This window comes from Pseudomonas sp. NPDC096950 (genome assembly GCF_044762525.1).
GTDB lineage: Bacteria > Pseudomonadota > Gammaproteobacteria > Pseudomonadales > Pseudomonadaceae > Aquipseudomonas.
In genome coordinates this window covers 3,816-61,486 of sequence record NZ_JBIWEL010000025.1, presented here as the reverse complement: position 1 = coordinate 61,486, position 57,671 = coordinate 3,816, and the positions used below count along the sequence as shown (strand labels likewise).

Sequence of the window (57,671 nt, the reverse complement as noted above, 5' to 3'; positions counted from 1 at the left end):
CTTCTAGAGTTCCACTATTTAAAGCTTTTTCCAGAGCATCAAGCCCGTATCGTGCTTCGACCTCTCTCGCAATTTCAGTTAAATAGTCCGATACTTGACTTACATAAAAAACCTGAGGATCAAAAAACAATGATGGCGAAAAAGCCATCAAAACATTCTTAGTGACTAACGTATCTAAGGCTCTACTGCCCTGGTAATGAGGTAACCTAGCTCTTAAGTAGTTCTCATCCTGACTAGAAACATATTTCTTAATTATGCTTTGCAAGGGATCATAGAATCTCAACAGTAGTAAATCAGAATGTTCACCACCAATCATCCCCACAACAAAACCAACTATTACTATTGCACTGCTCAATGTCGAACTAACTTCAGAAAATACCGAGCTAAACAATAAATATGACCAAGTCGCAGGGTGTTCTATATTTCTGCCGGAGTCGATCTGAGCTCTCGCCAATTGGTCAACGACTGTGAGCGTAAGCGCGGAGCCACTTTCAGAAATCCCTGAAAGAAATTCTGGAACACCAACCACCCAGGCAGCCAAATACCTCTTGACCTCTTTACCGCCGCCACCCAACAACGTAAGAACACCCAGCAAGGGCAATTCACGCGAAATATACTGTATTGCAATAGTAGTCCGAAGACCAATATCTAAACCGAAAACGTAAAATAGCTCTTCGGCGTCCACTTCTACTTTATTTGCCAATTCCTCAAGAAGTTTGGCACGACCCTCATCCGAAACGGGCCAGAAACTCTTAACCAGAACTAACTCAGGTCGCGACTGCATAATGACAAGACGATTACCGTAGTCAGCTATTGCCACTAGACTTTCAAGCTCCGCATTTGCAACGAGCTCAATTAAAACTCGATGACCTACACTACCTTCTACACAATTTTTTGTTGAAGAAATGACATTTCTCAAATCCTCTTCAGAAAAACAAATATTTGAAGGAAGAACACTACCGGCACCGATATCGATGAGTTCGTCACGAAAAATGCACACTATATCAATGAAGTTTTTTGCAGACTGCGCAGCCTTCAATTCAGCCATGAATGCATCACGCATCAACCTCGAAAGATGCGCGTCATGAGCTATTTTGCGTACTTGCTCAAGACGGACTCCCATCGGGGCTTCTATTATTTCAGATTGCAATTGCGCTAGAGTTGGCGCTAATTTCTTAGGGTATTTACTTTCTATAACATAACGACCGAGGAAGGCTCGAAGGCTTGTTGCTCCCGAATATGGCAGGTCCTGTAGCAATACCAAATGACCATCTTTAACAACCATATTTTCCGAGTTGGAAAAATCGGACTCACGTTTCGAAAAGCGTAGACTACACGCAGCGTCAACCCCAATAGGCGTGTCTAATGGGCATGTCACAAAAGCAAACTCTCGACGCAGGCCAGGCCACATCTGTCGCCACAGAGCTAATGCAAGCAACTCATTTTTTTCACCTACAGAATACGGAAGAACTATATTGGAGTGAGAGGATTCACCGTAGATTTGAGTAAGCGCACTCATTGCACGAAAATCTTCTTCTATATCTATTTTTTCCGTTGTTTCTGAAAAAAATAGGATTGGCGATATAAAATCATGATCCGCGCCATCCTCAGGATGTCGAAAAATATCTTTCAGCGCCATGAGATCTGAAATTAACGCTAGAGCTTGATAATCTAAAATTATAGAGTGCGTCCATACACTGCCTGGCCGGTATCCTCTCCCAGCACTCCAAGTTCGGGCTAGCACATGTTTTGCAGCACTACGCAAAGGGTAGGATGCCAAATATGACTGCCCTTCTTTCATTTCTAAAGCAGCCATTGAGTCGCTCATAACCAACATAACCGATCTAGACTGGCTATCCAAGTCGATGGAGCTAGCTAATTCTTTATGACCACGTTCATAACCATGCAAAATCTGGTCAATTAATACCTTATTCCGACGCATAGCCTTAAAACTGCCCTGACATCAGCCAACTCAGCGGCGCTGAAAGATCATGCTGTTGAGCGCCATGCCCTACAACCATAATTCGCTCAGAGGGGCGAGCTACTTTTTCGAGTGACGCCTTCATCTGCGGTAATTTACCGCCTTGCGCGCTAATACCATAAATTCGAGTATCCCATAATACTGTATTTGAATTTAAGAACTGGGCCAGCATTGGCCGATGCTCTAAAAACCAATCTTCAGGCGTCCGTCCCGTCGTACTCACCACGTCCCAAGCAGAAATCATAACAGCGACTTTTCGATTACGCGGGTTCAGGGGACGTCTATTTGCCACTTGAAGAAACTCAACTACCTTTACTTCCTCTGGCATATTTTCCGGTTTGAATGCGTCCGTTTTTGGTGAATCATCAGAACTATCGGCAGGCTCCGGCGGACCAAGGATATCCATCAAATCGGAAATTAGAAGCATATCGTCTTCTCTATCAGCATTGGTAAATAGAAGAATACCATCGGTCTTTACCAACGCATCATAAAGCTCTCTGTTACATTGACCACTGCACGCGGGCTGCTCAAACGCCTCGCCACGTAAATCCGGGATCGAGAGCATTGACTCTACACCGCTTTGCCGGTCTCGAACATTGAACTGCACCCATCCCTCAGTATGAGGTTTGGTCCTGCTAACTCTTTTACAGGCCAGCCAATCATCCTCTAAACGATTCAAGTGAGCTTCGTTATCAGCCAAGCCGGTAAGCTCTAATTCCGTATGCACTTCATTGGCTACAAAAAGATGTCGTAGCGCAGCAATAAATGTGCTTTTTCCAGAGTTTGGCATCCCAACAATCAATTGATGCATCATCGTTTCTTACTCCGATACACATGCATTAACTTGTCCATCTCAGTCAGATGTACAGGCCAAGCAAAATCTTGCTCAACTGCAACTGGATCGGGCTCTTTTAAAATCTCATCGAGCAATTCTTTAAGGCCTTCGGCAATCTGTGTAGCCCCCTCTCTAGGCCGAGCAGCAATGAGTAACGGAGAAATCTGCACTCGCCCCCCAGTTCGTTGGCTTAAATCAGCGGCCAACGCATGAAGTGAACTTCTGGCTGCTTCTAGCTCTTCGTTTGATTTAGCCAGATCTGCTTTTGTTCCAATTAGGCGAACCGTTTTTTCAGCCAAGAGCAATTGTTGATCCATGGTCATCAACAATCTGCGAATGCGCGAAGTAGGTATGTGGGGCGTCTTTAAGAAATGCTCGATGTCCACTAATAAAAGTATTATATCGGCTCTGGAAAGCTCGCTAAATTCAACGATGCTGCCCGGATTATCTAGTACATTGTCAAAATGCTCCCCAGACCGATCAGAAAAAATTATGTCTTTGATTCCCTTGGATGTGGCCAATCTTAGGTGTGTAAAGCTGAGCCTGGCTGAAGTTGGTGTGCGCGCAGTATTCGGAATCAGCCCATTGGAGGCTACGCGCGCTAAATGACACCTTTCCTCATATCCTCGAAGCGTTTCGGAGCCGGCAAACTGAGCGTCAGAAATTTGTCCTCGATGCAGCATTTCATACATTGTCGCGATCATTGTTGTTTTGCCGACTTCAGGACCAGCCACTACTCCTACAACGATCCCTCCTCGTGCGCGTAACAACGCATCACAGCTTAAGGCATCAAGACTACTGAACCCGCGAGTACTAACCAAATCGCTTGAACGAGGGGAGTCCTCAACAGGAACGGAAACTTCCTCGGCGTCTAAAATAAGTATGACGTCAGGGCATTCTTCAAAGTTTAGGCCATTGATACAAACCCCGGACATCGGCCCATCGCATCCTGCAAGACTGCAGCCGTAAGCATTGACATCCATGATCATTTGCTCAGACTTGTGAACACCAGTCGCTCGCGATACACCTGCAGCGCTAGGTCCAGTGGATTCAGTGTTGTAGATGGATCAATGTTTGTAAGGCGTTTAAATCGTGGATGCCAATCTTCGGCATCGGCGCTATCAGCTGCCAACCCTTGTGCAGCGCTAAATGGTAGCAAGTCGGCTATTTTTCCAACGGCTATGGCACCATACGTTTCGTTCCGCCAAGCCCGATTCAGATTAGTAGCAGCCTCGATAATACTGACATCCTCAAGTCCACCCTGACGCCCGCTCTCAACGACCAAGCTTAGTAGAGCCGGAGCTGCAAATAGGCCGAGCTTTGTGGGATTTTTGTCAAAAAGCTCCCTTCCTGCCCGTAATGCTGCCTCAACAGTAGCGATCTGACGAAATGGCTTTGCCGCATCCGTACTCCAACCTCCAGTTACCCACCAGTGCGTACGTAGCTCTCTTTCTAGAGCAGTTACATAAGCGAGAGTCTCATTGTCGGCCTTAGCAGAAGCTGTAGCGGCAGACTCAACATACTTAATAAGCTCTTGAACGGAGCCCATTACACTAGCTTTCGCTACATGAAGATGCTGCTGATTGGTTGCGGCGTCTAAAGCAACGACTATTTCAGCCAACGCTTTTGGCTGCTTGGGAGCAGTCCTGACACTGGGAACTACGTTGCTTTGTCCCTGTGCCTCAGCCAACGTACGCTCGGCAAGTACAAGCAATTGCTCGTCCAAAACAGGTTTCCGAAGCCCCCCCATTGAGGCAGTCATAAGGCAAAGCGCCAGCATGCCGCTAACGTTGGTTTCATTTTCCAACTCATAACTAGCTATTGAGGTCGCCAGTAAAATCGCTTCTTTATCCGCTGGCTGAACATCGAACGTAGGGTCCTTTTGGCTAAATGCTTCGAAGAATGCTGGCGGCGCCCCGTCGCGCACCAAACCGAATATATATCGAAGTAGCTCTGGTATACCATCAACATTAAGAGCTGCGGCGGCAGCTTCCACTCCGACTCCGCGAGCCTCAATCAGCGCAGCATCTGTCGCCAATCCAAACTTTCCGTAAAGGATCCCCATCCGCTTTATCGCTTGCATCATTCCTGCTCCAATTTTCGCATAAGGTCTTCAAGCGCATCCATTTGTCCCGAATCGCGCGCACGAATTAATGAGAGCTTAAACCGCTCAACATCTGTTAAGCGGCTATCATTTTCCTCCGCTAGCTTGAGATGCCCGACAATCTCATTTTTTTGCGAGAGTGTAAGCTTGAAGAACCGGTAAACAGATAGGCGGAAACGATGCTGCGGTTCCACAATTGTCGCCCTCATCGCGCTACTAACTGTTGACACCGGCGGCCCGGGGGGGGCGGCGGCGACCGGACGCGCCTGATTGAACATCGCAGCTGGTAGGTTAGGTAATTTTATGTCGGCACGATGAATGGGATCGTATCCAACATCCTCGATAGATCGGAACTGAGCGGGGTCTCCCTGCCAGTCCCGGGCATGTACCTCTACCTTGAGTTTTCGGGGCAGTCCGGGGTCAACGTACACCTCAATGATATTGTAGCCAGGTCTCCAATTTGGCTCAGCTCGATGGGGATTGACTGATCCAGCAAAAAGCTTAATCCAGTCCCGCCCTGGCACGATGCGTTGATCATGCTCATGGCCAAAAAGTTGAATCCGAGCACTATTATTGAAGGCTCTCTCCGCTTCCTTCTGATCGGCTAGCCACATTGGAGGGTGATGCGCCATCACCAAGTATTCAATACCCGTTTGACAAGGGAGAGTCCAAGCTCGCGACCCTAAGAACAAGCTACCTTCAACATCAGACAATCCTGAAAGCAGCGCCGTGTTGAGGCCCCGGATTCGAAGAGTCGTACCGTCATTTAGAGCAAAATCGTGCTCCCAGACGAAAGTATTCGCATCGGCAAAAAATGATGACTGGTAACGCGCCGCAAATTCGTTATAGGTGGATATAGGTAGGTAAAAGAGGCTACAAGCATCAGGTTGGATCAATCGCCTGGTAAGTGCCTGATCGCGATCAAAGTGATTCTTGCCTCTTCGAACAGCATCATGACCATCCTGAATCAGCGGGTTTTCGACAATTACGCCTTGATCCACGTCATGATTGCCCGGGCACATAAGGACGTCTTCCGATCCGCACCCTGCTGCCTCGCAGACCTCCTCAAGCCAACTAGCCGCCTCCTCAAACTCAGTGCGCTTTCCTGCGTAAGCGATGTCACCTGTCACGAGAATGGCATCCGCACGCCCTAATTCCCCGCACATCTTTGCGATGTCGCGAGTGACTGAATTTCTTAACTCGCGGTCAGGATCGAAGCCGATTTGAGCGGCCCTGTGATTGAAGTGAATATCTGAAAGGTGCACAAATCGCAGCCTATTTGCTCCACTCATAAACGTCTCAATCTCAATGTAACCAGAATTATTCGCACCTACTGCCTCAATCAACCGTTAGTTTTTTTTGACACTAAAAAATAAAGGAGAGTACGCCCTCGGTGGTCCCTCTCGCCAAGCGCAGTCGCGAATCAAGAATAAAGCTCATGTCGTATGGCGGTGTTAATAATCAACCGCTAAATTTTTTACAACTTCTCTTTATAAATCAAAAGCTTGAAAAGCGTGCAACATTACATCCAGGTCGCCGGACCACAATGTTTAAAGCGGTAGAGGTATTTTTAGCATGCCCTTCTCCAGGACCGTAGGCGATCGCTAATTAATATCACGCCGCGCTGGGCTCTACGATCTCCTAAGCTCTCTCGGCCACGCCGCCTCCAAGGGGTGAGCGGTAGGGGGCTAAATTTTCTTTTTCGGCGGAAATCCAAGCTTGGTCAGCCTGCGATCATGATCATAAAGGCGATCTACAGAAGCTATACCTTGCAGGGAAGTGAATCACCGCTGGCTTTCTAGACGTATCGGAGTCTGCTTCTGACCGAGGCTGTGTAAAAACGTTTTTGAGCGCGACAGGTACTCAAAACCGGACTGAAAATCGCGCTCCTACGCGAAATCCACATCTGCTGACGTGCCGATAAATTTCAGATTTAACGTAGACGCGCACACTTCAATTTTGGCGAAGCGTTTTTACACACTCTGGGCCGATTGCCGCCTGTCGCCTCAGTCAGCTTTGGTTCAGTCTCAAGTGGCGGCATCGATACGCAGCAAACATAAATCCTCCAGCTACGGTTGCCAGGTGTTACAGCTGATCAAGAGGAGACTCGCTACTGGAGAAATTCGTCATGCTGATAGAATCGTACTAGCTACTCATAACATCCCTCCGAGAATCGGCATGAACCCAAAACTAACTGAAGAAGAGATGCGCCGGGCGTTGTTCGGTGCTGACGAGCCGGTTGCGCAGGACAATACGCCTCCCGTGCAAAAGCCTCGCACGGATATCGTGATCACGCAGTCGGCGAAGGTGGCAGAGAAAAAGAAGATCGCGAAAGCATTTACGCCTAGACTGAAAGTCACGCTTCGGGTGGGCAATGAATTTGAAGGCAAGACGCTCGAGATGATCCATCAGGCCGATACGTTGAGCACCCTCCTAGCTGGGCAAGAAGCGACTAGGGTGGCAAGGAAAAAATTCCGATTTGTGGAAGTGGTTTCGATCGAGTCGATGTAGGTGGATTTTCACTAGGCTAACGGGCTAGTCGTTGAAAGGCTTTCATTAGCTGGCTAACCCGAACGACCTCACTGGAAGACCCCCGCCTTGACGTCACTGGCGGTAATCGGCCAAACACCGACCGTTCGCATTTGCCTGTTTGAAGATTAGGTAAAGCGCGCCGGCGCGATTCAGGGTGTAGCTGAGTCGCTCGACTTCGGCGTCAGAACTATCGCGCCGCCGATCACTTCAATGGTCAGTACGTCGCCGATGCTCAGTCCTAAACTGGCGAGTAGGTCCGGCGGCAAGTCAATGATGACGTCGCCACTTCCATCCGCAGGATCTTGGCATTTCACTGTCCAGCGTTGGGCTTCGGTCATGACGTTACTCACACTTTGGTCTTAGCGGGCACGATTCATTATGCTCGCAATGTCTTCGCCAGTTGAAGCGTGATGCTGACTGCTGATGAATTCTTCTGACCATCTGCTGCCTATCGTGGCGGGCAGCTGTCGGCCAAAAGCGGACAGTCTCACTGGGACTGGGCTGACGCGCTGAAAGCGCGTCCGGCGAGCGTGCTTGAATGCCTTGCTATGTATTCCTTCGCCGAGTAAGCGGGAAGACAAATGGCTTTTCTTGAGTTAAATTTATTTCGTTTAGCTTGTATTTAAGTCTAATATCACTACAACTAAATCGTCGAATTAAGTTTTCCACTTTAATATCACTTAGCTTGTGATTCCAAGGGTGAATTATAGAGCCACCCCTAACTTTATCGAAGCCATACTTTTGTCCCAGAGCTACAGTGATAGTATTTTCAATCTCTGTTACCCAGAAACAATCGCCAATTGATCTAAAGGCCGCATGTAAGTGAGTTGCTTTTCTCTTTCCCGTGAGGCCGCTCTCTATATATTTGATGGCGCCATTTTTATTTAATGTAGAGTAAGGGCTTTTTTTACCATGGCTTCGCAGCCTTGATCTCAACCCTTTAGCTGTACCCACATACCATGAGTTCAGCTCAAGCTTCAAAATATAGATATACCAATTTCTAATTTCTTCACTCCTTTTCCGGAATCAAATTGTCCATAACGATTAAGCTAAGTCTTCTGAAACACTACTCGATTCGCACTGAGCGTGTCTATTGCAAGTGAGTTACGCCGCACTGCAGGATTAGGTCTGTTGAGGTCGAAGCGTCTCATGCAGGTATCTAGCGGAGCGAGGGGTAACCCAAAACGTCCGCTCTCGGCCAGGAGCTGTCGCCCGCACGGGGGGATGTTCGCCCCCCCTACATTGGAGTTACCGTACTATCCTTGGACCAATACCATAATGTTGCCCCCCACGCTGAACCGCTAAAACTAGGCATGATCTCACCCTGTTTGAAATGCCTACGAGAGTTCGCCTGCGCCGGGCTGAACCAGTAACCAGCCTTGCTACAAGGTTGGCCTGCTTCAATGCGAGAAGGAGAGGTCGAGCCAGTTTCTTCTTGGTCAAAACGTGCGTACCAGCGGTCAGTACTGTCTTTTTCGAAGCAATTGCCATAAGGCGAATAGCTATGAAGTTGATCAGGATTGGGTATGCGTACAGGTTTAACAACCTTATTAACAGCGACGTAAGCGGCTGGCAGCCCATCTTCCAAAGCTCCAAGCTCAGGGTATTCACCAGCGCGAATGATCAATCCATTGTTATACGTGAGAATTTCGATGTCACCACGCCCACTTAACGAGTGGCGTATGGTGGATTCACCACCAAGTCGCTCTACAAAAGTGCTTCCAAGGACCGTGTACCAGTTGACACCTTTTATGTGCTCCAGCAACTCTAACGAAGATGCGTGAGGCATCGAGTCTACTTCGAGTCCGGAATACTGCTGCGCTAATTCATACTCAGTGGGCGCGTAGCTGTGATAGTCATAGGGTAAAACGCTTGAAAGGCCGCCGTACCCGTGTTCCACTTCAAGCTTCTCGCTGAGATAACAAAGCCAATCTTGATATCTGGCAGCCCCACCAGGCTGCTTGAGTAGCGACCACGGGAATACCAGTTTAATGTGGGAGCGGATCTGATCTCCGTGAATTTCAAAAGAGTTGAGCATAGATAATCTATACTCATCAGCCTGAGTGGACTCGGCAGCACTACCCAAAAGCCAACTAAATTCGTCATTTGAATCGGTTTTTGAAATTTGCTCGCGAACCTTGTTGAAACTGGCATCGGTCAGCTTTTTTCGTCTACGATAAAACATTCCTTTCAAGAGCGGTTGAAACTCTTCGTAAAATCGTGCAAAGCACTCATCTATTTTGCTCTTCGTTTCCCGCGTGTATCCTTTCTTAAAATATAATGTGATGATTAATCCCAGTCTTACCACTGGCGTACCATCGGGCAATTCAAAAGACAAGTCAGCAGCGCGGTCTTCTAGGTTTTTTAATGATTTATTCACATTGGTTCTCAATCAAAAATTCAGTGCTTGGCGCGGAACTGGACTGGTAGCAAGTTTTGCTAGTATTGCTGCCAGAACAACCCAGGATTGCGCGGCTATTTCAATTATCGCTAACAATCCTGTTAGAAGAGCTGCTGGTATCGCAGCGGCGACTATCAACTCACCAATGACAATGATCACTACCGCCGTAGCAACTATTTTGCCAATATTCATTAGTAGTTGCACCCAATTAACTTCACGCAGAGCCTCTAGCGTCAAATCAGTGTAACGCTGAACCTCCTGCCAAATGGCGCGGAGTTGATCATCGGTCCAGCGTAATATTTTCCCACCGGTTTCACTGACCCACTCCCAAGCTTTTTGTGATTCTCGACGCACCCATTCACCTTTAGTGCTCAACCACGTTTGGGCGTCTTGCAAATGCTGCTGAAATTCTTGCGATAGTTGCCGGATGCCGTTAGCACCTTCTTCTAAAAGGCTGTCTACCGCTGATTGCACTTGCTGGGTCCAGTTTTCAACAAGCGCTGGCGCTGGCGTTGGTTCTGGACCGTATACAGGAACGGGCACTGGAGCAGGTCTTGGCGGTACCAATGAGGGCCATTGCAATGGATTGAAATAGCCGGTCGGTTTGTGCTCTTTGTTGTACTCCTTGTCGCGCTCGCGATCATCTCTGTCCCGGCAGTCGCTAATCTCCAGTACAGAGAACCGGTCACTACCACCAGCTATACGCAGGTAGGCTCGTTCCTGTTCCTGCGAAAGCTCGTCGTTGGGGAATTTGACCTCGACCAACCGTTCCAAATTATCTGGATGCATGACTCCTTCGTGGTCAGGACCAGCCCGTCCAGGCCAGCGAAGCGCACGACTTTTCACAATCATGACGTCTGGTCGACGCAATAGTCCCTTGGTATTGCCCACCGGAAAGAAGGTTAACGTATGACGTCGATCCGGATCAGGTACTTGCCCAGGGAGCGAGAGCGAGGTACTGAGAAACGGTTTCGGTGGGTTCGGTGGTATCGGGGTCATGTCGAAACTGACCTCGGCTTTGTAATCCCAGCGAAAATCCCAACGATACTCGTCAGCGCGGATCAAACCGCTCATGACCAGCTGTTTCAACTTTACTTCCGTAATTTCCCCACTGGGGAGTAGCTTGATCGACAGCCGTGGAAAACGAGCAGCGTAATTAGCTTTTTCCATCAAGTAAGGTTTGTTGGTGGGACTCGGTAATTTAGCTCTTGTCTCCGTGCCCTCAATGCTCGTCGTGGTGCACCCCTGTGGTGCCTGTGGTTGGACAGTAGCCATGTTATTCGCCCTCCGAGTTGGCGTTTCGATAGTCCAGACTCATTTCTCTGGGCGCACTCTCACCAGCCCTGATCAATGGTTCCAATGGCTCAGGCTTACGGACAGGTATCATAAGGTCAACTTCAGCTGGATCGCTGCTATGCACCAAGAAAGTCTTGCCTTCATCGTTCGTATAGCCCGTCAGACGGCTCCCGTCGGCACGTTTGAGGGTGTAGGGAGTGCCGGTAAGGGGTTCGCCCGTTTTGTCGTCCAGCAAGACGTAGCGAGCCTTATGGCTACGTGGAGCCCCTTGTAGTAGCTGACCGGGCCGATCCTTGTCGGCAGCACCCGGTAACAACGGACCGAGAATCTTGAGACCCGAACCTGAACCTGGTCCGCCACCCGAATTGACCTTGACGTTCGCCCCGCTGATCGTCACGCCGCCCGCATCAACCTTGACGAAACTACCCCCTGCTTTCGCGGTCAACTCCATGCCACCTTCCACTACGACCTTTTCGCCAGCGTGGTAGTGAATTTCCTGACCTGCTTCGATGAACTGACCCGTACCGACTTTGACGTGTTGGGTCTGGCCGACAGTCAGGTGATCATCGGCACGCGCTTCGGTTTTGCGGTCGGTGTGGGTGATGCGGTGTTCTTCAACTTTGAATTCGCTGAGAGTGTTGGCTTCAACCGTATCGTGACGTTCGTTGCCTACGCGAATTTTCTGGTCATGTTCGATGTTTTCGTCCCAATCGCGCTGGGCATGCAGGAATATCTGCTCCTGACCTTTTTTGTCTTCAATGCGAAGCTCATTGAAACCCTTGCCGCCCGGTGAGCTGAGTGTTTTGAACACGGTGCGGGTTTTGTTGGCCGGCAGATCGTAGGGGATGATGTTCTCTTTGTGAAACAGGCAGCCTGTGACGAGTGGCTGGTCGGGGTCTCCTTCAAGGAAGGTCACCAGTACTTCCATACCGATGCGAGGGATCGCAATGCCGCCAAACGAGGCACCCGCCCAGCCGCTGGCCACTCGTAGCCAACAGCTGGTGTTGTCATCAGCTTGACCTAAACGGTCCCAGCGAAATTGCACCTTGATTCGACCGTATTGATCACAGTGGATATCTTCACCCTTGGGGCCGGTGACCACGGCGGTCTGACTGCCCAGGACCTTGGGTTTTGGATGGTCAAGCGGCGGTCGATAATTGGCAGTCCACGGCGTCGCCAGAAAGCGGTTGCGGTAGCCCTGGTGGAAGTCGTCCTTGTTGTCAGTAACATCGCTGGTGATCGATTCGCCGAGTACCTGTGGCTGCTTGCCTTCATGGATCACTTCCAGCAGTAGCCAGAGGTCGTTCCATTCATCGCGGGGGTGATCACTGAGTGGTAAAAAGTGTCCGGTGATCAGCGAAGACTCATCACCTTTACCTTCGGCCAGTTGGTAATCGCTGCGGTGCCGTTCAAGTGCACGGGTCGCCAATTGCTTACCACGTTCGCGATGGGTGAAGCGACCAGGGTAGTCATAGTCTTCCAGGTCTGGCAGGAAGTCGCTTTTGGCGGTACCTTCGGGTAGCAGACGTGGCTTTTCAAAGTCATAGTCGCGGCGACTGACCCGAGTGGTACGGGTTTCCAGTCGCAGGTTGAAGCGGTTAATTACCGGCTTCTCTGCGGCCATCCCAGAGTCTTGCAGGTAGGCCACGGGCGCCAGTTTGCGAAACACCGTCTGGTCATCACCAAACACCAGCTTGTGCCCTTGGGAGCTGTGCTGGAAGTGGAAGTGGATGCCTTCTTCTTCACACAGACGCTGGATGAAATGCAGATCAGATTCGTTGTACTGGGTGCAGTAGATACGTTCGGGATAGATTGCGCCGAGTTGAAAGCTGTAGGCATCGGAAAGAATTCCGCGTGCTTCTAATACCTGGGCGATGATTTTCGGTACGCTAAGGTGTTGGAAAATTCGTTGGTCGCAGGTGTGAAGCAGGTAACTCAGTTGCGGCGTCAAAGTGATGCTGTAGCGCGTCAGACGCTTGCCTGAGTCACCTTGGGCTACACGGTATACCACCCCGTGGACCATGCCCTTTCCTGTGGCCCCAAAGGTCAGGTACGCCGTTTTGTGCAGTAGTTCTTCGAGCTTGAGGTCGGGTCGGGGGCTGACCAATTCAATGTCAAAACTGTACGGCTGATTGAGGGCTTCGCGACCGACGAAACTCAGAACTTGAAGGTCAGTGGATCCACCTTCAAGGGTCAGGGAAATGTGCGTTGCATTCGCGTCCAGCATGCCTTGATCCAATCCATGAATATCGGCTTCTGATGGTGCAGGAATGCATAGCTGGCTTCAATGCTTGCATAGTGAAGAATCGAAAAATCAGATTTTTCCTACAGGACCAGTGTTGTTGTCGTTCGACGTCCGGTTTACGAAATCTTGAATCAGCTCAACAAGATCACATCCAAGCACGTTACATAGGTCGTGAATCTGGATGATATCCAACTGGCGAGCGCCTCGCTCCACGTCGCTCATGGCCGATTTCAGCCTGTCACAACTGACTGAAGTCGACCCATAGCTGCCCTTCGTGAGGGGCTGCTGACGGGCAAGCGCGGACTTCCAATATTGTATGCGAATGCAGGAGAGATTCACTGGCTAGTTAAGGTCGAGCTCATGTGCGATGGGTGCGCCTCTTAACGACCGTCTGCTGGACTATCCGGCGATTAATCTTCTCCTTCCATGCCAACTGGTTTGCTGAGAGCTTTCGGCTTCGCATAGTTTGAAGAAGAAAGCTGTACTCCTTTTCGCTGTAGAGATAACCCATCTTCCAAGCATGCTCGATCAAGTCGCGGTTCGCATTCGCCTTGAGGTCGCCCGCGATGCGCTTGAGACCCTCAAACAGATTGCCGGTATCGATCTGGAGAAAGCGGTTAATACAGACGTTACCGACATAAGTTTGATTGCCATTCACACTGTTCCTGATATAGCAGTGTTCTTTTATGTCCTGACCACAGGGGCACTGATCGAAATCCTCAGTCACCTCGACAGCCGCAAGCTTCCACTCTCGACGCGCCACATCGAAACTGTTTGAGACGGAAAGGTTCAAGATGTGAGCTTTTAGCTTCACGAAATTTTGGCTGTCCACAGCAGTATCTCCTGTCCTAGCCTGTTTTACCGCACCAATGAATGCGTCCCTTCCTGATCCAAAAATGAGAGCGACATCCTGTAGTTCTCCAGATGGACGGATGTAGGGTTGGTCTGTTTTCAGCATCCACAGAAAGAGTCCAACTCTGCCTTGCCTCCTTGATCAGTGCTACCTCAAGGACATCCCCACAGCCACACGGGCACATAAATCCAGCTGACCAGCTTTCTCCATCATCAACCAGATGGATCAGCTGATTCGGGCGGATGTATTTCGGTAGAGTGTCGCCTTTGACTCGGTAAGTGCGGAGCTCCGTTTCAAACCATCCAGAGGCAACCTTCCGAATTGCTGCCCAAATCCGAACCAGCCAAGTCATTGTTCGCCTCTCAGAGAGGGTAGACCCAGTAGAGGTTCGCTTAGGCCAGAACCCAGTGTTAACGATTCTTTGGCGGCAAAGTCAGCTTCTGAAAAGTACTCGAACTCCTTCTCGGCCAGACTAAACATGGTTCGTGCACAGCGACTATTTCCATCCAGGCGATATGGGTAGAGCCTGGCTATCAGCTCGTTAACAACCATGCTTGCGGCCTGCATGTTAACGGTGATCACTGACGGAGCTTGCTCTAGACTGCCGGGCATATAGCCGGCCTTCACCTGTTCTGCATGGGCCGCAGGATCCCGTCGAGCTAACTCTTCCGCTCTCAGGGACGCTGGGGTATAGACCTTGCGGTCGAGTAAGGTCGACCCACCAGGCTGCACGTAGTCGACCCGACCATGGACATCGAGAATTGCGAGCTTGCCATTTTTGTCTCGGCGCACCGGAATGACTACTCCAACATCAAAGAGCGGCATCATGAACGCGGCGCCAATTGCATCGCAGATAAAGCGCCCCTCTTCACTGTCTACGCAACAGAACAGGATATCGGCCTCGGCCACAGCAAGAACTGCCTCCCTTGTAGCGACCGAAGTCGACACGCATTGCAAGCGCATGTCAGGTCGAAAGCCAGCCACGGCCCTACGGAGCACGTTCACTTTCAACTGACCAGTAAGAGCATCAGCGACTGTGGAGTTGATGATCCGATTGAGGTTCCGATCTTCGACCTGGTCGAAATCAACGACTACCATTCCACCGAAGCCAATACGCGCGAGCTGTTCTGCAGCAATGCTGCCAGTGCCTGAGTAGCCAATTACCGCTGCAGCAAGCCTGCCCAACTCTGATCGCATTTGTTCTGAAAAAGCCATTGGGCGCTGCAAGGGCTGGTCGTCATCACTCCAGAAGAGATGGATATCGTCCCCATACACCGCTACCAAATTGATCGGTTCCATCTGATGGTTGCAGTCAAATGTCCGGGCTTTGATGGCCCCTCCCGGCACTATGATCGCGCTCCCATGAACCACATCTGAATGATCACCTTGCTCGAGATTGGCAAACACCTGAGGTATGACCAAGGCATCAGATTCCGAGTCCGCAAGGGAGAAATCGTAGAATCCTCCTGGGTGGGAATGGATTAGTACGAGTGAAAGGCCTTCAGGTTCCGCTAGGTCGAGCGCCTCAAGCAGGCTTCTTCCAGACCACTCAAGATGGTCATGAACTCGACTGCACTGGCCATAAGGAACTAGCACTGCCTCCTTACACAATAACTTCAGTCTTTTATCTGTTTGCATACGCTTGCAGAGTAAAATTGCCGCTGCTTCCAGACCGTCAGGTGGAAGAAGGTGTTGTTGAAGGCGCGCATGCAGCGCGCCTGTCAATATCAACGTCGTGTTAGCACTCATTGCCCTAGCTCCCGGGCAATGGACTCGTCGACCAGCCCCATGTGTGAGATCACAGAATCGCGCACGGGAGACCACTGCCCTGGATTTCTGTGGCGAGACCAGCGCTGGAATTCCTCTCCGTTTACCACCTGCCGATGTTCAGTTTGCGCAATCTGGCCACCGCTTTTCAAAGTCAGCGGCGGGTTGCAATAGAACATGTCGATCTCTGCGGCCGGGTAGTTCTGCGGAATTTCTATGGCCAGGCAGGTGCTTGTTTGGAGATATCCCTGCGGCACTGGGTAGTCCCGGATCAGCAACCAACGTCTGCCATCATCAACTGTTTCCCAAACCAGCCCCCGAGCATCCAGATAGGTCTCGTCTTTAGCCAGCAATACGAAATTCCGCCGCATGGAACACGCGACTTCGCCGTTATTGATCGTGTCAGAGAGGAGCTGAAGGCGCTCAATGCCAGGCTTCGTCAGGTCAATGCTGTCCGCCAAACCGACTTCGCGCTTGGGCTCGCCACGCACCTTCAGACGAATGATCCACCCCTGGTCCGGATCGATCCCGGCCAAGATCAGAGCATCGCGAACGATAATCTGTGGCTCAGACGACTCGACGATTACCCCGTGTACATCCAGTTTCCATTTGCGCCGGCGAGTGTAAATACGCTCAACCCCTGGAGCCAGGAGATCAACAACATCTCCCTTCTCCAGTTGCAAATCAGGCTCATCGCGTCGTTCCAGCCACAATTCCATCGTTACTGGCACACGACCAACCTTACGAACGTCCTCTGTGCTGAGTGGGCCTGCCCAGTCAAAGCGTTCGTCGTTCAACATGAAGTAGAAAACCCCATCTGCTTGCATCGCTAAAAATTCCGCTACCTGTTCGTTGCGAGGTAACGGGATGGTTTCGTCGAGGCCAAGCTCTTCGGTCGGCCCGTGTTCTGGCCAGCTCAAAAGTGCGTACTCTGTAGTAGGCTGCAAGTCAGCCGCAGCCAGAATCTGGCGAGCTGTAGGCGTCCAGTCGTGAACACCTACAAGCTCGCCATTAATTTTTACTACGGCGGAGCGGCTTGCGTTCGACTGATGAGATGGCTCGAGAGGAAGGTTGGTAGTCATTGCCTTGTTCTCCATCTAGATACTTTTTTGTTCGGTGGGACCGAACGACAGGGCCACAATGCTCCGCTCCGTTGTATCTGTCAACAGGTACAAATTCGTTCGTTATAATGGTATGGTGGTCGACCCACTTACGAAGGAGACACCCGTGGCATCACCCCTTGGAGAAAAAATTAACGGCAGGAGGCGGGATTTAGGCATGTCGCTGGAGCAGCTGGCGGCTCTTACCGAGTCGAGCAAAAGCTACTTGTGGGAGCTAGAGAATCGCGACAAGCCAAACCCGTCCTTAGACAAGGTGACCAAAATCGCAATGGCGTTGGGTCTATCGCCAGAATCGTTGCTAGGCTCCTCCTCTCCAGATCTGGCAGTAGAGGCGGACAAAGAGTTCTTTCGCAAATACCAAGATCTGGACGATAAGGACAAAGAGCGGCTTCGGAAAATGGTCGACGATTGGTGGAGCTGACTTAGCATGGCCATTACCCCTAAGAGTGAAGCGATTCGTATATCTCGAGTTTTGGAGCAGGTGTTAGGGGGTGACCGCTTTCCGGTCGACATTAGGGGGTTAGTGCTTGAGTGGTCGTCGCAGGCCTGCCCCGACCAGCCAATTCAGGCCATCAAACCAGTTCCACTACCCACATTTGAAGGCATGCTGGTTAAGAGTCCTAAAGGTGATGGGTGGATAATTGGCGTTAATGAGGACGTTGAGTCAGAAGGTCGAGTTCGCTTCACAATTGCCCACGAGTTTGGGCACTACATGCTCCATCGCGAACGCCAATCTCGCTTCAATTGCTCAAATGAAGACATGCACTCCTGGGATCCCCATGGGCGTGAAATTGAGGTCGAAGCCGATACCTTTGCATCGTATTTGCTGATGCCGCTCAACGATTTCCGGGCTCAGGTAGATGGGCATCCGTTCTCGATGGACTTGCTTCGTCACTGTGCAGATCGATACGGTGTTTCAGTTACTGCAGCAGCCTTAAAATGGCGTGAGGTAGCACCGGGTAGAGTTATCGTCCTATCAGCCAAAGACGGCTTCCTTGATTGGTCCTGCTCAAACGAACGGGCATTCCGATCTGGTGCTTACTTCGCCACTCGGAAAGAAACCATTGAACCTCCCGCTCAGTCAGTACTGAACCGTGCAGTGCGATCAGCGACTGGTACGTCCGGTATCATTCCTGCGAGCGCCTGGCTTTCTCGAGAATCAGCAGAGCTTGAAATTGAAGAGCATGCCTTTGTAATCGAGGGTAGTAAGTTCGATTACACGCTAGGTGTTTTGATCCTACCTGACATCGAAAGACATCTCATGGACGAAGATGAGCTGCTATCGCCGTTAACTGGAATCCCCTCGTTTCGATAAAGGTATAGGCTTCGCCGGCTATAAGCGAATGACCGCTTCTGGCCGTTCTCTGCCGATCATGGTTACAACGCGTGCTGGTCAAATCCGATGCAATCGCTGGTTAGAACGAATGCAAGTGACTGGTCAGGTCGAATGCAAACGGATGGTCAAGTGGAGCGCAATTTTGCAGAGAGTGCACCGACTGCAAGAAGTTTGGGTAAAGCTTCTCGTTTAGGCAAGACTACTAACGCAATGGAGCGCTTAGCGTGTTCGCCCACTGTAAATAATTATGCAAGCGCAGCAATACCAATTTTGGCCACCTGTGCGCCCTGTGTTAGCGCTGACGGGATCTGACATAGCCTGCCGGGATTCATTAACCCACCCGAATACTCAGCAGGCGATGGTCTTGTTTGAGATTTCAGTGCCTGCATATAGCTCAGTCAACATCAGCATCCTGGGTCAAATTCATGTCAGCGGAACACACAAGCATTCAGGCGGTCCATATAGGGTCATTTACGGCTGTCTCGATGATGGGATAGACCTTTCACTAGGCTATTACTCGAAGTTATCGGAAGTACTAAAGACCAATAAGCCGCAATATGTAATGCCGAAGATCGCGATGAAATTTACGAAACCTCAGTTGTACGCCATGATACTGCTTAGTGAGGCGGCCTATTAGCTATATGGCGATTCACATGTCTTATCCCTTTCATCAAAGCATACTGACCATTCATAATGGCCGCCTGGTTGCCCCCTCACTCCTTGCGGATCTCAGCTGGATAAGGAAGCCTGTAGCTACTTATCACGCTCTATTAACCGCTGAAGCGACGCAGTGAGACTTTCCACGGTGGGCGCCTTGCGTGGCTCTCTTAACTTTATCACGTCGCCACTATTTACAGATTTTTTTACGTGACTGCCTTCCAATGCTTTTACTGCATTTTTCTCTTTGAGAGTGAGTGAAGATCTAACCAACTGTTCAGACACGACCTCGTCTCGCTTTTTCTCTGAGGACGCTGTAAACGCTAGGGCTGTGGATTGAGGAAGCGCCAGCGGACACCATAAGTCAGCCCTTCCACTTTTCCCTGTAATGTTTTGACGACAGATGATTTCCACGTCCACCTTATTTACCACATATTCAGTTGACTGGTACGCAGACTTTAGATCATGCAAACCAATATGAACCGCCCCCCTAGCTCGAGAGTGCTTGTAGGCGATCCCCAGAAGCAAAATACACAGACGCTTGATGCCCGCGGTATACACATGAAGAGTTTCGCAGAAAGCATCTATTTCAATATTAATTGCCCCACTGGACACCCTAACGCACTCCTCAACATACTTGCGCCAACTATCATCACCCAATAAGTCTGGCAACAAGATTCTTGGATTCACCATTAAGCGTTGCCGATCCTGCTGGGGGCGTCCTAGTAGCTTTTGAAGCATACTATAATTAGCCACATACAGCATAGGCACACCCAAAGTTGACAGGTTCAGTAATGCCTCAGCCAATTTAGCGCTCGCGTCTCCACTTGTATAAAATTGAAATTCATCAGCAACAAGCAGTGAAACACCTTCTCGAAATGCTTTTTTTCTACAGTATGCCAGCACCTGATCAACTGTCTTTCTTCTGTTTTCACCTTGTTTTTCCGGTGGTAAGAATTTGGTCAGCATCGGAATAATGCCTTTCTTATCTTTTACATTAATCTCCCACATGGAGGTAAACGCCATATCCGAAACGCCGGGCCCCGGGTCGAAAGTTCCATTCACTGGCATTAAACGCCGAAGAGCTTTAATCAGTTGGCTTTTACCTACTCCTGCCACTCCAGACAGGCACAAGGGAAACACATCAGAATACTCCCCTGAATAGATCCCCCGAAGATAGGCATCATTACTGGGATATGAGCCCGTAGAATGACGCAATGCTATTTCAAGCAGCTCACCGATTAAACCGCATGCAGACTCACTGGGAATATAGATAGCTCTCAATGTATCCACAAGTGAAGCCGAAGCCATGTTGGCGGACATAGTCTCAAGACCACAAACTGGATCAGGTTTAACAATACTGGCTTCGCGAATATCACGTAAGCTTGTATATGGTGAAAACCTGTCAATTAGTCGGGTGCTCCCCATCCTAAGACTTCCCGCTCAAATTCCGTTTTAAATCAGCAACCTCTCGCTTATATCCATCGCCTTTGGAAGGAACACCCTCCTGAAGCTTTACGGCACCGGATGCTTTCCCCGTCGCCGCCTCAAATTTTTGATCGTAATAACTGGCGACTGCCGGCTTGCTCTGCCTTAGCTTTGAATGAGTTACTTTCAAAACATGCTCCTCGGCACACAGGTCAGCCAATGAAACATACAATTGACTGGTATCATCGCGGATCGGCAAGAGAGCATCAAGCTCATACAATCGGCCATTTATTTCGACCCATAAATGCCGGACACACATCTCTAAAAGATATGCATCCACCTCAACACCGTCGCTCTTCCCAACGCCATCAAATATCCCTGTCTGCTGAAGCTCTACCGAGTTAAATCGTCGATGATGGAAGTAAACCGCATCTTGCCGCAAAGAAACTTTAATTGGTTTCAGAAAATTCCTCACTGCCTCCTCAAAACTCATTGGGTAAGCGTCCGTACGCGCTCGCGAATCCAAAAAACCATAGATACCGGCAGGAGTAGTGCTTACCCCATGGTTTATCATCTCTGGAGTACATCTAGCAGTGGCATCAGAGGTCCAATTACTCTCTACTAAGTCTTTTATCTCGTTCTTTGCCATCTGAACGATATTCAAATTACTCTGCCTGTATTTTGGCCGTCCTTCTATAGATTTAACTCGAGGATGAGAAGACTCGATCGAAGCCTTGGATTGGCCGGAGTATGAGGGAGGGAGACCTCGCGAGTTGATCCATTTGCAGTCATCGAATAGATCTTTAGCAGCGCCAGGACCTCGATCAACTATAATATTTGTGGACAATCCAGTGCTTTGCCAATCGTCATCGTCTAAATCACTCATTCCAAAAATCCTAAAAAACTCTGACTTCTTGATTGCCATCGAAAACAACGCCATTAGGTACCCACTCATATCTTCCTTGTCGAAGGAGAACCCTATACCAACGAGATAGCCGGACACACTGCAGACCGCTCTAACAACACAGAGAGGATCCATAACGTTTCCTTCTATAAGCCCAACAGGTCGTGCCTTGCTGTAATAAGCGTCTAATTCAACCCGTTGCAAAAGATTAGATAGCCTTTCTGAGAACTTACCTACACTCCCACTGATCTTTGTTCGTACTGCCTCCTCCCCAAAACTCAGTATTTGCCGAGACTTTTGAGAAAAGCTCTTTGTGACGTGATATCTAAACTGCGGAAGACTTGGAAAAGGTTTACCCCCCTTCTGAATATATTTAAACTCACCCCTTGACACCACAATTGATTCACAGCCAAACACGCTACACACTACCTGCCCATATATTTTCTCCATACTATTTAATGACTTACTATACTGAGCATACCCCTTAGTAATCATATCCAACATTTCTTTTGTCACTCCGTATTCCTGCCCTCCTTCATGCAATGGTTTTCTACCGAGCTTTTTCACTTTGGAAACCTCCTGTCGGTCCCAATGACCTATGTTTGAGAATTTCGGCATCAACGACCAAATATTTCTACCAAATAATATATATGTATAGAACCAAAGCCTAATTCGCTTGGCATGTTGAGCGGGACTTAATTCTCTTGCATATTTATTGAGCCTTGAGTCCAAACCAGGATCACTTAAACCTCCTTCAAATGATTCTAACGCACCAGATATGTACATAAACCGATGAACAACTCTATCTGCGTATGAAATAACTTTTGACTTTCGTTGCCTCTCAAGCTGGTAAAAATTTGTTCCTTCGTAATCACGAAGCCATGGAGGGAGGCTCCATTGTTTTTCAGCACCAACTATACGCCCACTCAAAAGCCCATTTTCAAAATCCAAGGCGCTCATCGAGAGCAAAATTGATTTCGGTTCCTTTCCTAATGAAAAGAAAACCAAATTTACGCGCATTAGCTCCTGATTATTTGATAAAAAATAGTACGTTTCACCAGCAAGAAGTCCGTTATACCCGCGCTCACTTACCAACTGCATTCCAACGTTCATATTTTCTTACTCGGTAAACAGATACTGATAAACACTCAAAACATCCCGCTTCTCCTCTCTCATGGGCTTATCAACAAGTACCGGATCAAAGAGGCTAACTCTCAACTGGCGCGTCCAGACCGCATTGTAAAACACACGCAATAAATGCTCTCTGTTGGCATACATTAGATATCGATTAATTATAGAAAAAGGAGTATCACTCTTAACAACACCAGAATTCAGGTCTTCTATCAGGTCCGCAACTAAATTTTTCGCAAGAGGTATCGACCTGTGGTGCCATGAAAACAACAAATCCAAGTTAACTAGTACCTGCACATCGAGTTCATCCGGCACCACCCTTACTGTTCGTATTCCTGCACCTCTGTAATAGCGCTCTTCTAATTCGTGCCTAAATTCAGCAGCAAGCATATCCTTTTTCTTCTTCAAAGGGCCTTTTACCTTTCCGTAGTCCTTTTCTGAAAAGTCTTCACGATATTTTTTCACTGTCCAATTGACACAATATGGATAATTTTCGCCCCCCATACAGAAAAGCAAAAGATCGCCTATATAAGGAAACGCCATCCTTTCCCCACCTTCACTCTTAGGCAAATGAAATCCATGATGCCAACTCACATCGCCCATTCGTTCGCATACTTTCAATGTCCCCTCAAAACTTTTAAGCAGCATTCCAGCGCTCGCTTGATGACCATACAAGGGGTGCTCCGAGGATGTCGCCCACAGCATTTTTTGCTCATGTAGATCAAAAACAGAAGGGTTATAGAGAGCTAACAGTGCGGCCTGTTTCTCGGCAGAGGATAGAAGATGCAGCGATCGACCTAACCGCTCACTTCTCATTATTGTTGCCCAGGAAATACGGGGCGCCTCGAACTTCGTAGCCTGTATGGCTGGAGTATAATCGGCCCCAAACATCCCTGTTTTCTGACGGGCATATATCTTCAATAGATTATTTAAGTTGGCTTTCATCTCGTTATGCCTCGAATACCCACGATGCACATCCCGCCCGCACTTTTTTTCGTGCACAGCAGCTTCTTTCCGCCTGATCACCCGTGGGTTTACAGGCCGAACAATTTCATGGACGTATGGGTATACCGCCGGACTTGACGTCCGCCGCTCAGAGACACAGAATGGAGTTATCAGGACGCAATCTGATAGCTCCACGGAAGCCCGAGGTCCCACCCTCGGGCTTTCTGTTTTCTTGAATACCCTTCAGCTTATTTTGTCTTCATTTTTTGACCTATTCAGATTCTCTGATTGCCGCTGAGGAACCGCGTCAGGGCTTGCTCTTGGGTGGGTTTCTCAACCCGAGTGCTACAGCAATTGCATGTGCCTTACCTCTAAGGCACCTTGAGCGTCCGCTTAACACTGCATACACGTCTACCCGTGAAAACCCGTGCGCATCGGCCCAAGCGCTTACAGTCATGCCACTCTCTGCAAACTCAGCACGTCTAAGCTCCAGCTTTTCACGAGGTATGTCCATGATAAGCGTCCTTCAAATTTGTCTAATTTTTTTATAATCACTCATTCTTTCGTTAAAAATCAAGACAATCCTCTTAGTTAAACTTTTAACTCATATCTCGTATGCGTAATCAACTTTCGTAGCGATACATCACGCGTACAAGTAATTACAATCTGCAACGTTAGGACCCAACACACTGCGCTTTTCTTCTAGCGAAAACCGCAACATTAACTCCCCCTCTGATTATTTTATTTTCTGTCTATACTCTGTTGGAGGAGAGCACTCGATCTAGGCACGACGGATGTTTAAGCTAAGACTTCTTGTGGCATAGAGCACAATGCAGGGAATACGGACCTCACCGAATCTGCATTCACTGCCCTGAAGGCAATGAGTCTCCCATCGAGGTATTGATAGTTGTTTGCGGGCTCGACCGACGGCAGCGAACAGTCTCTGAAACTACCTCCCGTAAATCTAACAGTATCCGAAATGCTGTCCTGGTCTTCGATTTCAGTTTGCAAAATCCGTAGTCGAAGACGTGCTCAGCGAAGCCAACGTAATTCTTTTCGCCTTGCACTGCCTAGGGACACCTGACAGGTGGACTTCCAGCCCAAAGCCGTTGACCTGCCATCTGTCAGCATGTGTTGCACGCGATTTTATTAGGAGCCTTGTGATGCCCCTGAAATGGCTGCCCGATGAAACGCTGTATAGCCTGTGTTGCCGCGAGCACAGCGTTAGCGGAAATACCTCCCACGCTGACACATGCGTAAGTCTTTTCGATCACCCATACGTGGGGAGCCGGACTGACTTTCCCGCACGCCTTGATGCGCTCACGAGGAATACCAAAGGTGTTCTAGGCTCACCGCGGGAAATCATCAATAACCACTCAGTGCTTCCGTTCTTTCTGCACTGGCAATCAGAGCAATTCAAATCACAAATACTACGTGCAGCATTAGTTTCAAGTACAAAAGCCGTAGTATCTGCGAAATATAGATTGGGATTAATGAGCAGTAGCTTTCCCTCAAGACTGCCTCTCAAAGCTTGCTCAGCTTGTATAAAGGCAGACTTAGAAAAATACTCAACCCCCTATTGGCATCTTTCGCATCAATATCCAGGGGTCTGGTACTGCAAGGTGCACAAGCTACTACTACAAGAACATTCAGTCGACGCTGAACTGTTTCGAATAAAAATCTGGCAGTTGCCATCCCTTAACACCCTGCTACCTCTAAACACGGAAGGACATACCTTAATAAACACCGAGGCACTCACCAGCATTTCAAGATTGAGTTCAATATGCGAAGCCTTCGGCAGGCTTTCTATAGAAATATCACTCGACCAAGAAACAGTGCTAAAAACACATTATGAAGCATTGGAATCCTTAACACTCAGAGTCAACTCAAAGCTGTTATTAACAGTACTCTCGCATAGTTACTGCCTTGCAATACGCGACCTAATCAATATACCAGAGCTTTCCGTATTGCCCTTGACAGCACAAGAAGCAAAATCACAACTAGCAACACTGTTCAAAAAAAGAGCCTCAAACACACACCCACTTCGTCATCTTTGTTTTGTCTATTTCTTACATGGCTCATGGGAAACCTTTTGGAAAGCTTACAACAGAAACACCATAAACAATCATCCCATTTATGCACTCTGCTCTTCAGCAGGAGCAGTTTCCACCTCGAAGACCACATCGGACCTAAGTGCAAAAATATTAGCATTAAAAAACACTGTAGAATGTAGTAGCAAAGAAGCATCAAAAATATTAGGGATTAACATTGAAACACTCATCATCCATGCAGAGCGTTGCGGAGTACCGTATCCCAAAAGACCGAAAAAGCTTACGCCTCTGATACGGACCTCAATCCTAAATGAATTAGGCAAATGCATCGACTTACAAAAAATCTCAGATCTATATCAAGTATCCATAAAGACTTTAAAGACTTTGCTAAGGGCTAACCCTGAAATTTATCTGGCACATAGGACAGAAAAGCACAAAACCTTTATTAAATCATATCGTCAGCGTTGGATCCTTAACATTCAGCTGCACAAAAAAGAAACCATAAGAGAACTCCGAGATCTCGATAGCCAGGCTTACACATGGCTCTATAGGCATGATCAAAAATGGCTTAAAAACATCAACAAAACGAGAACAAAACACACAACCAATAACAGGCTTTCACTCTGGAAAATCAGGGACAACGCACTATTGGCCTTGCTGCTTCCCGCTATACAATCGCTGCAAGAGAACAAATGTCTATCCCTGCCCAATATATTCAATCGAGTACCCAGACTTAAAAAACACATTAGAAATCTTGGAAAGCTACCAAAAACCTACGAAGCTTTAACTGCTAGCAACATCATAAGCAACCCTTGAACACTGCAACCACTTTCTGCCTATTTATACCTCTCGCCTCATAAACTCAGCTCCTCATAGAGTCTTTGACGCCCACCAACTCTCAAACTGTGTTTCGATTCATGATCACTTAAGCGCTCATATTCAAATTGAATAGCCGTCAAGAATGCTTCGAAGGTATCAAACAAACAGAATCCGGTTAGAAGCTTTCTAGATAGCGGAGCGGCTGCTACATTATTTCTAGGGAAAATTATTCTTGCTGAAGGATTTCGCCACCCGCCAAGAACCTTACTCAAAAAGCCGCCATCAAAATTCGAATAAATATAATCGTTTATATTATCCAATCCACACCCATGCCCTACAACTCGCTCTCCTATAGCTTTGTTAAAAGCTCTAGCTAGAACCTTATTAGGTATAGGCGCTAGATTGGCAATCATGAATTCTCTTGAAAAAACCGAGAATAACTGGCCAGTTATATCTCGCTCTTCGACTGAAATTGAGCCACGCCATCCACAATCGCATCCGGCGATATGTACATTTAACACCTCAGCTCTTTTCAAAAAACCACTAGAGCAGTCGGGGCACGCACTGAAAACTCTTATACCGTGCTTCCAACATGAATACACACCGGGGATTTGGTGAGAACGATGCAAATAAGCCACTCCATATTTCTTACGATCCTCCTTCAAACACTCAGAACAAACCCAAACTTTATTTTCGTCACCTGAGATAGACTTCGACGAGTATATCTCTTCACCACCCACTAAACCGTCAAAAAACCTGACATTACGGGCAACAAAGGCTGAATATAATGGGAGCATGCTATTGTTGTATATCATGCCTTGAGCAACTTCTATGCTTTTATCACCAAATCGACTCAAGCCCCCCCTAATATCATCAACACTCAATGACGACAGGTTAAATGCTTTCTTTCCAAACAGGTCCAAAGTTGTTTCAGTGGCTGAATACCCACCGGAGACAACGTGATAACGAGAGAGAAGAGACGCTAAGCTTTCATCAGGAAACGATGACAATAGAAATTTAACGGCATCAACCACAACATTGCCCCACATCAAAACCAATGCACAAAAAAATACAATAACAAATATGCAAAGTCCATCTAACGTCGAGTTAACTCCAATTACCATCAGCTTTTTTACATCTAACCTCAACGCGGCCATCTGAGGATGGCGTCGTCAAAGGCTCCCAACCTCCATACACGGCCAGCCTCCCCCGCAGAAAGGGGATGGTATGAAAATGATGTCATCCAGGCGAACGAGCGCCGACCACCAATGATCTGCTGCCGAGGAAGCATTCAGCCAGTTCCTCCCTCACCCACATCGCCCACGACTCGAAATCGAGACAGACTTTTTTCTTTTGCGACAGACTTTATTCTTAAGGATCACATTTGAACGCTAAGCTTGGGCCTATGGATGACTCAGATTATTTACGCCTGCTGACCATCGCGGCCGAGCAAGCCAACGCGTTCCTGTCCAATGCCCGCAAATGGGAGCGTGAGCGTTGGGTCTGCCAGCGCCTGCTGCAAGGGCTGAACATTCCCTATCGCGCCGACGAATTCGCCCCCGCCGGCGAGCCGCCGGACGTGCTGTTTCGTGATGCCAGTTTCGAGGTGTTCTTCGTGCTCGACGAAGGCCGGCGCCTCAACGACGAATGGCGCGACGAACTGCAACGCCGGCGCAGCGCGTTTTCCCTGAGTTCGCTGGTGCGCCGCGAGGCCAAGCCCCGGCGCATTCCGGCCAATGAATTCCTGCTGAGACTGGCGCCAACCTTGCGCAAAAAAGCCCACAACTACAAAGAACGCGGCATGGACCTCGGGGAACTGGACATCATCGCCTTCGCCAGCCTCAAGCGCGAAGTGCTGGACCTCAACAGCCATTTCCCGCCGCCCACCGAATACCTGCGCCAGGGTTGGCGCTCGTTGTCGCTGGTCGGGCCGACGTTCGCCCGTGTGCTGTTCGCCCATCCGGACGCGCCGGATTTTCTGCGCAGCAACCTCGGGCGCAGCATCGTCTTCGATGTCGGGATCAGCCTGTGAGCCCATTGCAGGAATTGATCGCCGAAGTCCCGCAAATCGGCCGCGTGCGCTGGATCGGCGTGCGCCCGGCGTCCCATGTGCCGATGATTGAGCTGGAGGTCGTGGAAGCGCGACTGGAGGCCGGTTTAACCGGCGACAAGGCCCGCCCCGGTGTGCGCAATGCGCGGCAGGTGACGTTGATTCAGTGGGAACACCTGGCGGTGATCAGTTCGCTGATGGGCCGACCGGAGGATAAACCGGTATTGCCGGGCGATCTGCGGCGCAACATCGTTGTCAGCGGCATCAACCTGTTCAGCCTCAAGGGCCGGCGCTTCAAGATTGGCCAGGCGATTTTCGAAACCACGGGTTGGTGCCAACCCTGCGCACGCCTGCAAAACAACCTCGGCCCCGGGACCTTTCAGGCCGTTCGCGGCCATGGCGGAATCACTGCCCGGGTGTTACAAAGTGGAATCATTCGACTGGACGATACGGTGAGCGTCGAGCCTGTCCCCGACACCGGCTATGCTCCGTTCAACGTTCGTTAAATCAGCCTGTAGCTTCTACACATTCAGCAACATCTACCCCTGACGAGGCCCAATATGACCAGCCGCCTGAACCCCGACGACCAGAAGCATGTCGAAGAGTACCTGCATTTGTCCCAACACCGAGTCGAGCGCCGGCCTTTCCGGCCGTGGATGCTCCTGGTGCTGGTGCTGGCAGTGACCATTGGTTTGGGCCTGTTGAGCCGCCTTATCGGTTACCTGACGCTATGAGCTGCCTTGCGCTCGCTCGGGTAATCGCACCGATTTCTTTTAGCCTTGCGAGATATCCCCATGACTCATCGTATTGTCATCGTTGGCGGCGGCGCCGGCGGTCTGGAGTTGGCTACCCGTCTGGGTAAGACTCTGGGCAAGCGTGGCACGGCCAGTGTGATGCTGGTCGACGCGAACCTGACCCACATCTGGAAACCGCTGTTGCACGAAGTGGCGGCCGGGTCGCTGAACTCTTCCGAAGACGAACTCAATTATGTTGCCCAGGCGAAATGGAACCACTTTGAGTTCCAGCTGGGGCGCATGAGCGGGCTCGATCGCGCACAGAAAAAAATCCAGTTGGCCGCTACTTATGACGAAGCCGGCGTGGAATTGGTGCCGGCCCGTGAATTGGGCTACGACTCGCTGGTGATCGCAGTCGGCAGCACCACCAACGATTTCGGCACCCAGGGCGCGGCGCAGCATTGCCTGTTCCTCGACACCCGCAAACAGGCCGAGCGTTTCCATCAGCAACTGCTCAACCACTACCTGCGCGCTCATGCCGGGCAAACCGATGTGGTGGAACAGATCAGCGTGGCCATCGTCGGTGCCGGTGCGACAGGCGTCGAGCTGGCGGCGGAACTGCACAACGCTGCCCATGAACTGGCGGCCTACGGTCTGGACCGGATCAAACCGGAAAACATGCACATCACCCTGATCGAAGCCGGGCCACGGGTGTTGCCAGCCCTGCCGGAACGCATCGGCGGGCCTGTGCATAAAACCCTGGAGAAACTCGGGGTCAACGTGATGACCAACGCGGCGGTCAGTGAAGTCACGGCGGAAAGCCTGATCACCGCCGATGGCAAAGTGATCAATGCCAGCCTGAAAGTCTGGGCGGCCGGGATTCGTGCACCGGGTTTCCTCAAGGACATCGATGGCCTGGAAACCAACCGCATCAATCAGCTGCAAGTGCTGCCAACCCTGCAAACCACCCGCGACGAAAACATCTTCGCCTTCGGTGACTGCGCCGCCTGCCCGCAACCGGGCACCGACCGCAACGTACCGCCCCGGGCCCAGGCTGCGCACCAGCAGGCGTCGTTGCTGGCCAAATCCCTGAAGCTGCGGATCGAAGGCAAGACGTTGCCGGAGTACAAATACACCGACTACGGCTCACTGATCTCGCTGTCGCGTTTTTCGGCTGTGGGTAACTTGATGGGCAACCTTACCGGCAGCGTGATGCTGGAAGGCTGGCTGGCGCGGATGTTTTACGTGTCGTTGTACCGGATGCACCAGATGGCGTTGTACGGCGCGTTTCGCACGGCGATGTTGATGCTGGGTAGCAAGATTGGGCGTGGGACTGAGCCGCGACTGAAGCTGCATTAACACAAAACCCCTGTGGGAGCGGGCTTGCTCGCGAAGAGGGAGTGTCAGTCGACATCACTGTTGAATGACACACCGCCTTCGCGAGCAAGCCTGCTCCCACATTTGTTCCGCATCAACTCTTGGATGTGTGTCTCACTGTATCCCGCCCCATGATTTCGCCCCTTCGCTTACAAACTCCCCCTTGCACGACACAGTAGCGATACACCCGCCCGGCTAAATGGCCACACCCGAGCAAGGCAGCGCCTGCTTCGGTCAACGCCGCACTACGCGGCATCCTTTATCGAGCGGTTGTGTCGTGCAACCCAGGAGATTTCAAATGTCCCGTACTACTAAAAACACTATCGGTCTGCTCGGCGCTGTTTTGGCCGGTGGCATGATGTTGACTGGTTCCGTATTCGCGGCCCAGCCACTGACCCAAGGCTACCTGCTGGCATCGGCCGAGCAAGTGGTGAAAACCCCGGAAGGCAAGTGTGGCGAAGGCAAATGCGGCGATGCGTCGATGGCCAAGACCGACACCGATGGCGACGGCAAAGTATCCCGCGCCGAATTCCAGGCCGTCGCGCCGAAGTCCAACTTCGACAAGATCGACACCAACCATGACGGCTTCATCGACGAGCAAGAGGCTTACAACAACGTAAAAGCCAACTTCGAAGCCAACGGCAAGAAAATGCCAAAAGGTCTGTTCGAACACCTGAAAGACCAAGACGGCGCCTAAGCCTCAGTACAAACAAGCCGCGCATTCCTCGACGGGAAGCGCGGCTTTTTTGCGTCTCGCGGATTTACACCCGGAAGCGCTGCACCATGCCCTGCAAGGCATTGGCCAGTTTTGACAGCTCATGGCTGGAGGCGCTGGTCTGGTCGGCACCCGCAGCCGAACGCACCGACAGGTCGCGAATGTTCACCAGGTTGCGATCGACTTCCCGAGCTACCTGCGCCTGTTCTTCAGCTGCGCTGGCGATGACCAGGTTGCGCTCGTGAATCTCGTGCACCGACGCGGTAATGGTCTGCAACGCCTCGCCGGCGCGTTCGGCCAAGACCAGGGTGCTGGCGGCCCGGGAAGCGCTGGCCTGCATGGAATCCAGCGCCAAGGTCGAGCCGCTGCGCATGCCCTGGACCATTTGTTCGATTTCCTGGGTCGACTGCTGGGTGCGATGGGCCAGCGCCCGCACTTCGTCGGCCACTACCGCGAACCCGCGACCACTCTCCCCCGCCCGCGCCGCCTCGATCGCGGCGTTGAGCGCCAGCAGGTTGGTTTGTTCGGCAATGGCACGAATCACGTCCAGCACTTTGCCGATGTCCTGGGATTGATTGGCCAGGGACTGCACCAACTCACCGGTGTGCTGCACGTCATTGGCAAGGGCGCTGATCGCGCTGGCGGTTTCGCTGACCCGTTCCTGGCCCAGGTGCGCCGACTCGCTGGACTGGCGCGTAGCGTCGGACGTAGACACCGCGTTGCGTGCGACTTCTTCCACGGCAGTGGTCATCTCGTTGACCGCCGTCGCGGCCTGCTCGATCTCGTTGTTCTGCTGTTGCAGGCCCTGAGTGCTGTCGAGGGTCACCGCGTTCAATTCATCGGCCGCCGTGGCCAGTTGGGTGGCCGAGCCGCTGATGCCTTGCAGGGTTTCACGCAGGTTCTGCTGCATGGTCGCCAGCGCCTTGAGCAAACGGCTGACTTCATCACTGCCGTGGGTTTCGATGGGATTGGTCAGATCGCCCCGGGCCACGCTTTCCGCAGCGTTCACTGCTTCATTCAAGGGACGCACGATGCTGCGGGTCAGCAACATCGCCAGGCCGACGGTGGCCAGCGCCGCCAGGGCGATAAACAGGCTGACGATGGTGCGCGAGGTTTCGTAGTGCGCGGCGGAGTTCTGGCTCTCGGCAGCGACTTGTTTGGTGAACAGATCCGCCAGGTCAGTGAGTTGTTTGCCGGAGCCATCGACCACGGTCTTCATGTCCACCAGCAGCAGTTTGGTCAGCTCATCGCGACGGCCCTGTTCGGCCAGGGTAAACGATTGAGCGATGCCCGAGCGGTAGGCGGCGAAGGTGCTTTTGAACTGGTCATACAACTGCTTGCCTTCAGCGGTGTTGACCAGCTTGTCGTAGGCGGCAATCTTGTCGCTCAGTTCCTTGTCCCGGGTGTCCATCTGGCTGCGGTACTGGGCGATGTTCTTCGGGTCCTGGTCCAGGGCCATGCGCAGGGAAATGGTGCGAATGCGCAGCATGATCTCGCGGATCTCATCGCCGCCACGGATGCTCGGCAGCCATTGGCTTTCCACCGCCACCTCGCTGTCACGAATGCTCGACATCTGCCCCAGTGCGAACACCCCGAGCAACGCCACCAGCACCGCGATCAGGGCAAAACCCAGTGCAGCACGGGGGGCAATATTCAGCTGACGAAGCAACATAACGAGCGCCTTTTGTTTTTATGGCTGGGGATGGACGCGCTGTGCGCGCACCGTTGGCTCGTTATCGGCAAGTTGTACGATGACTTGAAGCGGGTTTGCACTTTTTCGAAGACAAAAAAAATCCCCGTATCTTTCGATACGAGGATTTTTAATATGGTCGGGGTAAGGGGATTCGAACTCCTGACATCCTGCTCCCAAAGCAGGCGCGCTACCGGACTGCGCTATACCCCGGTTTGAAATTGGCTCCGTGACCAGGACTCGAACCTGGGACCCAATGATTAACAGTCATTTGCTCTACCGACTGAGCTATCACGGAACTACATATTTCAATTTACAACGGTGAAGCTTGTTGCGTCTCTTCGACCCGTTCGCATCGCTGCGTTCGTGTGTCTGAGGCGCGCTATTCTACAATCTTAAGCACCTCTGTCAACCCCCTAAATTGCATTCAAGTTAATGATTTGCAACTTATTTCAGATTTCTGCTTGGGGAGCAGAAACCCTTCCGGGCGACTTACTGCGGGGCGCACTTTACAAGCCTTTTCCTTTCAGTTCAACAGCCTGGCGAAAAAAAGGCCTCGCAATGCGAGGCCTTCTTTATTTCACTGGCATCACGCCTCAGTCGAAAACGATTTCGTCGTTTTCCACCCGGCCGACAGCCGTCTCGCCCGGCATGAAACGCCCGGACAGAATCAGCTGCGCCAGCGGGTTCTCGATCCAGCGCTGGATCGCTCGTTTGAGCGGCCGTGCGCCATAGACCGGGTCGTAGCCGACGGCGATCAACTTATCCATCGCCTCAGGGCTGAGCTCCAGTTTCAGCTCGCGCTCGGTCAGGCGACTGCGCAGGCGACCCAACTGGATCTCGGTGATACCCGCGATCTGATCCCGGGCCAGCGGTTCGAAGATCACCACTTCGTCGACCCGGTTGATGAACTCCGGCCGGAAGTGCGTGGAAATCGCATCCATCACCGCCGCACGTTGTGCCTCACGATCACCCACCAGTTCCTGGATCTGCACCGAGCCGAGGTTGGAGGTCATGACAATCACGGTGTTCTTGAAATCCACCGTGCGGCCATGGCTGTCGGTCAATCGGCCATCTTCCAGCACTTGCAGCAGAATGTTGAACACGTCCGGATGGGCCTTCTCGACCTCGTCCAGGAGGATCACCGAATAAGGCTTGCGACGCACCGCCTCAGTCAGGTAACCGCCCTCTTCATAGCCTACGTAGCCTGGTGGCGCACCGATCAGCCGGGCCACGGAGTGTTTCTCCATGAATTCGGACATATCAATCCGCACCATCGCCTCTTCGGTATCAAAGAGGAATTCCGCCAACGCCTTGCACAGCTCGGTTTTACCGACGCCGGTCGGGCCGAGGAACATGAACGAACCACTCGGACGATTCGGATCGGACAACCCGGCTCGCGAACGGCGCACCGCGTTGGAAACCGCGATCACCGCTTCGTTCTGGCCGATCACACGCTGGTGCAACAGGCTTTCCATCTTCATCAGCTTGTCGCGCTCGCCTTCGAGCATTTTCGACACCGGAATGCCGGTCCACTTCGACACGACTTCCGCGATCTCTTCCTCAGTCACCTTGCTGCGCAGTAACTGGTTCTCGCTTTTGCCATGCTGGTCGACCATTTGCAGGCTGCGCTCCAGGTCCGGGATGATCCCGTATTGCAGCTCGGCCATGCGGTTCAGGTCGCCTTTACGGCGGGCAGCTTCCAGTTCCTGACGGGACTGTTCGATTTTCTGCTGGATCTGCGCCGAGCCCTGGACTTCGGCTTTTTCCGAGTTCCAGATTTCTTCGAGGTCCGAATACTCACGCTCGTGGCGGACGATTTCTTCCTGGAGTTTTTCCAGGCGTTTCTTCGCCGCGTCGTCGCTTTCTTTCTTCAGCGCCTGGGATTCCACCTTCAGCTGAATCAGGCGACGCTCCAGACGATCGAGCACTTCCGGCTTGGAGTCGATCTCCATGCGGATACGGCTGGCAGCCTCGTCGATCAGGTCGATGGCCTTGTCCGGCAACTGGCGGTCGGTGATGTAGCGATGGCTGAGTTTGGCTGCCGCAATAATCGCACCGTCAGTGATCGCCACCTTGTGGTGAACCTCATAACGCTCTTTGAGGCCACGCAGGATCGCGATGGTGTCTTCTTCGCTCGGTTCTTCCACCAGGACTTTCTGGAAGCGCCGCTCAAGGGCCGCGTCCTTCTCTATATATTGGCGGTACTCATTGAGCGTGGTCGCGCCGACGCAGTGCAGTTCGCCACGGGCCAAGGCAGGCTTGAGCATGTTGCCCGCATCCATCGAGCCTTCGCCTTTACCGGCGCCGACCATAGTGTGCAGTTCGTCGATGAACAGAATGATCTGGCCTTCCTGCTTCGACAGCTCGTTCAGCAGGGATTTCAGGCGCTCTTCGAACTCGCCACGGTACTTGGCACCGGCAATCAGCGAGCCCATGTCCAGGGACAACAGGCGCTTGCCTTTGAGGCCGTCCGGCACTTCGCCGTTGATGATGCGCTGGGCCAGGCCTTCGGCGATGGCGGTTTTACCCACGCCAGGCTCACCGATCAACACCGGGTTGTTCTTGGTGCGGCGTTGCAGGACCTGAATGGTCCGACGAATTTCGTCGTCACGGCCGATCACCGGATCGAGCTTGCCTTCTTCGGCACGCTTGGTCAGGTCGACGGTGTATTTATCCAGGGCCTGACGCGACTCTTCATGGTTGGCGTCGTTGACTGCTTCCCCGCCACGCAGGTTGTTGATCGCGTTTTCCAGGGCTTTCTTGCTCACGCCCTGGCCGAGCAACAGTTTGCCGAGCTTGCTGTTGTCGTCCATGGCGGCGAGCAAAACCAGTTCGCTGGAAATGAACTGATCCCCCTTCTGCTGGGCCAGGCGATCGGCCTGATTGAGCAGACGCGCCAGGTCCTGCGACATGTTGACGTCGCCGGTCGGGTTCTGGATTTTCGGCAGTTGATCGAGCTCTTTGGTCAGCTCTTTGCGCAGGCTGTTGACGTCAAAACCCACTTGCATCAACAGGGGTTTGATCGAACCACCCTGTTGCTCAAGCATGGCTTGCATCAAGTGCGCCGGTTCAATGCCCGGATGATCGAGGCCGACAGCCAGGGATTGGGCGTCGGATAGAGCCAACTGCAATTTGCTGGTTAAACGGTCTATACGCATGGGTCACCTTCCTTTTGAGCAGGCCGGACCTAAGAAACCATCCTGAATGAAGAAACCTGCCAGATGCTTCACTAGATGTGGTCAATTCTGGGAGTTTCAAGCGTCGTACAGTTGATGCAGGTCAGGAAAGCTTAGCCTTCGAGCCAGACAAGGGAGGCAAACCGACCAGTGCGTGGACTGCGGCGGTAAGAAAAGAAGCGAGGATCGGTCACGGTACAGAAACCGCCACCATAAACAGCGATGACACCACGGGCCGCCAGACGCAAACGCGCCAGCGCATAGATGTCGGCCATGAACTTACCAGCGTTCTGGCTCGGGACGAAGGCTTTGGCCGCTTCAGGCAGTTGCTGGATAAAGACTTCTCGGACTTCCGGGCCGACTTCAAAGGCTTGCGGGCCGATGGCCGGGCCGAGCCAGACCAATACATCTTCCGGCGCTACAGCCAACGTGTCGAGCGTCGCCTCCAGCACACCCGCCGCCAGCCCGCGCCAACCGGCATGGGCGGCGGCAACGCGAGTACCGGCACGGTCACAAAACAGTGCGGGCAAGCAGTCGGCGGTCATCGCCGCGCAGGCGATACCGGGGGTTTGCGTCCAACTGGCGTCGGCAGTGACGACCTGACTCGGGTCTGCATGAGCCACGACAATGCCGTGGACCTGTTGCAGCCAGGCCGGTTGGATAGAGAAATGATCGGTGAGGCGACGGCGATTTTCGGCCACGGCTACGGGGCTGTCGTCGACGTGATCGCCGAGGTTGAGGCTGTCGAACGGCGCCAGACTGACGCCGCCCGCGCGGGTGGTGACGCAGGCTTTCACCCCGGCAGGCGCAGGCCAGTCGGGAATCAGCCAGTCACTCATCCGATGAACGCCTCACGGTCTTGCTTGAGCAGGGTCAGCAACCAGACGAAATCGTCCGGCAGTGGCGATTCCCAGCTCATGCGCTTACCGGTGGTCGGATGATCCAGCTCCAGGAACCGCGCATGCAGGGCCTGACGCGGGAACGCCTTCAACGACTCGACCATGGTCACACTGGCTGCCGGCGGGATGCGGAAACGACCGCCGTAGGCAGGATCTCCGACCAACGGGTAGTTGATGTGGGCCATGTGCACGCGAATCTGGTGCGTACGACCGGTTTCCAGCTTTACCCGCACGTGGGTGTGGGAGCGGAAACGCTCGAGCACGCGGTAGTGGCTGACGGCTTGCTTGCCACCTTCCATCACCGCCATGCGCTGGCGTTGCTGGCCGTGACGACCGATCGGCGCGTTGATCTTGCCGCCGGCGGTAACCACGCCGATCACGATGCACTCGTAGATCCGGCTGACGCTGCGGCTCTGCAACTGTGTAACCAGTTGCGTCTGCGCTTGAATGGTCTTGGCCACCACCATCAGACCGGTGGTGTCCTTGTCCAGGCGATGCACGATACCGGCGCGGGGCACATTGATGATGTCCGGCACGTGGTGCAGCAAGGCGTTGAGCAAGGTGCCATCAGCGTGGCCGGCAGCCGGATGCACCACCAGGCCCGCAGGCTTGTTGATGACCAGGATGTCGTCGTCTTCGTAGACGATGTCGAGCTCGATGTCCTGAGCGATCCATTCGCCCTGAGCTTCCTGCTCGGCAGTGAGTTCAAGAATGGCACCACCATGAACAATGTCTCGTGGGCGGATAACCGCCCCATCCACAGTCAGGCGGCCGTCTTTGATCCAGGCGGAAAGGCGCGAGCGCGAGTGCTCAGCGAATAATTGTGCGGCGACTTGATCGAGGCGTTGGCCGCCCAATTCGGACGGCACCTCTGCGCGAAGTTCAATTTTATCGGACATGCTCAGACTAGGCGTCGGCACAGCCTTTGGTTTCGGCTGCGCGCTTGTGGTTAAATACGGCGTCTTTTGCCCCGAGGCTATTCAACGGGGCGCTCATCATAACAGGACGGCCCCGCCCAAGACAGCGGCCGTCATAGGGACGCAAGCCGCCATGCAAGTGAAACACCTGCTGCTGATCGCCATCCTCGCATTGACCGCTGCTTGCTCATCGAAGGAAGTCGTAGACGAAAACCTGAGCGAAGTCGAGCTGTACCAGCAGGCTCAGACCGATCTGGACAACAATAGCTACACCGCCGCCACAGCCAAGCTGAAGGCGCTGGAGTCGCGTTATCCGTTCGGGCGCTATGCTGATCAGGCTCAACTCGAGCTCATCTACGCCAACTACAAGAACGCCGAGCCTGAGGCTGCCAAGTCTGCCGCCGAGCGTTTCATTCGTTTGCACCCACAGCATCCGAACGTGGATTACGCGTATTACCTCAAGGGTCTGACCTCTTTTGACCAGGACGTCGGCCTGCTGGCGCGCTTCCTGCCACTGGACATGACCAAGCGTGACCCGGGCGCTGCCCGCGACTCGTACAACGAGTTCGCCCAGTTGACCAGCCGCTACCCGAACAGCCGCTACTCGCCGGACGCCAAGCAGCGCATGATTTACCTGCGCAACCTTCTGGCGTCCTACGAGATTCACGTCGCCGACTACTACCTGACCCGTCAGGCCTATGTCGCCGCCGCGAACCGTGGTCGTTATGTGGTGGAAAACTTCCAGGAAACCCCATCGGTCGGTGACGGCCTGGCGGTGATGGTCGAGTCTTACCAGCGCCTGCACCTGGACGAACTGGCCAACACCAGCCTCGAAACCCTGAAGCTCAACTACCCGAACCACCCAAGCCTGGTGGACGGTCAGTTCAAGCCGTCGGTCGACGAAGCGGACAACCGTTCGTGGCTGAGCAAGGCCACCCTGGGCCTGATCGAATCCCGTCCGCCGCTGCCGCCGGGTGAAACCCGCGCCAACCAGGACGTGCAGAAGCAGTTCCAGGACGCGAAAGACGCGATTCCGAGCGAGCTCAAGCCGAGAGACAGCAACGGCGACGTGATCGAGGAAGAGCAACACGAAGCGGAAGGCAACAACAGCGACCGTTCGTGGTTCAGCTACATGACCTTCGGTGTGTTCGACTGACACCACAGGCTGTGCAAAAAGGGAGACTCTTGAGTCTCCCTTTTTTATTGCGGCGATTTATTACGCTGTGCGCCTGACATGTCCTTGGCTAAACTGCCTGATCATCATTCATAAAGCAGCCCGCCATGGTTCGTTTACTGTTCTGGATCGCCCTGATTGCCGCAGCGGTATGGTTTTGGCGCAAGTTCAAGGGATCCGCTTCCGTCTCCCGCCCCAATGCCGAACTGGATGCGGCACCAATGGTTCGCTGCGCCCATTGCGGCGTTCACTTGCCCCGCGACCGCGCGCTAAGCCTTCAACAACAGTGGTATTGCAGCCAGGCTCACCTCGAGCAAGGCCCGGGCTCCAGTGATCGCTGAGGCCTCCAGCCCCGGCAGCAAACAGGCCCAGCGACTGCTGCGCCTCTATCATCTTTACCGTTTAAGCGTCGGCATCACCCTGGTGTTGTTGATTTCCAGCAACATGGACAACCAGTTGCTGACGCTGGCCAATAACGACCTGCTGCGCAGTGGCAGCTGGTTGTACCTGGTGCTGAACATTCTGCTGGTGGTGTTCCTGGAGAACACCCGGCGCCCGGCACAATTGTTCAGCCTGACCCTGGTCGACGTATTGCTGCTGAGCGGTCTGTTCTATGCCGCCGGCGGCGTGGCCAGCGCCATCGGCAACTTGTTGATCGTGTCGGTGGCCATCGGCAACACCCTGTTGCGTGGGCGGATTGGCCTGTTGATTGCGGCGGTCGCGGCCCTCGGCATTGTCGGTTTGAGCTTCCTGCTCAGCTTTACCCACCCCACCAGCCCCAGCGACTACCTGCAAGCCGGGACCCTCGGCGCCCTGTGCTTTGCCGCGGCGCTGCTGGTGCAAGGGTTGATCCGACGCCTGGAAGTCAGCGAACACCTCGCCGAGCAGCGGGCCAGCGAAGTGGTCGGCCTCGAAGCCCTCAACGCCCTGATTCTGCAACGCATGCGCACCGGGATCCTGGTGCTCGACGAGCAGCGGCGGGTGCAATTGGCCAACCACAGTGCCTTGTCCCTGCTGGGCCAGGACAGTCTTCACGGCCAGTTGATCGATGATTACTCACCGACTCTGGTCGAGCGCCTGCAACTGTGGCGCAACAACCCGACCTTGCGCCCCCAGAGCCTGAAAATCGCCCGCTCCGGCCTGGAACTGCAGCCGAGCTTCATTGCCCTGGACCAAAGCCCGCACCATCAGACCCTGATCTTTCTCGAAGACCTCGCCCAGATTGCCCAGCAGGCCCAGCAACTGAAACTCGCCGCCCTGGGTCGCCTGACCGCCGGGATCGCCCACGAGATCCGCAATCCCTTGGGCGCCGTTAGTCATGCCGCGCAGTTGCTGCTGGAATCCGAGGAACTGAACGGCGCGGATCGGCGTCTGACCCAGATTATCCAAGACCACTCTCAGCGAATGAATCGGGTTATCGAAAACGTCCTGCAACTGTCCCGCCGCCAGCAAACCACCCCACAACGGCTCGATCTGAAGCCGTGGATTGAGCAGTTCGTCGCCGAAACCCGCGAGGCTGCGGCCGAGCGCCAGCAGATTCACCTGCGTATCGGCTCGGGCCACTTCAAAACGCTGATGGACCCGAACCAACTGACACAGATTCTCGACAATTTGTTGCGTAATGCCTGGCGTCACAGCGGCTTGATCCATGAAACAGCCGAGGTCTGGCTGGAGCTGTTTGTCGACGCCGACAGCCAATTGCCGGTGCTGGAAGTGCTGGACAACGGCCCCGGCGTGGCGCCGGACCAGCAGGCGCACTTGTTCGAACCCTTCTTCACCACCAGTAGCCAGGGCACTGGCCTGGGGCTTTATCTGTCCCGTGAACTGTGCGAAAGCAACCAGGCCCGCCTAGACTTCAAACCACGCCAAGGCGGCGGCTGCTTTCGCATCACCTTTGCACACGGACGGAAACAAAGTTGAACATGAGCCCACGGCAAAAAGTCCTGATCGTCGACGACGAACCGGATATCCGCGAACTCCTGGAAATCACCCTGGGACGGATGAAACTCGAGACCTTCAGTGCCCGCAACCTCGGCGAAGCCCAGGCCCTGCTGGGCCGGGAAACATTCGATCTGTGCCTGACCGACATGCGTCTGCCCGACGGCACCGGCCTGGAGCTGGTGCAACACATCCAGCAACGTTATCCCCAAGTGCCGGTGGCGATGATCACCGCCTACGGCAGCCTGGAAACCGCGATCAACGCCCTCAAGGCCGGTGCCTTCGACTTCCTGACTAAACCGGTGGACCTCACCCGCTTACGGGAACTGGTCACCAGCGCCCTGCGCTTGCCTGCACCGGGTGGCGCCAGCACGGCCATTGATCGCCGGTTGCTCGGCGATTCACTGCCAATGCGAAGCCTGCGTAAACAAATCGACAAACTGGCTCGCAGCCAGGCGCCGGTGTACATCAGCGGCGAATCCGGCAGTGGCAAGGAATTGGTCGCCCGCCTGATCCATGAGCAAGGCCCCCGCGCCAGCCGGCCGTTCATTCCGGTCAACTGCGGAGCAATACCGTCGGAATTGATGGAGAGCGAATTTTTTGGCCACCGCAAAGGCAGCTTCAGTGGCGCCATTGAAGATAATCCCGGACTGTTTCAGGCGGCCCATGGTGGCACCCTGTTCCTCGACGAAGTGGCGGATTTGCCGCTGGCGATGCAGGTCAAGTTGTTGCGGGCGATCCAGGAGAAAGCCGTGCGCAGCGTCGGCGGGCAGCAGGAAACCGTGGTCGATGTGCGCATTCTCTGCGCCACTCACAAAGACCTCGACGCCGAAGTCAGCGCCGAACGTTTTCGCCAGGATTTGTATTACCGGCTCAACGTGATCGAGCTGCGGGTTCCGCCCCTGCGTGAACGCCGGGACGACATCGAGATACTCGCCAGCCATGTGCTCAAGCGCCTGGCGGCCGGCACCGGCCACCCTGCCGCCAAACTGCATCCGCAAGCCCTTGAAGCGCTGAAAGGCTACCGCTTTCCGGGCAATGTGCGAGAGCTGGAGAACATGCTCGAACGCGCCCACACCTTGTGCGAGAACAAACAGATCGAAGCCAGTGACTTACGCCTGGCTGAAGGGAACTGCGCCGCAGAAACGGGTGTGCCAGACCTGACGCGGATCGACAATCTGGAAGATTATCTGGAAAACGTTGAACGCAAACTGATCCTCCAGGCATTGGAGGAAACCCGCTGGAACCGCACGGCGGCGGCACAGCGGTTGAATTTGTCGTTTCGGTCGATGCGTTACAGGCTGAAGAAATTGGGGTTGGATTGAGGGCCTCTTCGCGAGCAAGCCCGCTCCCACAGGGGGTCTCTGTCGTTCACACATTATGTGATCACTGAAGATCCACTGTGGGAGCGGGCTTGCTCACGAAGACGATCGGACAAACGATAAATATCTAAAGCCTAAATCCGCCCAGTCGGGGCATACGGCGCAGGGTCAATAATCGGCGCCCTGCCCAGCATCACATCCGCAAACAACTGACACGACGCCGGCGCCAGCACCAGCCCATTGCGGTAGTGCCCGCAGTTAAGCCAGAGCCCGACAAACCCCGGCACCCGCCCAATGTAGGGAATGCCTTCCGGCGACCCCGGCCGCAACCCGGCCCAATGCCCCACCACCTCGGCATCCGCCAACGCCGGAATCAATTCCACAGCCGAGGCCTTCAGGCTTTCAAGCGCCGTTTCGGTCGGGGTCTTGTCGAACCCTTCGTGCTCCAGCGTACTGCCGATCAGGATATGCCCGTCGCGTCGGGGGATCGCATAACGCCCCTTGGCCAGCACCATGCTCGGCAAAAAGTCCGCCGCGCACTTGTAGAGAATCATCTGGCCTTTGACCGGTTCGACCGGCAGTTCCAGACCGAGACTCTTGAGCAATTCACCGCTCCAGGCGCCCGCCGTCAACACCACTTGATCGCCGTGAATAGCCCCCGTGGACGTTTGCACGCCGACCACCGTGTCGCCTTCGCGGATAAACCCGCTGACTTCACACTGTTCATGGATGGTCACATTCGGCAGGGCCAACAGCGCTGCCTTCAGGGATTTCACCAGCCGCGGATTGCGCACGTTGGCCACATCGGCCATGTAGATCGCCCGTGAAAAGCCACCGCCCAGCACCGGCACCGCGTCATGAGCCGCCGAGATATCCACAGCCCGCAACGGGCGGTTTTCCCGCTCGGCCCAGGCAAGTGCTTCAGCCTCGTCATCCAGATCCAGCCAGTACAAACCGGTGGTGTGCACTTCAGGATCAACCCCAGTGGCGGCAAACAACCGCTCACCGAGCTGTGGATAAAAATCCTGGGACCAGTGAGCCAGCGCTGTGACCGCCGGGCTGTAGCGCCACGGATACAGCGGCGAAACAATGCCACCCCCGGCCCAGGAAGATTCCTGGCCGACGTTCGAGCGATCCAGCAGCACAACGCTCTGCACTTCGGACGCGAGATTGAACGCGGTCAGCAGGCCAATCACCCCGCCGCCGACAATCACCACTTGCTGTTGACTGCTCATGTTCTGATCCAACCGTTCAATAGACAGAGGGCGCAAAAGGCGCCCGAAAAAGAAACTCAGCGGCCCCAGCAATCCTTGGTCGCCAGCCCGGCGGTGGCGTTGAGCATGCTTCTGACGCCGGTGTTGGTGATGGTGAAATCCCCACACTTGTCAGTCGCCATGGCCGTACCGGCCTTGCGCACAGCCGTAACCAGGAAGGTCTGGTCGGTGATGGTCGGTGTGAGTGTGTAAAAGTCGTTCCCCGTGCTCAGGCCGGTGGCGCCGGTGTAGATATTGTTCTTGGAATAGAACCGCTCAAGAATCTGCGCCTGCTCGGTCAGCAGCCCGGCGACCTCGGTGCGACGCCCCTTCTTCACGTATTCGGTGAGGCTCGGATAGCCAATGGTGATGACGATACCGATGATCGCAATCACGATCATGATTTCGATCAGGGTAAAACCTCGGTTGGATCTGCGCATGCCTCAACTCTCACTTACTGTATTTGTCGCCACATGATGCGACGGCTGCCGCCACCGCCAGGTTTCTCCACCAGGGAGGTGATGCCACCGCTGGAGTCGTTCACGATCTTGCGGGCCGCATTGTTGACGATCGCGTTCAACGTCGGAATCCCCCCGGTGAAAATCACCCCGCTGGAGATCGAATCCGTACTGTCGACCAGCCCATCGCCATTGGTGTCGAGCACCGCGTAGTTGAGCATCTTACCGCTGAACGCATCCAGTTCGACCAGTTTGCCGGTGCCGAAACTGGCACACGGGTCGGTGGTGTCGACACTGGCGGTGGTGAACACGATCCGGCCGGCCGCCAGGCTGGCCTGATTGATCACCCGTTCACCGGTCAGCACATTGTTGTACACCAGCGGCAGGTACCAGCCCTTCTCGGTAGGGTAGGTCGTGTCATTCTGGCTGGTGGTGATGAACTGCCCGCCGGCACTGCCCGTGGTCACCCCGGTCACCGACTGGGCCTGCAAACTCGACACGGTAATCTGCCCCGACCCGCCATCGGCATCCCACACGGAGTAAAACGCCTGGAGATCCTTGTTGGTCTTGTCCGCCGTCTCATTGAATTTCCCGGTGCCGAAAAACACTTGCTTACCGCCCAGGGAATTGTCCGCCAACAGCGGTTGCGCGGTAATCGGCTGCGTGGCACCACCCGGGGTCGTGAACAATGGCTTGCCGGAAAATGCCAGGCCCCAGGTGTCGGTCGTGGCACCGCTCAGGTCGAACTTCCACAGGCGTCCTTTCAGGTCGCCCCCATAAGCGGCCTGCACCACGTTCTGCGAGTTGACCTTGAGCTTTACCGAAGACAGGCCATTGGTGGTTTCCGTGCTGTCGACGACGATTTTCTTGATCAGCGAACCGTCGCGCACATCCACCACATACAACGCCGCCACGCCCGAGTTGCTTCCGTAGCCGTTGGAGATGAAGGCCGCCCAACGCCCATCGGCCAAGCGTGCCACTTCCGGGCGGGCGTAGGCATAACCCAGATCATTGAAAACGTTCGCCGTGTTCGCCGTGGCCGGCGCACTGAATTCCCACAACGCCTTGAAGGCATTGCCCGCCGCTGCGTCGAACAATTGCACCGCGTAGAACGTCCTGCCGCCCGCCCCTGTCCCGCCCAGGGCAAGGGTTTTCCAGGCGGTGCCGAGTTGGGCGTCGAACACCCCGACCTGACCGTCCACCAGAAACTTGTGGCTCACGCCGTTGATGTAGGTCGGATCGGCGATGTAACGCAATGACGGCAACACGCTGGAAGGCATGTAGGCATAACGCCGGGCACCGTTGGCGGCGTTGATGACGTTGAGGAAGCCGTCGTTGGCGTTGACCACCAGGCTCGCGCTCATGTTGGCGGCTTTGGTCGCCAGATAGGTGGTGTACGTGGAATCGCCCACCAGGTCTGAAGCGGTCTGGTCCGAGGGCGAGGCCAACGCGAGGGGCGAGTTGATGATGTCACCCAGCAGCACCGTGCGCACTTTCAGCCCGGCTTTGTTAGTGCCCTTGCTCCACTCCACCAAATCATTGCCGACAATCCCGGTCGGCAGGTTCAGGCCGAGTGACGTTTGCTGGGCCGGGGAAAAGTTGCCGAAGGACAGGGTTATCGCGGCGTTGGTCAGGGTGTTCCAGGACTGATAGGTCGGAGCCGTGGAAGCGGGCACGATGGCCGTGTCGGTGGTCCATAACACCGCCGCAGTGTTGACCGCGCCGCTGGCCGTGAATCCGTAGGCCTTGATCGTCCCGCGCCAGTCCTTGGGGTCGTAAGTGGTCTGAAAGTAACTCGATCCGCTGCTCAACGTACTGCTGCTGGTAACACCGCTACCACCCGAGCCTGCCTTGGAGGTGATATTGCTCAATGCCGAAGACAGCGCCGTGTTCAGGCCGGCGGCGTCGTTAGCCTGGTAATACAGGCCTTGGCCGTAAGCGGCGGCATCCGACAACATCTGGTTCGCCGAGGTGAAGCCCACGGTGTAAGTGTTCATGTACTGCTTGGGAAAATCCGCGGCGGTCCAGTTTTTGCCCGCCAGGTCCGTACCGGTCGAACGCATGTCGATGTCGAAGGCAAACTTGGCGATGTCGTCCAGATAGAGGGTGTCGCCCTCGTCGTCTCCAGCTGGGTCATTACCGTCGTTGTTGATCCCGTCCCAGTTGGGCAAGTGGGTGGTGCCCAGCGGATCGTTGCTCGGGAACGTGCGGTCGTAGGTCGGCAAGCCATCCGTAATCACCACGCCATAGTTCTTCTGGCATCGGTATTGGATCGGGCTGGTGTAAGTCGTCGGCGTCGAGTTGTAGTAAGGCGCCATGCCGCGAAAGTAGCGGGTGATTTCGTAGTAGGTTTCGGCCAGCGGCGTGTTGGCCACGGCGCCCAGCCCGTTAATTGCGCTGATCAGTGCGTTGTAGTTGGTGTCCGCCTGGGCCTGGGTGACGCTGCCCGTGACAACCGACAGATCGCTGACGGAGCGGGCAATGTAGCCACCATTTCCGGAGTTGTTGCTGGTGGGCGGATTGAACGTCGCCAGACCGATACGCAAGCCTCGGTTACTGGTGACCAGGGAGGTAGAAACGTTGCGCGCCACGTTGATGCGGTAGTCGGTCGGAATCGAGCCGTTGGTGAAATCACGGTTGCTGCCGTTGGCCAGTCCCACCAGGTACGACAGGTAATCGTCGGTGTAACGGGTGTTGCCGTTGCCGACAGGGTCGGGAAGCTTGATGCATTGGGGTGTCAGGCTGTTGTTGTAAAACGCGTAGGCGCCCCCCGAACATCCTGAAGTTGGCAGGCTGGACAGGAAGATCGAGCTGCCGACGATGTCAGAGGAGCTCAAACACAAGCCGATAAAGGCGTTGCACTGCCTGGCCGGCGTGCGATTGACCGCCGGATCGAACCCCGCCGCATAAATGATGGTGTTCATGCTGCCCGAGTCATCGATCAGCAGCATCACATTCGGCGGCACGGCGGCGGCGCTCAACAGCGGTGAATCCGATGGCGTGAAGGCGTAGGCCGGCGCCATCAGGTACAGGCTTAGCAGCGCGCCGAACAGCACCTGTGCCCATCGTCGCCCCCCACCACCGCGAGCATCAATACTTGGCATAGATGCTCTCCACCACACTGCGAACGTTGTTGCCGACAATGCCGACGGCTGTGACCCGGTACAGCGTCGCCGAGGTATTGCTCGGCACATTTACGGCAGTCAGTGTGGTGCCGATGTTCTGCACCCCGTAGAACCCGCTACCGGCGGCGATCCAGTTAACCCCCGATGTGGAATTGAGCCCGGCGCCGGTTACCGTTGCCGATTCCGCCGGCGGCGCGCATTGCGCCGTGGTGCCGCACACCGCCAGCGTGTAGTTCGCCAGCTGCACCGCGCTTTCACCGATGCGCAGGTTAGCCTCGGCCAGTTGGAAGGATTGATTACGCAAGGTCACGCTACCGGCCATTTTTTCCTGGAGTGTGGCGTTCTGCATCGATGAAATGCCGATCAGGGTCAGCAGCAACAGGAAGACCAGGCTGATCAACAAGGCCATGCCTTGTTGGCTGTTTTGCATATTTGACGGGGTTCTCATCCGGCACTCACCTACTGAAGCCGGTTGCGCAAAGCGGCAACGACGGTAAAGGTTTGGTTGCGCACGCGATTGTTCGGATCGGTCAGCGTCAGGGTCAGGCGCACGCTACGTATCAGCGCTGGATTGGTTGGATTGGTGCTGTAACTGGACGCCGCCACGTCACTGGTGCTGGTGGCCATGCCGAACAACACGCCGAATGCACTGACGTTATTGATCAGTACCGCCTGGGTCGGCGTGCCGCTGCCGACGCCCATCAACAATTGGTTGTTGCTGAAGCTGTAGATCAAACGACGAATCGGAAAGGCAATTTGCCCGGAGGCCGGTGCCCGCAGGCCCGTATAGGCTGTCGCACTGTTTCGGCAGTCGGAGAGTACCGTCCAGGTCGGCGTACCGCCGTTGCTGCCGACGTCCGCCGTGACCAGGGTGAGTTTGAGAGTGGCGTTGTCCCAACTGATCGGCGCAATCTGACTGGCGTTGAAATCGCCTGTAGAACTGGCATCCGTCACCGTCCCCAGGCAACCGAACATGCCCACCATACGAATTTCCTGAATCATCTTGCTCAACACGAACCGCGCATCTTCCTGCATCCCGGCGGCGGTGTTCTGGCTGACATAGGTGTTCTTGGCCGAGATAAACACCTGCGCCACGCCCAGCACCACGATCAGGCTCAAGACCAGAGCGATCAGTAATTCGATCAGGCCGAAACCCCGGCTGGAATGCCTCATGGTGTCGCCACCGGGTCGACGGCGGCGCGACTGGTCAGGACGAAGCTGCGGCGCGAATTGGCGACATTGGCGGCCCGCGAGTCATCCCAATTGATAGTGATGGTGTACACCCGCTGATTCAGCGTCACGCTGCCAGTGGCCGATGCGCCGCCAAAGTTGACGATATTGGTGGTGAAATCGTAGAGGTCCTGGTCCCGGGCGACGTTGAGGTTGGCCGAGGTCGGGGGCGTCACGGTGTAATCGGCGCCGGAGTTGGCGCGGATGCGGTCCATCATGTCGTAGGCGATAAAACTCGCCTGGCTGGTCATTCGCGAACTGTCGGTGTATTTGAGCGCATTGAGCTGAATCGCCGCCGCGCCTAACAGCCCCACGGTCAGAATCAACAACGCGACCAACACTTCGATCAGCGTCATGCCCTCCTGTGCTCGCTTGCTCCATTGCCTCATCCGCAACTTCCACCCAAAAGAATCCGTCCGTTCAAACACACATTCAGCGTCCTGCTTTGCGTCCCCAGGCCATAAGTGATCACCACCGCCGTGGACGGTGACGACAAACCGCCCAGATTGTTGAAATCGATGGCGGTCACTCCTGAGGTTAGCGCTAGAGTCGCACCGCTGCTCATCGCTGGAACAACCCGCAATACATTGGCCGGAGTGCCAGTACCGTCGTAAACCGTCAGTTCCCCGGTCCAGACGCTGCCGCCAGCGGTCGGCCGCAGCCGCGTGGTAATGCCCCGGTCGATGGCTTCGAGCCGGGCGAAATTGAGAGCGCGCTGCAAGTCACCCATTTCGGTGTCGGCGCGGGTGCCTTGCACCGAACGGGTAAACATTGGTATTGCCATCGTGATCAGGATCAGAAAAACCGCGAGCGTGATCAGCACCTCGACCAGCGTGAAACCTTTTGTACGATGATCCATCGGTGCCCTCCGTTGCCGTCGGCTATACCTGCTTCTACACGCTAGAACATTCGACCGGCACATGTACGGTTGTTTTGCCATTACTCGCGCACGGATTGCGCGAGCCGCAGCACGCCACGGAGGGAAATGCATGCATCAACAAGGCTTCAGCCTGATCGAACTGCTTATGGGACTGGCAATTGCCGGGATTGTTCTGCTGTTGGTCAGTCCGGCGTTCGCCGCGCTTACCGAATCGAACCATCGGGAGGCGGCGGCGCAGTCGCTGATCAGTGGCATACGCAATGCCAGGACCGCCGCCCTCACGCATAACCAGAGCGCGGTGATCCACGGTATCAATGGCGATTGGAGCCAGGGTTGGCGAATTATTCTGGATGTCAGCGGCAAGGGGCCGGAGGACAGTAGCAATCCGCTGCTGGTCGAGCGTGCGAGTGACGCTCGGGTGCCGATTGTCGGCAATTGGCATGTCCAGCGGTATGTGCGCTTCAGCCATCTAGGCCAACCGTTGATGCCGGGCAAGGCCTTTCAAGCGGGGACATTGCACCTCTGCGCGGCCCGCGAGCCCGTCAGTCACCAGCGGATAGTGCTGGCGGCGACGGGCCGCGTGCGCCTGGAAAACCGAAAGGCTAAACAGGCGCTGTGTGCAGAGGAGAAAAGGCTTAAAGCAAAGAACGCACGCGCAACTCTTTAGGCATGGAAAACGTGATGTTCTCCTCGCGCCCAGCCAGTTCATCGGCACCGGTAGCGCCCCAGGCCTGCAACTGCTGGATCACGCCACGCACCAGGACTTCCGGTGCGGAAGCGCCAGCGGTGATGCCGATACGCTCGACGCCGTCGAACCAGCTCTTTTGCAGGTCTTCGGCACCGTCGATCAGGTAGGCCGGAGTGGCCATGCGTTCGGCCAGTTCGCGCAGGCGATTGGAGTTGGAGCTGTTCGGGCTGCCAACCACCAGCACCACGTCGCACTCGTCGGCCAGTTGCTTGACCGCATCCTGACGGTTTTGCGTGGCGTAGCAGATGTCGTCCTTGCGTGGACCACCGATGGCCGGGAAACGGGCACGCAGGGCGTCGATCACGCGACTGGTGTCGTCCATGGACAAGGTGGTCTGGGTCACGAACGCCAGTTTGTCGGGATTTTGCACTTGCAGCGTGGCGACGTCTTTTTCGTCTTCGACCAGATAGATCGCGCCACCATTGCTGCCATCGTATTGGCCCATGGTGCCTTCGACTTCCGGGTGACCGGCGTGGCCGATCAGGATGCATTCACGACCGTCGCGGCTGTAGCGCGCGACTTCGATGTGCACTTTGGTCACCAGCGGACAGGTGGCGTCGAACACTTTCAGCCCACGACCTGCGGCTTCGGTGCGCACAGCCTGGGAAACCCCGTGGGCACTGAAGATCACGATGACGTCGTCCGGCACTTGATCCAGTTCCTCGACGAAGATCGCCCCGCGGGAACGCAGGTCTTCGACGACGAATTTGTTGTGGACCACTTCGTGGCGCACATAGATCGGCGGCCCGAAGACTTCCAGGGCGCGGTTGACGATTTCGATCGCCCGGTCCACGCCGGCGCAGAAGCCACGGGGGTTGGCGAGTTTGATTTGCATGCTGTGCCTCGTGTCTTGCGCGCAAGAAATAGCGAAAACAGTGAAAAACTTACTGTGGGAGCGTATCCGGTCAGTTACAGCGATTTGACGGTGATGATTTCTACGTCAAAGGTCAATGTCTTGCCAGCCAGCGGGTGGTTGAAGTCGATGGTGACCTGATCATCATCGAATTCTTTCACGATACCGGGCAACTCAGTATTGGCCGCATCGTTGAAGATCACCAGCAGACCCGGCGACAGGTCCATGTCCTTGAACTGCGAACGCGGAATGATCTGGACGTTTTGCGGGTTGGGCTGGCCAAAGGCGTTTTCCGGCGCAATGGTCAGCGTGCGCTTGTCGCCCGCCTTGAAGCCGAACAGCGCTGCTTCGAAACCTGGCAACAGGTTGCCGTCGCCGACCTTGAAGGTCGCCGGGGCTTTGTCGAAGGTGCTGTCGACCGTGTCGCCGTTCTCCAGGCGCAATGCAAAGTGCAAGGTGACTTCCGTGTTCTGGCGGATGCGTTGCTCAGCCAATACCTGTTCAGTCATGAACGGTTTCTCCGGTTTTCTTGCTTTTGAACATATCCAGCGCGAGCATCACGGCCCCAACGCTGATGGCGCTATCGGCAAAGTTGAACGCCGGGAAATACCAGCGGTTCTGCCAATGCACCAGAATGAAGTCGATCACATGGCCCAGGGCGATGCGGTCGTACAGGTTACCCAACGCACCACCCAATACCAGCGCCAAAGCGATGGCCAGCCAGGTTTCGTTGCGCCCAAGGCGCTTGAGCCAGACCACCAGCACCGCACTGACCACCACCGCGATCAGGGCAAACAACCAGCGCTGCCAGCCGGAGCTGTCGGCCAGGAAGCTGAACGCCGCGCCGGTGTTGTAGGCCAGGGTCCAGCTGAACAAATCGGGGATCACCACGATTTGCTGGTACATCTCGAGCTTGCCTTCGAAGTAGAACTTGCTGGCCTGGTCAATGACCAGGACCAGCACGCTCAACCAGAGCCAGCTCAGCCGTCCGAAACGGCCAGCCGCGTTAGGCATAGTGACGAACCTCGCCCGCGCCGCTGATGTTGTCGACGCAACGACCGCAGATTTCCGGATGCTCCGGGTTCACGCCGACGTCTTCACGGCAGTGCCAGCAACGGGCGCACTTGGGGAAGGCCGACTTGACGATTTTCAGCTTCAGGCCGCTGACTTCAGTAACCACCGCATCGGCCGGAGCCTGCACGAATGGCGCAACGCTGGCGGTCGAAGTGATCAATACAAAGCGCAGTTCGTTGCTCAGCTGTGCCAGGTCGGCGCTCAGCGCTTCTTCGGCGAACAGCGTCACTTCGGCTTGCAGGTTGCCACCGACGGCCTTCGCCGCGCGCTGGATTTCCATTTCCTTGTTGACCGCGACCTTCACCGCCATGATCCGCTCCCAGTAGGCGCGGCCCAGTTCGACGTTGTCCGGCAGTTCGGTCAGGCCTTCGTACCAGGTGTTGAGCATCACCGACTCGTTGCGCTCGCCCGGCAGGTATTCCCACAGTTCGTCAGCGGTGAACGCCAGGATCGGCGCGATCCAGCGCACCAGTGCTTCACTGATGTGGTACAGCGCGGTTTGTGCCGAACGGCGGGCCTTGCTGTTGGCGCCAGTGGTGTACTGGCGGTCCTTGATGATGTCGAGGTAGAAACCGCCCAGCTCCTGCACGCAGAAGTTGTGGATCTTGGAGTACACGTTCCAGAAGCGGTATTCGCCGTAGTGCTCTTGCAACTCGCGTTGCAGCAACAGGGTGCGGTCCACGGCCCAACGATCCAGTGCCAGCATTTCTTCGGCCGGCAGGAGGTCGGTGGCCGGGTTGAAACCGGTCAGGTTGGAGAGCAGGAAGCGCGCGGTGTTACGGATGCGCCGGTAGGCGTCCGCACTGCGTTGCAGGATCTGCTCGGACACCGCCATTTCACCCGAGTAATCGGTGGAAGCCACCCACAGACGCATGATGTCGGCGCCCAGGGTGTCGTTGACCTTTTGCGGCGCGATCACGTTGCCCAGGGACTTGGACATCTTGCGACCGGACTCATCCACGGTGAAGCCGTGGGTCAGCAATTCGCGGTACGGCGCGTGGTTGTCGATGGCGCAACCGGTCAGCAAGGACGAGTGGAACCAGCCACGGTGTTGGTCCGAGCCTTCCAGGTACAGGTCGGCGCGTGGACCGGTCTCGTGGCCCATCGGGTGCGAACCGCGCAGGACGTGCCAGTGCGTGGTGCCCGAATCAAACCAGACGTCCAGGGTGTCGCTGATCTTGTCGTACAGCGGCGCTTCGTCACCGAGCAGTTCGGCGGCGTCCATCTTGAACCAGGCTTCGATGCCTTCGACTTCGACGCGTTTGGCGACTTCTTCCATCAGTTCGGCGGTGCGTGGGTGCAGCTCGCCGCTTTCCTTGTTCAGGAAGAACGGGATCGGCACGCCCCAGTTGCGCTGACGGGAGATGCACCAGTCCGGACGGTTGGCGATCATCGAGTGCAGGCGCGCCTGGCCCCAGGCCGGAACGAACTTGGTTTCTTCGATGGCTTTGATCGCCCGCTTGCGCAGGGTTTCGCCGGTGGCTGGTTCTTTGTCCATGCCGATGAACCACTGCGCGGTAGCGCGGTAGATCAGCGGGGTCTTGTGACGCCAGCAGTGCATGTAGCTGTGTTCGATGATGGTGGTGTGCAGCAGCGCGCCGACTTCGGTCAGTTTGTCGACGATCGCCGGGTTGGCCTTCCAGATGAACTGGCCGCCGAAGAACTCCAGCGACGGCACGTAAACGCCGTTGCTTTGTACCGGGTTGAGGATGTCGTCGTTGACCATGCCGTAGGCTTTACAGGTCACGAAGTCGTCCACGCCGTAGGCCGGTGCGGAGTGAACCACGCCGGTGCCAGCGCCCAGTTCCACGTACTCGGCCAGGTAAACCGGCGACAGGCGATCGTAGAACGGGTGACGGAAGTTGATCAGTTCCAGTTCTTTACCGGTGGTGGTCGCGATGACCGAACCTTCCAGGTTGTAACGGGCCAGGCACGACTCGACCAGCTCTTCAGCCAGCACCAGCAGTTTGTCGCCGACATCGACCAGGGCGTAGTTGAATTCCGGGTGAACGTTCAGCGCCTGGTTGGCCGGGATGGTCCACGGGGTGGTGGTCCAGATCACGATCGAAGCAGGCTTGGCCAGGGACGCCAGACCGAAAGCGGCAGCCAGCTTGGCTTCGTCGGCAATCGGGAAGGCCACGTCGATGGTCGAGGACTTTTTGTTCTCGTACTCGACTTCCGCTTCAGCCAAGGCCGAACCGCAGTCAAAGCACCAGTTCACAGGCTTGAGGCCCTTGAACACGAAACCGCCCTTGACGATTTCGGCCAAGGCACGGATTTCACCGGCCTCGTTCTTGAAGTCCATGGTCTTGTACGGATTGGCGAAATCGCCCAACACGCCCAGACGGATGAATTCGGACTTTTGGCCTTCGATCTGCTCGGTGGCGTAGGCACGGCACAGTTCGCGAGTCTTGTCCGCGCCCAGGTTCTTGCCGTGGGTCACTTCGACTTTGTGCTCGATCGGCAGGCCATGGCAGTCCCAGCCCGGAACATAAGGCGCGTCGAAACCCGACAGGGTCTTCGAGCGGATGATCATGTCCTTGAGAATCTTGTTCAGTGCGTGACCGATGTGGATCGTGCCGTTGGCGTACGGAGGGCCGTCGTGCAGGACGAACTTCGGACGATCCTTGCCAATCTCGCGCAACTTACCGTACAGGCCAATACTGTCCCAGCGCTGCAGAATCTGCGGTTCGCGCTGTGGCAGGCCGGCCTTCATTGGGAAGGCGGTGTCCGGAAGGTTTAGCGTGGCTTTATAGTCGGTCATTTAAGGCTCTTCATTAGCGATTGGCGCTAGGTGCGACAGGGCACGGGCGGCGGCGACATCCGCATTGATCGCCGTCTTAAGCGCCTCCAGAGAGGCGAAACGCTGCTCTTCACGCAGCTTGTGGTGGAAAACCACCGTCAAACGCCGGTCATACAGATCGCCGGCAAAATCTAAAAGGTGTACTTCAAGGTGGGCCTTGCCATCACCCTGGACGGTTGGCCGCACGCCGATATTGGCGACGCCAGGCCAAGTCTTGCCGTCGATGTCGACATCGACCAGGAAAACCCCGGACAACGGCACGCGACGACGCTTGAGCTGGATATTGGCGGTCGGCGTACCGAGCTGGCGCGCCAGCTTCTGGCCATGCAGCACTCGCCCGGTAATCTGGAACGGTCGGCCGAGCAGGCGTTCGGCCAAGGCAAAATCGGCGGCGGCCAGGGCATTACGCACCTGGGTGCTGCTGACGCGAATACCGTCCAGCTCGACGGTTTGCGCCGCTTCGACGGTAAAGCCCTGAAGAACGCCGGCCTGTTGCAGGAAATCGAAATCCCCGACCCGGTCGCAGCCGAAACGGAAGTCGTCACCGACCTCCAGATGCTGCACGCCCAGCCCGTCCACCAGAATCGTATCGACGAATTCGGCGGCGCTGAGCTTGCTCAGGCGATGGTTGAAGGCCAGGCACAGGACCCGATCAACACCTTCGTCGGCGAGCAGTTGCAGTTTGTCCCGCAGCCGGGCCAGACGCGCCGGCGCGGTGTCGGGGGCAAAGAATTCCCGCGGCTGTGGCTCGAAAATCACCACGCAGCTGGGCACGCCCAACTCGAGCGCACGCTCACGCAGCCTGACCAGGATAGCCTGGTGACCACGGTGAACACCGTCAAAGTTGCCAATAGTGGCGACACAGCCCCGATGCTGGGGGCGCAGATTGTGGAGGCCTCGAACCAGCTGCATAACGCGCTTCTTGCTCATAAAGTGGTCGATTATAACCACACCCGGCGGCCGACGACAGGCAACACCGTAACCCAAAGTAATCGAACCGACAAAACTGCCGGCCCGCCCGTGTTTATCGAGGCAAACGCCTCAGCTCAACGCCTTGCGATTGAAGTCGCGCAAACGGAAACCCATCAACAGCAACATGCCGAAATAAGCGACCACACCGGCCACCACCAACGCGCCCAGGCGCAGGAACCGCTCCAGCATATGCCCCTGATCCCAGGCCGGCATGAAATGCATCCCGACCAGCAACACCGCCGACATCACCAACACGGCAATCACCAGTTTAAGCCCGAACTTCGCCCAGCCCGGTTGCGGCTGGTACATCTGCTGTTTGCGCAGTTGATAAAACAGCAGGCTGGCGTTGATGCAGGCACCGATACTGATGGCCAGCGCCAGACCAGCGTGAGCCAGCGGGCCAATCAACACCAGGTTGAACAGTTGCGTGACGACTAGCGTGAAAATCGCGATTTTCACCGGGGTGCGGATGTTTTGTTGCGCATAAAAGCCCGGCGCCAGCACTTTGATCACGATAATTCCGAGCAAACCGACGGAATAAGCGATCAACGCCCGTTGGGTCATGGACGCATCAAACGCACTGAACTGGCCGTACTGGAACAGCGAAACCGTCAGCGGTTCGGCCAGAATCCCCAGCGCCAGGGAGCACGGCAACACCAGCACAAAGCACAGGCGCAGGCCCCAGTCGAGGATTCGCGAATACTCCTGACGATCCTTGCTGGCGTAGGTCTTGGCCAGGGTCGGCAGCAGAATCGTGCCCAGTGCCACGCCGAGTACGCCGGACGGCAATTCCATCAACCGGTCGGCGTAATACATCCACGACACGGAGCCAGCCACCAGGAAGGAAGCGAAAATCGTATTGATGATCAGGGAAATCTGGCTCACCGAAACACCGAGGATCGCCGGCAACATCTGCTTCATCACCCGCCAGACACCGGTGTCTCGCAGGTTCAGGCGTGGCAGCACCAACATGCCGATCTTTTTCAGGTGCGGCAGTTGATAGAGCAACTGCGCCAGGCCACCGACCAGAACCGCCCAGCCCAACGCCATGACCGGCGGATTGAAGTACGGCGTCAGGAACACCGAAAAGATGATCATGCTGACGTTGAGCAGTGTCGGCACGAACGCCGGTACCGAGAAGCGGTTGTAGGTATTGAGGATCGCCCCAGCCAATGAAGAGAGGGAGATCAGCAATATATAAGGAAACGTCACCCGCAACAGACTGGAGGTCAGCTCGAACTTCTCCGGCGTATCGGTGAAGCCTGGCGCCGTGGCCCAGATCACCCAGGGTGCGGCGAGCATGCCCAGCGCTGTGACCAGCGCCAGCACCAATGTCAGCAGGCCAGAGACGTAGGCAATGAAGGTTCGCGTCGCTTCCTCACCCTTCTGGCTTTTATATTCGGCCAGAATCGGCACGAAGGCTTGGGAAAACGCCCCTTCAGCGAAGATCCGCCGCAGCAGATTCGGCAGTTTGAAGGCGATAAAGAAGGCGTCGGTCGCCATCCCGGCACCAAATGTACGTGCGATGAGCGTGTCACGAACGAACCCCAGAACCCGGGAAAGCATCGTGATAGAGCTGACGGCGGCCAACGATTTGAGCAGATTCATTGAAAGAGTTTGTGCCTGTCGATAAACAGCAGGCGAACAAAGCGCCCACTTATGCGATACTCCGCGCCGCAGCAGCACAGAGCCAAAGCTCGCGAGTTTACAGGTCAAGCGCCGGAAATAAATATCCCGCCTCTTTATACCTACCACTTAGCGGAACGTCTCAACCGCCCTTGACAAGACATCAACTCATCGGCATGATTCGCGGCCTATTTTGTTTGCTATTTCCTAAAAAGTCTTTCGAGGAGCTCGACGGTGGACAACACACC

At 54.5% G+C, this 57,671-nt stretch carries 50 protein-coding genes, 2 tRNA genes and 1 pseudogene (1 of these 53 only partly in view); 16 read left to right on the top strand and 37 right to left on the bottom strand.

All coding sequences use genetic code 11. From position 1 onward, the window contains the following. The 5 genes in view from ACIQY3_RS28215 to ACIQY3_RS28195 are tightly spaced (at most 4 nt apart) and all read right to left on the bottom strand, a layout consistent with a single transcriptional unit that may run on beyond the window. On the bottom strand, positions 1–1,942 hold the 5' portion of the coding sequence (locus ACIQY3_RS28215) for a hypothetical protein (RefSeq protein WP_403026341.1). Its footprint begins 74 nt before the window's first position; 1,942 of the gene's 2,016 nt are visible here — the first part of the coding sequence; the start codon lies at positions 1,940–1,942; its stop codon lies off the left edge, out of view. A 4-nt stretch (positions 1,943–1,946) separates the two neighbouring features. Then, entirely contained in the window at positions 1,947–2,795 is an 849-nt protein-coding gene (locus ACIQY3_RS28210) for a hypothetical protein (RefSeq protein ID WP_403026338.1), read from the bottom strand. Next, the gene (locus ACIQY3_RS28205) at positions 2,792–3,799 is read right to left on the bottom strand and encodes a hypothetical protein (RefSeq protein ID WP_403026335.1); all 1,008 of its coding nucleotides are present in this window, start codon (positions 3,797–3,799) and stop codon (positions 2,792–2,794) included. The genes ACIQY3_RS28210 and ACIQY3_RS28205 overlap by 4 nt, the downstream gene beginning before the upstream one ends. Positions 3,800–3,801: 2 nt before the next feature. Next, positions 3,802–4,902, bottom strand: a complete 1,101-nt coding sequence (locus tag ACIQY3_RS28200; RefSeq protein ID WP_403026332.1) for a GTPase-associated system all-helical protein GASH — start codon at positions 4,900–4,902, stop codon at positions 3,802–3,804. Continuing rightward, entirely contained in the window at positions 4,899–6,266 is a 1,368-nt protein-coding gene (locus ACIQY3_RS28195; RefSeq protein ID WP_403026330.1) for a metallophosphoesterase, read from the bottom strand. The genes ACIQY3_RS28200 and ACIQY3_RS28195 overlap by 4 nt, the downstream gene beginning before the upstream one ends. 832 nt (positions 6,267–7,098) lie before the next feature. On the opposite strand from ACIQY3_RS28195, the gene ACIQY3_RS28190 reads away from it, so the two are divergent. Then, on the top strand, positions 7,099–7,431 hold the full coding sequence (locus ACIQY3_RS28190) for a hypothetical protein (RefSeq protein ID WP_403026328.1): 333 nt from the start codon (positions 7,099–7,101) through the stop codon (positions 7,429–7,431). A 170-nt stretch (positions 7,432–7,601) separates the two neighbouring features. Here the strand turns inward: ACIQY3_RS28190 and ACIQY3_RS28185 are convergent, their stop codons facing one another. From ACIQY3_RS28185 to ACIQY3_RS28150, 8 genes are all read right to left on the bottom strand, one after another. Further along, on the bottom strand, positions 7,602–7,790 hold the full coding sequence (locus tag ACIQY3_RS28185) for an AbrB/MazE/SpoVT family DNA-binding domain-containing protein (protein WP_403026326.1): 189 nt from the start codon (positions 7,788–7,790) through the stop codon (positions 7,602–7,604). 899 nt (positions 7,791–8,689) lie between these two features. Continuing rightward, entirely contained in the window at positions 8,690–9,832 is a 1,143-nt protein-coding gene (locus ACIQY3_RS28180) for a DUF3396 domain-containing protein (protein ID WP_403026323.1), read from the bottom strand. Between the two features lie 12 nt (positions 9,833–9,844). Next, positions 9,845–11,023 (bottom strand): VRR-NUC domain-containing protein, encoded by a 1,179-nt coding sequence (locus ACIQY3_RS28175; protein ID WP_403026321.1) that lies wholly within the window; start codon positions 11,021–11,023, stop codon positions 9,845–9,847. 106 nt (positions 11,024–11,129) lie between these two features. Then, positions 11,130–13,376: a type VI secretion system tip protein VgrG gene (locus ACIQY3_RS28170; RefSeq protein WP_403026318.1), complete on the bottom strand. Its 2,247-nt coding sequence runs from the start codon at positions 13,374–13,376 to the stop codon at positions 11,130–11,132. A 376-nt stretch (positions 13,377–13,752) separates the two neighbouring features. Beyond that, positions 13,753–14,226 (bottom strand): hypothetical protein, encoded by a 474-nt coding sequence (locus ACIQY3_RS28165; RefSeq protein ID WP_403026315.1) that lies wholly within the window; start codon positions 14,224–14,226, stop codon positions 13,753–13,755. Positions 14,227–14,242: 16 nt separating this feature from the next. Further along, positions 14,243–14,599, bottom strand: a complete 357-nt coding sequence (locus ACIQY3_RS28160; protein ID WP_403026313.1) for a DUF6527 family protein — start codon at positions 14,597–14,599, stop codon at positions 14,243–14,245. Further along, the gene (locus ACIQY3_RS28155; protein WP_403026311.1) at positions 14,596–15,996 is read right to left on the bottom strand and encodes a HesA/MoeB/ThiF family protein; all 1,401 of its coding nucleotides are present in this window, start codon (positions 15,994–15,996) and stop codon (positions 14,596–14,598) included. The genes ACIQY3_RS28160 and ACIQY3_RS28155 overlap by 4 nt, the downstream gene beginning before the upstream one ends. Beyond that, positions 15,993–17,096 carry a multiubiquitin domain-containing protein gene (locus tag ACIQY3_RS28150; protein ID WP_403026309.1) on the bottom strand — a complete coding sequence of 368 codons (1,104 nt, stop codon included), beginning with the start codon at positions 17,094–17,096 and terminating at the stop codon, positions 15,993–15,995. Before ACIQY3_RS28150 ends, ACIQY3_RS28155 begins: the two co-directional genes overlap by 4 nt. 145 nt (positions 17,097–17,241) lie before the next feature. On the opposite strand from ACIQY3_RS28150, the gene ACIQY3_RS28145 reads away from it, so the two are divergent. Both ACIQY3_RS28145 and ACIQY3_RS28140 read left to right on the top strand, forming a co-directional pair. Further along, positions 17,242–17,556, top strand: a complete 315-nt coding sequence (locus ACIQY3_RS28145) for a helix-turn-helix domain-containing protein (protein ID WP_403026306.1) — start codon at positions 17,242–17,244, stop codon at positions 17,554–17,556. 6 nt (positions 17,557–17,562) lie between these two features. Continuing rightward, positions 17,563–18,450 (top strand): ImmA/IrrE family metallo-endopeptidase, encoded by an 888-nt coding sequence (locus ACIQY3_RS28140; RefSeq protein ID WP_403026304.1) that lies wholly within the window; start codon positions 17,563–17,565, stop codon positions 18,448–18,450. Positions 18,451–19,224: 774 nt separating this feature from the next. On the opposite strand, the gene ACIQY3_RS28135 is transcribed toward ACIQY3_RS28140, so the two are convergent. The 4 genes from ACIQY3_RS28135 to ACIQY3_RS28120 form a co-directional block, all read right to left on the bottom strand. Further along, entirely contained in the window at positions 19,225–20,451 is a 1,227-nt protein-coding gene (locus ACIQY3_RS28135; protein ID WP_403026301.1) for a hypothetical protein, read from the bottom strand. Positions 20,452–20,557: 106 nt separating this feature from the next. Continuing rightward, positions 20,558–22,573, bottom strand: coding sequence for a hypothetical protein (locus ACIQY3_RS28130; protein WP_403026298.1), 2,016 nt, complete (start codon positions 22,571–22,573; stop codon positions 20,558–20,560). 6 nt (positions 22,574–22,579) lie between these two features. Beyond that, a complete protein-coding gene (locus ACIQY3_RS28125; RefSeq protein ID WP_403026296.1) occupies positions 22,580–23,536 on the bottom strand; it encodes a hypothetical protein in 957 nt (318 codons plus the stop codon). 307 nt (positions 23,537–23,843) lie between these two features. Continuing rightward, complete coding sequence (locus tag ACIQY3_RS28120) at positions 23,844–24,050, bottom strand: DNA-binding protein (protein ID WP_305426938.1); 207 nt, start codon at positions 24,048–24,050, stop codon at positions 23,844–23,846. Between the two features lie 649 nt (positions 24,051–24,699). On the opposite strand from ACIQY3_RS28120, the gene ACIQY3_RS28115 reads away from it, so the two are divergent. Further along, on the top strand, positions 24,700–26,403 hold the full coding sequence (locus ACIQY3_RS28115) for a TnsD family Tn7-like transposition protein (RefSeq protein WP_403026292.1): 1,704 nt from the start codon (positions 24,700–24,702) through the stop codon (positions 26,401–26,403). 38 nt (positions 26,404–26,441) lie between these two features. Here ACIQY3_RS28115 and ACIQY3_RS28110 read toward each other — a convergent pair whose 3' ends face one another. Then, on the bottom strand, positions 26,442–27,554 hold the full coding sequence (locus ACIQY3_RS28110) for a TniQ family protein (protein WP_403026289.1): 1,113 nt from the start codon (positions 27,552–27,554) through the stop codon (positions 26,442–26,444). Positions 27,555–27,811: 257 nt separating this feature from the next. On the opposite strand from ACIQY3_RS28110, the gene ACIQY3_RS28105 reads away from it, so the two are divergent. From ACIQY3_RS28105 to ACIQY3_RS28080, 6 genes and pseudogenes are all read left to right on the top strand, one after another. Beyond that, a complete protein-coding gene (locus tag ACIQY3_RS28105) occupies positions 27,812–28,438 on the top strand; it encodes a DUF1780 domain-containing protein (protein WP_008154887.1) in 627 nt (208 codons plus the stop codon). After that, positions 28,435–28,962: an MOSC domain-containing protein gene (locus ACIQY3_RS28100; RefSeq protein WP_403026287.1), complete on the top strand. Its 528-nt coding sequence runs from the start codon at positions 28,435–28,437 to the stop codon at positions 28,960–28,962. Before ACIQY3_RS28105 ends, ACIQY3_RS28100 begins: the two co-directional genes overlap by 4 nt. A 54-nt stretch (positions 28,963–29,016) precedes the next feature. Beyond that, positions 29,017–29,190, top strand: coding sequence for a DUF3094 family protein (locus ACIQY3_RS28095; RefSeq protein ID WP_054051322.1), 174 nt, complete (start codon positions 29,017–29,019; stop codon positions 29,188–29,190). Between the two features lie 60 nt (positions 29,191–29,250). Then, the gene (locus tag ACIQY3_RS28090; protein ID WP_403026284.1) at positions 29,251–30,549 is read left to right on the top strand and encodes an NAD(P)/FAD-dependent oxidoreductase; all 1,299 of its coding nucleotides are present in this window, start codon (positions 29,251–29,253) and stop codon (positions 30,547–30,549) included. Between the two features lie 12 nt (positions 30,550–30,561). Beyond that, positions 30,562–30,639, top strand: a pseudogene (locus ACIQY3_RS28085) (DUF4381 domain-containing protein); the annotation flags it as partial. A 226-nt stretch (positions 30,640–30,865) separates the two neighbouring features. Further along, positions 30,866–31,264, top strand: a complete 399-nt coding sequence (locus ACIQY3_RS28080; RefSeq protein ID WP_123514568.1) for an EF-hand domain-containing protein — start codon at positions 30,866–30,868, stop codon at positions 31,262–31,264. A 64-nt stretch (positions 31,265–31,328) separates the two neighbouring features. Here the strand turns inward: ACIQY3_RS28080 and ACIQY3_RS28075 are convergent, their stop codons facing one another. The 6 genes from ACIQY3_RS28075 to rluD form a co-directional block, all read right to left on the bottom strand. Further along, positions 31,329–32,954 carry a methyl-accepting chemotaxis protein gene (locus ACIQY3_RS28075; RefSeq protein ID WP_403026281.1) on the bottom strand — a complete coding sequence of 542 codons (1,626 nt, stop codon included), beginning with the start codon at positions 32,952–32,954 and terminating at the stop codon, positions 31,329–31,331. Positions 32,955–33,108: 154 nt separating this feature from the next. After that, positions 33,109–33,185: transfer RNA gene (locus ACIQY3_RS28070), tRNA-Pro, on the bottom strand. Between the two features lie 9 nt (positions 33,186–33,194). After that, positions 33,195–33,270 (bottom strand) — tRNA-Asn (locus ACIQY3_RS28065). Positions 33,271–33,568: 298 nt separating this feature from the next. Then, on the bottom strand, positions 33,569–36,133 hold the full coding sequence (gene clpB, locus ACIQY3_RS28060) for an ATP-dependent chaperone ClpB (protein ID WP_403026278.1): 2,565 nt from the start codon (positions 36,131–36,133) through the stop codon (positions 33,569–33,571). Positions 36,134–36,264: 131 nt separating this feature from the next. Then, positions 36,265–36,990, bottom strand: a complete 726-nt coding sequence (pgeF, locus tag ACIQY3_RS28055) for a peptidoglycan editing factor PgeF (protein WP_403026274.1) — start codon at positions 36,988–36,990, stop codon at positions 36,265–36,267. Next, positions 36,987–37,949: a 23S rRNA pseudouridine(1911/1915/1917) synthase RluD gene (rluD, locus tag ACIQY3_RS28050; protein WP_007942311.1), complete on the bottom strand. Its 963-nt coding sequence runs from the start codon at positions 37,947–37,949 to the stop codon at positions 36,987–36,989. Before rluD ends, pgeF begins: the two co-directional genes overlap by 4 nt. A 151-nt stretch (positions 37,950–38,100) precedes the next feature. Between rluD and ACIQY3_RS28045 the strand changes: the two genes are divergently transcribed. From ACIQY3_RS28045 to ACIQY3_RS28030, 4 genes are all read left to right on the top strand, one after another. Next, entirely contained in the window at positions 38,101–39,123 is a 1,023-nt protein-coding gene (locus ACIQY3_RS28045; RefSeq protein WP_403026271.1) for an outer membrane protein assembly factor BamD, read from the top strand. A gap of 125 nt (positions 39,124–39,248) precedes the next feature. Further along, on the top strand, positions 39,249–39,482 hold the full coding sequence (locus tag ACIQY3_RS28040; RefSeq protein ID WP_403026268.1) for a PP0621 family protein: 234 nt from the start codon (positions 39,249–39,251) through the stop codon (positions 39,480–39,482). After that, a complete protein-coding gene (locus ACIQY3_RS28035; RefSeq protein ID WP_403026265.1) occupies positions 39,472–41,061 on the top strand; it encodes a sensor histidine kinase in 1,590 nt (529 codons plus the stop codon). The genes ACIQY3_RS28040 and ACIQY3_RS28035 overlap by 11 nt, the downstream gene beginning before the upstream one ends. A gap of 2 nt (positions 41,062–41,063) precedes the next feature. Next, positions 41,064–42,404 carry a sigma-54-dependent transcriptional regulator gene (locus tag ACIQY3_RS28030; protein ID WP_403026262.1) on the top strand — a complete coding sequence of 447 codons (1,341 nt, stop codon included), beginning with the start codon at positions 41,064–41,066 and terminating at the stop codon, positions 42,402–42,404. A gap of 131 nt (positions 42,405–42,535) precedes the next feature. Here the strand turns inward: ACIQY3_RS28030 and thiO are convergent, their stop codons facing one another. Genes thiO through ACIQY3_RS27995 form a run of 7 tightly spaced genes read right to left on the bottom strand, consistent with a single transcriptional unit; the run spans position 42,536 to position 49,326 of the window. After that, entirely contained in the window at positions 42,536–43,636 is a 1,101-nt protein-coding gene (thiO, locus tag ACIQY3_RS28025; RefSeq protein ID WP_403026259.1) for a glycine oxidase ThiO, read from the bottom strand. Between the two features lie 56 nt (positions 43,637–43,692). Next, entirely contained in the window at positions 43,693–44,094 is a 402-nt protein-coding gene (locus ACIQY3_RS28020; RefSeq protein ID WP_403026256.1) for a type IV pilin protein, read from the bottom strand. A 14-nt stretch (positions 44,095–44,108) separates the two neighbouring features. Further along, positions 44,109–47,216: a pilus assembly protein gene (locus ACIQY3_RS28015; RefSeq protein ID WP_403026253.1), complete on the bottom strand. Its 3,108-nt coding sequence runs from the start codon at positions 47,214–47,216 to the stop codon at positions 44,109–44,111. Further along, positions 47,203–47,685 (bottom strand): PilX N-terminal domain-containing pilus assembly protein, encoded by a 483-nt coding sequence (locus ACIQY3_RS28010; RefSeq protein ID WP_403026250.1) that lies wholly within the window; start codon positions 47,683–47,685, stop codon positions 47,203–47,205. Before ACIQY3_RS28010 ends, ACIQY3_RS28015 begins: the two co-directional genes overlap by 14 nt. Before the next feature lie 11 nt (positions 47,686–47,696). Further along, entirely contained in the window at positions 47,697–48,410 is a 714-nt protein-coding gene (locus tag ACIQY3_RS28005; protein ID WP_403026248.1) for a PilW family protein, read from the bottom strand. Beyond that, positions 48,407–48,856 carry a type IV pilus modification protein PilV gene (pilV, locus tag ACIQY3_RS28000; protein ID WP_403026245.1) on the bottom strand — a complete coding sequence of 150 codons (450 nt, stop codon included), beginning with the start codon at positions 48,854–48,856 and terminating at the stop codon, positions 48,407–48,409. The genes ACIQY3_RS28005 and pilV overlap by 4 nt, the downstream gene beginning before the upstream one ends. Beyond that, a complete protein-coding gene (locus ACIQY3_RS27995; protein ID WP_403026243.1) occupies positions 48,853–49,326 on the bottom strand; it encodes a GspH/FimT family pseudopilin in 474 nt (157 codons plus the stop codon). The genes pilV and ACIQY3_RS27995 overlap by 4 nt, the downstream gene beginning before the upstream one ends. 130 nt (positions 49,327–49,456) lie before the next feature. On the opposite strand from ACIQY3_RS27995, the gene ACIQY3_RS27990 reads away from it, so the two are divergent. Beyond that, positions 49,457–50,014 (top strand): GspH/FimT family pseudopilin, encoded by a 558-nt coding sequence (locus tag ACIQY3_RS27990; protein WP_403026240.1) that lies wholly within the window; start codon positions 49,457–49,459, stop codon positions 50,012–50,014. Here ACIQY3_RS27990 and ispH read toward each other — a convergent pair. The 6 genes from ispH to murJ form a co-directional block, all read right to left on the bottom strand. Next, positions 49,983–50,930, bottom strand: coding sequence for a 4-hydroxy-3-methylbut-2-enyl diphosphate reductase (gene ispH / locus ACIQY3_RS27985; RefSeq protein ID WP_403026237.1), 948 nt, complete (start codon positions 50,928–50,930; stop codon positions 49,983–49,985). The two genes, ACIQY3_RS27990 and ispH, sit on opposite strands and share 32 nt — an antisense overlap. Before the next feature lie 74 nt (positions 50,931–51,004). Further along, positions 51,005–51,442 (bottom strand): FKBP-type peptidyl-prolyl cis-trans isomerase, encoded by a 438-nt coding sequence (gene fkpB / locus ACIQY3_RS27980; RefSeq protein ID WP_403026437.1) that lies wholly within the window; start codon positions 51,440–51,442, stop codon positions 51,005–51,007. Positions 51,443–51,449: 7 nt separating this feature from the next. Further along, positions 51,450–51,962 (bottom strand): signal peptidase II, encoded by a 513-nt coding sequence (gene lspA / locus ACIQY3_RS27975; protein WP_149661026.1) that lies wholly within the window; start codon positions 51,960–51,962, stop codon positions 51,450–51,452. After that, entirely contained in the window at positions 51,955–54,786 is a 2,832-nt protein-coding gene (gene ileS, locus ACIQY3_RS27970) for an isoleucine--tRNA ligase (protein ID WP_403026234.1), read from the bottom strand. The genes lspA and ileS overlap by 8 nt, the downstream gene beginning before the upstream one ends. After that, entirely contained in the window at positions 54,787–55,737 is a 951-nt protein-coding gene (gene ribF, locus ACIQY3_RS27965; RefSeq protein WP_403026231.1) for a bifunctional riboflavin kinase/FAD synthetase, read from the bottom strand. It lies immediately after the preceding gene. Positions 55,738–55,866: 129 nt separating this feature from the next. Beyond that, positions 55,867–57,405 carry a murein biosynthesis integral membrane protein MurJ gene (murJ, locus tag ACIQY3_RS27960; protein WP_403026228.1) on the bottom strand — a complete coding sequence of 513 codons (1,539 nt, stop codon included), beginning with the start codon at positions 57,403–57,405 and terminating at the stop codon, positions 55,867–55,869. On the opposite strand from murJ, the gene ACIQY3_RS27955 reads away from it, so the two are divergent. Further along, the coding region (locus ACIQY3_RS27955) for a hypothetical protein (protein WP_403026225.1) at positions 57,405–57,671 on the top strand (267 nt) is incomplete at its 3' end. The two genes, murJ and ACIQY3_RS27955, sit on opposite strands and share 1 nt — an antisense overlap.

Bases quoted from the DNA above. Each gene is read 5' to 3' on its own strand.
- ACIQY3_RS28210 (WP_403026338.1), bottom strand. From the start codon at position 2,795: ATGATGCATCAATTGATTGTTGGGATGCCAAACTCTGGAAAAAGCACA.
- ACIQY3_RS28205 (WP_403026335.1), bottom strand. From the start codon at position 3,799: ATGGATGTCAATGCTTACGGCTGCAGTCTTGCAGGATGCGATGGGCCG.
- ACIQY3_RS28200 (WP_403026332.1), bottom strand. From the start codon at position 4,902: ATGATGCAAGCGATAAAGCGGATGGGGATCCTTTACGGAAAGTTTGGA.
- ACIQY3_RS28190 (WP_403026328.1), top strand. From the start codon at position 7,099: ATGAACCCAAAACTAACTGAAGAAGAGATGCGCCGGGCGTTGTTCGGT.
- ACIQY3_RS28185 (WP_403026326.1), bottom strand. From the start codon at position 7,790: ATGACCGAAGCCCAACGCTGGACAGTGAAATGCCAAGATCCTGCGGAT.
- ACIQY3_RS28175 (WP_403026321.1), bottom strand. From the start codon at position 11,023: ATGGAAAAAGCTAATTACGCTGCTCGTTTTCCACGGCTGTCGATCAAG.
- ACIQY3_RS28170 (WP_403026318.1), bottom strand. From the start codon at position 13,376: ATGCTGGACGCGAATGCAACGCACATTTCCCTGACCCTTGAAGGTGGA.
- ACIQY3_RS28160 (WP_403026313.1), bottom strand. From the start codon at position 14,599: ATGACTTGGCTGGTTCGGATTTGGGCAGCAATTCGGAAGGTTGCCTCT.
- ACIQY3_RS28155 (WP_403026311.1), bottom strand. From the start codon at position 15,996: ATGAGTGCTAACACGACGTTGATATTGACAGGCGCGCTGCATGCGCGC.
- ACIQY3_RS28150 (WP_403026309.1), bottom strand. From the start codon at position 17,096: ATGACTACCAACCTTCCTCTCGAGCCATCTCATCAGTCGAACGCAAGC.
- ACIQY3_RS28140 (WP_403026304.1), top strand. From the start codon at position 17,563: ATGGCCATTACCCCTAAGAGTGAAGCGATTCGTATATCTCGAGTTTTG.
- ACIQY3_RS28135 (WP_403026301.1), bottom strand. From the start codon at position 20,451: ATGTCCGCCAACATGGCTTCGGCTTCACTTGTGGATACATTGAGAGCT.
- ACIQY3_RS28130 (WP_403026298.1), bottom strand. From the start codon at position 22,573: ATGAACGTTGGAATGCAGTTGGTAAGTGAGCGCGGGTATAACGGACTT.
- ACIQY3_RS28125 (WP_403026296.1), bottom strand. From the start codon at position 23,536: ATGAAAGCCAACTTAAATAATCTATTGAAGATATATGCCCGTCAGAAA.
- ACIQY3_RS28120 (WP_305426938.1), bottom strand. From the start codon at position 24,050: ATGGACATACCTCGTGAAAAGCTGGAGCTTAGACGTGCTGAGTTTGCA.
- ACIQY3_RS28115 (WP_403026292.1), top strand. From the start codon at position 24,700: ATGCCCCTGAAATGGCTGCCCGATGAAACGCTGTATAGCCTGTGTTGC.
- ACIQY3_RS28105 (WP_008154887.1), top strand. From the start codon at position 27,812: ATGGATGACTCAGATTATTTACGCCTGCTGACCATCGCGGCCGAGCAA.
- ACIQY3_RS28095 (WP_054051322.1), top strand. From the start codon at position 29,017: ATGACCAGCCGCCTGAACCCCGACGACCAGAAGCATGTCGAAGAGTAC.
- ACIQY3_RS28090 (WP_403026284.1), top strand. From the start codon at position 29,251: ATGACTCATCGTATTGTCATCGTTGGCGGCGGCGCCGGCGGTCTGGAG.
- ACIQY3_RS28080 (WP_123514568.1), top strand. From the start codon at position 30,866: ATGTCCCGTACTACTAAAAACACTATCGGTCTGCTCGGCGCTGTTTTG.
- ACIQY3_RS28075 (WP_403026281.1), bottom strand. From the start codon at position 32,954: ATGTTGCTTCGTCAGCTGAATATTGCCCCCCGTGCTGCACTGGGTTTT.
- clpB (WP_403026278.1), bottom strand. From the start codon at position 36,133: ATGCGTATAGACCGTTTAACCAGCAAATTGCAGTTGGCTCTATCCGAC.
- pgeF (WP_403026274.1), bottom strand. From the start codon at position 36,990: ATGAGTGACTGGCTGATTCCCGACTGGCCTGCGCCTGCCGGGGTGAAA.
- rluD (WP_007942311.1), bottom strand. From the start codon at position 37,949: ATGTCCGATAAAATTGAACTTCGCGCAGAGGTGCCGTCCGAATTGGGC.
- ACIQY3_RS28045 (WP_403026271.1), top strand. From the start codon at position 38,101: ATGCAAGTGAAACACCTGCTGCTGATCGCCATCCTCGCATTGACCGCT.
- ACIQY3_RS28040 (WP_403026268.1), top strand. From the start codon at position 39,249: ATGGTTCGTTTACTGTTCTGGATCGCCCTGATTGCCGCAGCGGTATGG.
- ACIQY3_RS28030 (WP_403026262.1), top strand. From the start codon at position 41,064: ATGAGCCCACGGCAAAAAGTCCTGATCGTCGACGACGAACCGGATATC.
- thiO (WP_403026259.1), bottom strand. From the start codon at position 43,636: ATGAGCAGTCAACAGCAAGTGGTGATTGTCGGCGGCGGGGTGATTGGC.
- ACIQY3_RS28020 (WP_403026256.1), bottom strand. From the start codon at position 44,094: ATGCGCAGATCCAACCGAGGTTTTACCCTGATCGAAATCATGATCGTG.
- ACIQY3_RS28015 (WP_403026253.1), bottom strand. From the start codon at position 47,216: ATGCCAAGTATTGATGCTCGCGGTGGTGGGGGGCGACGATGGGCACAG.
- ACIQY3_RS28010 (WP_403026250.1), bottom strand. From the start codon at position 47,685: ATGAGAACCCCGTCAAATATGCAAAACAGCCAACAAGGCATGGCCTTG.
- ACIQY3_RS28005 (WP_403026248.1), bottom strand. From the start codon at position 48,410: ATGAGGCATTCCAGCCGGGGTTTCGGCCTGATCGAATTACTGATCGCT.
- pilV (WP_403026245.1), bottom strand. From the start codon at position 48,856: ATGAGGCAATGGAGCAAGCGAGCACAGGAGGGCATGACGCTGATCGAA.
- ACIQY3_RS27995 (WP_403026243.1), bottom strand. From the start codon at position 49,326: ATGGATCATCGTACAAAAGGTTTCACGCTGGTCGAGGTGCTGATCACG.
- ACIQY3_RS27990 (WP_403026240.1), top strand. From the start codon at position 49,457: ATGCATCAACAAGGCTTCAGCCTGATCGAACTGCTTATGGGACTGGCA.
- ispH (WP_403026237.1), bottom strand. From the start codon at position 50,930: ATGCAAATCAAACTCGCCAACCCCCGTGGCTTCTGCGCCGGCGTGGAC.
- lspA (WP_149661026.1), bottom strand. From the start codon at position 51,962: ATGCCTAACGCGGCTGGCCGTTTCGGACGGCTGAGCTGGCTCTGGTTG.
- ileS (WP_403026234.1), bottom strand. From the start codon at position 54,786: ATGACCGACTATAAAGCCACGCTAAACCTTCCGGACACCGCCTTCCCA.
- ribF (WP_403026231.1), bottom strand. From the start codon at position 55,737: ATGCAGCTGGTTCGAGGCCTCCACAATCTGCGCCCCCAGCATCGGGGC.
- murJ (WP_403026228.1), bottom strand. From the start codon at position 57,405: ATGAATCTGCTCAAATCGTTGGCCGCCGTCAGCTCTATCACGATGCTT.